Source organism: Microbacterium sp. 16-032, assembly GCF_041079455.1.
Taxonomy (GTDB): Bacteria; Actinomycetota; Actinomycetes; order Actinomycetales; family Microbacteriaceae; genus Microbacterium; species Microbacterium testaceum_A.
Genome location: NZ_JBFYGQ010000001.1, coordinates 455,804 through 512,022 on the forward strand (window position 1 = coordinate 455,804; position 56,219 = coordinate 512,022).

Consider the following 56,219-nt stretch of genomic DNA (forward strand, 5'->3'; position numbering starts at 1 on the left):
CGAACAGTTCTTCCGGCATTGCGAATCGCTTGCTACGTCTCGAGATGACCCCCACTCATCTCGAGTCATGCTCTTCATGGCACTCGAGACCCTCGCAGGAATTGCCCCTGGCTTGGGCCACGCCGTGACATATGACCTCAGCAAAGTGGAGGTCATGATGGCGAAGGTGAAGGAAGTCATGCCAGGTGGCGTTCAGGCGCTGCTCTTACCGCGAGCTGAACGCGCCGTCGAGGCTCTGCGAGCGGTCGCTGACGGATTCTTTGTTAAGAGCCGGCGCCCGGATCCCGAGCACGTGATCCTGCGCGCCGACAATGGCGAGCTGCGCCCGGTCCCGACAGCCGCAGCCGTCAAACTGTGGCTGCGCGTGCTGCGCAACAGCCACCACGGATTTGACAAGGAACAGGGGACCCAGACCAGGGACCTTCTCGCCATTCATGATGGGCGGTTTCCCGAGCCATTGTCCGATCTTGCTTGGCTGTTCCTGCTCTACCTGCTTACCTTCCCGCGGATTCTTCGACGCGCGCGTTCAAGCGCCATCCCATCTGAAACGAGTGCGACCGCGGGATAGAGACAAACAGGGCCCTGCTCTCGCCACTATTGAGAGCCTCGCGGCCGTATTGGGACGATCGGCGCTGACCGAGAGTCGCCAATAGCCCGTTCGAGCCGAGTCTGCAACCGCTCCGCCCTGTTTTGCTCGGTACGCAGTTCCACCGCACAACATCTGATGCTCGCCGCAGCAGCTCCACCAGTGCCGTTATGGTCGACGTGAGCCCGTCTTCGCCGCGCTGCTTCTTACCGAAGATGACGATAACCTCGTCGGCCCGCGGCTATTACAACAGGCGCGGAAGGTGAAGAACCCGATCAGCGCGACTAGCAGCACCGCCCCGACGGCGACACCACGCGATGATCCGACAGTGTCACTACTCACGAGAACGCCCTCAGGCGCCACACCCTGCGGAATCTGGGATTACGTTAGCGGTTGACGCGCTTGGCGCGGCCGAGTGCATCGCGACATGATCACCCTCCGCTACACGATGCGTTAGCTGAGCGACCGTTCCACGCCTCTAGCTCCCGTGCCCGGCTTCTCCCGCGCCCCAAACCGCGCAGCCTGCACCACGAACGCCTCCGCCAACTCCGGCGGCCCCACCACCTCCATCGCCACCTCGAACCGCCCGAACGACGCGGCGAGCGCACCCCACGACCACGACCCGACTTCGAGGGTGCACCGCTCGTCGTCGACGGCGGTGACGATGCCGTCGCCCGCGAACGGCAGCACATCCCGCGCCGGCGCGTGCAACAGCACGGTCCCGCGGCAGGGCCACTCATTCGTGTCCGATCCCTTGAACCGCGCGGATACGAACGCGTCGACGTCCCCGCCCGGCACGACCCGTGGCACGAAGGGAGCACCGTGCGGCACCCGGGGTCGCACACGGTCCGCTGAGAAGAGCCGCCAGTCCTCGCGCTCGAGGTCCCACCCGAGCAGGTACCACCGACCATGGGATGCCACGAGGTGATGGGGCTCCACCCGCCGCGGCGGACCGGGCTCGGTGCCGTCCCCCTCCCGCGGCAGGTAGTCGAAGCGGATCGAGACACGATCGCGCACCGCCTGCGCGAGCGTCAGCAGCACCTCGAGCGGTACGTCAGCGACCGGCGCTTCGCCCGGGCGGCCCACCGTCGTCACCTCCACGGCGTCGAGCCGATGCCGCAGCCGCGACGGCAGCACCTGCCGCATCGTCGCGAGAGCCCGCACCGCCGCCTCGCCGATGTCCGCACCCAACGCGGGAGCCGCCCGCAGCGCGATCGCGACCGCGAGCGCCTGATCGTCGTCGAACAGCAGCGGAGGCATCTCGGCGCCCGCGTCGAGGCGGTATCCCCCGTCGGGGCCCATCGTCGTCTCGATCCGGTAGCCCATCTCACGGAGGCGATCGATGTCTCGCCGCACCGTGCGATCGCTGACGTCCAGCCGTGAGGCCAACACTGACCCCGGCCAGTCCCGCCGCGCCTGCAGCAGCGACAGCAGGGTGAGCAATCGCGACGTCGTGGCCATGCATCCGACGGTAGCCGCGGTCTAGGACAGAAACCGACCTATACGGGTGGGAACGTGATCTCACGAGCCGATACCGGCCCATTCATCGAGGAGCAGACATGCCCGTGCAGACCACCACCCACCTCAACTTCCGCGGCGATGCCCGTCAGGCGCTCGAGTTCTACCAGTCCGTCTTCGGCGGCCACCTCGTCGTCGACACCTACGCCGACTTCGGCATGCCGGCCGAGATCCCCGGCTCCGACAAGGTCGTCTTCGGCCTGGTCGCCGGCGAGAACGGCTTCCGCATCATGGGCTACGACATCCCCGGCCGCGCCGAGGGCGGCATCGCCGCACCCGGCTCCACCCACCGCGAGAACAACACCACGGTCACCGACCAGTCGCTGTTCGTCTCGATTAGTTCGCCCTCGCTCGACGAGCTGCAGGGCTACTGGGACGCCCTGGCGGTGGATGCCACCATCGTCGAGCCCCTCGCAGCGTCGGCGTGGAGCGCCGGGTTCGGGATGCTGACCGATCGCTTGGGCGTGACGTGGAGCGCGTCGGTCACCGCGGAGTGACGTGTGCGGTCGCGGCGCGCATTCGCTGCGCGTCGCGACCGCCGACCGGTCCTATCGGAGGCCGGCCCCGTCCCGGCGCCGCACCCTCATCACCAACCCCGGCCTCTCGCGCATGACCACGCACGACGATGCCGCCACGGCCGTCGACGAGAACATCGCCGGCCTGGTCGCCGTCGGTCGCCCTGCGATCGCCAACCCCGACCTCGTCACCCCCAGGCAGACAAAGAAGACCCGCCGTTGAGTCAGCGCGTGCTTTCGTTCGTCGTTCATCCGGTCGCTCACCTTTCAGCTGTCGCGCGAACGCAACTCGTCGACAGGAAGATGATGCGTGGGACGCAGAACCTGGGTGGCGATTGCCCGGTTGCCGCGGTCCGGGGATTGCCTCGATGACCTGCGTGTCGATGTTCGGTTGTTCTTGCAGCGCCCGGGGACTGGCCACAATCACTTGCTCAGCCATACATTCACCCCCCCGACGTGTAGCAGGCACCACACTCGCTGCCCGGTCGACTCACGAAACCGCCCTGTCAAGCACGCTCAATAGGGCGAGGCCCATCCGTACCTTATGAGGGTCGGGGCGGGCTCCGGTCCCCCACCTGCGCTGCCCGTCTCGACGTAGCTCCCCGAAAGGTGCGGAACACCGCACGATGCCCGAGCTCGGGCCCTGGACGTCTCGCAGACTGAGACGTTTCTCTCTGTGTTTTTCGTGCCGGCTGCTCCGACCGTGTTCTGCCCTTAGCTCCCGCTGAGGTGACGTCACCGCGAAAGAACAGAGCCGGCGACGAGAAGGCCCATGAGCAAGGATCCTGCGACTGTGAGGGCTAGGGTCTTGGCGGGAATGCCGCGTGAGCCGGCGACGCCCCCTCCCGCGAGGTGGGAGGTCTGAGTCTGCGCGTCAGTAAGGGTGTCGTGCCGTGCGATCGGTTTCGCCTGGGCGTCGAATGAGATGAAGGTGGCGTCGGGGGCCTCGATGACGTGACCAAGGACAGACCCACCGACGGTGAGGACGTAATGGCCGGGCTCTTCGAGGTACCAGGCGGCGGCCAGGGGCGCACGGGAGCGAATTGGTCTCATGATCCCGGTGATGCCGGGGAGAGTCGAACGGAGGCGTCGGCGGAGGTCTGCGGGATGATGTCGAGGTCGATTCCCACTGGTGAGGTGGCGGCCGTTCGCATCAGTTGTTCCACAACGGCGGATTGCAACGCGATGCCGTCTTCAACGTCGATGACGAACCTCAGAGGTATCGAGGGATGCAACCAGAGATGAAGACGCTCGTCGTTCGCTTCTTGCAACGTTCGCCATGACGCGAAGAACGCCTCATTTCGCCGCAGTTTTGCGACCGTGATGACCTGCAGGTAGGCGAGGAGAACGTCTGGAAGTCGTATCGGTTCGCGGACTGAACCGTAGAAAAGTGTTCCCAAAACATGCCCCGATCTGTGCTGGCGAGTAAGCCTGCCGAGGTCTAGGGCAATGTTGGTTCAGGGTATGGCCCTGCCCGCCCAAGATCAAGAGTGGGCCCGCGTCCCTCAACTGGACACGGTGACGAGCGTCGGCGGGGAAGGGCTCTACAGTGGGGAGCGGCGTCCCCTAGACCTAGGCCGCTGATTTGTCCCTAGGTCAGGAGCATCATGTTGGAATTTCCTGCTTTTTCGTCCCTGTGTGACTGGTTCGTGTCGACGCTACCGATACGCCATGCGGCAATTTCCACTCTGGGAGACCCGTTTGAGCTGGACACCGTGAGCGTGAGCGACGCCGTTGCCGCCGAGCTCGAGCAGACGCAGCTCGACTTTGGGGTGGGTCCCTGTTGGGAGGCCAAAGCAGCCGGCACACCGGTCTTGGTGCATGACTTGCGGCAGGCGTCCAAGCTGTCTTGGCCGGCGCTGCTGACGGCGGCCGAGTCTCGTGGGGTGCGTTCGACCTACGCGTTCCCGATGGCGGTGGGCGCGATCGATGTGGGGGTTGTGGACTTGTACGCAACGACGACGCATGCTCTGGGCCCGCACGAGGTGCAGAATGCATGGGCGATGGCAGATGTTGCCGCGGTCCGCGTGGTGGACCAAGTTCTCAGTGAGGTGGAGTCGCCTGCGTCCATGGGCTCACCGAGGAGGTTCCTCCATCAGGCGACGGGGATGGTGATGGCGCAACTCGGGGTACCGTCTGACGATGCGATGGTCGTAATTCGGGCTCACGCTTTCGCAACCGGTACATCGATCCCCGATGTGGTGGAGGCCATCATCCGACGCGACATCGATTTTTCGGCGTAGTCCGACGTGAATGAAAGTACATTGCCCCTATGACGGATGTATCGCGAGAGAAAGAGCTCGTCGAGACATTCGTCGAACTCGCTGACACGATGGTCACCGGCTACGACATTGTGGACCTTCTTCACCGACTCGTGACCCGGTGCGCTCACACCCTCAATGTCGCAGGTGTGGGCATCCTCATCCCGGATGCGGATGGAACGCTAGAGGTGGTCGCCTCCACCAGTGAGCGCAGCCAGCTGATCAGCCTCCTCCAGTTAAGTGAGGACCAGGGGCCCTGTCTGGACGCGTACCGCCTAGGTGAGCCCGTCACAGTCAGCGATATCGCCGGGATACGGGAACGGTGGCCGAGATTCGCGGGAGCTGCCGGGGAACTCGGCTACCGATGGATGCATGCCATCCCCCTCCGACTGCGCGAGGATGTCATCGGCTCCCTGAATCTTTTCGGTGATCAGCCGGACGCGTTGACTCCCGACGACGCGCTGGCCGCTCGCGGCCTAGCCGATATTGCGACAATCGGGATTCTGCACGAACGGGCGTTCCGGGAAGCGGATCTCGCTCGGCAACAGCTACAGCATGCTCTGAACAGTCGCGTGGTCATAGAACAAGCCAAGGGAATTTTGTCCCACGTTCACAACGTCGATATGGATGCGGCGTTTTTGCTGCTCCGCGAGCGCGCCCGAAGCAATCAGGAAAAGCTCTCCGATGTGGCTCGTCACGTCGTCAACGACGTGACCGTCGGCCGTCCCACGGGGCGGCAAGTGAATGAGCAAGCTCGCCGCCTCGTGGAACAACAGCGGGCATGGAATGATCAGGCGCTCTCCGACCAGCGGAAAGAAAGTTCGGACGACGCGACGGAGGGGTGAAACGCCTTCATCAAACGGTGAGTCGTAACGGACGCGCCTCGGTCGGGTGCTCGTGTTCTCCGGAGTGACCAATCCTGGCCACGCAAGGGATAGAACTGTCGCCGTCATCGTTGCACCGCAACGAATCCACGTCTGCCTCGGCTCCTTGCCACTGGTCGCGCAAATCAACGGCACGCGCGGTAGCGTTGCGCAGCTTCAACTCCGCCAGTTCTTGCTCAGCGAGCCGAGCTCGGTTGCGGGCGTCAATGTACAGCGCGAGAGCTTCCGCCGCGCGTTCGCAGGCCGCCTCGAATTGTTCAGCGGTGACGGTGGGGTACTTGGCAGTCATCTATCAACCTCCGGTCGCGGGCTCGGAAGCCCACGACGGTTGCGCAGCGGCGTCGAACTCATCCCCTTTCGGCGTCGCAGCATCCCCCGAACTTGACGCCGACACACCGTAGGGCGCCTAGCGAACCGTAAATACGTGCCGAGCGAAAGTGGGCCGACCAAATCGTGCGTTTACTGTCACGTGTTCGTGACGAGAACTCACGCCACAAATTCCGCCTGCGCCAACCTGAACCGAATGCCCTCATCTTCGCCGGTGTATCGCCCGGGCCGGGCTGAGCGTGACGGGTTCGCGGCCGGTGTACCAGCCGCGAACCCTGCACCTCGCGTGAAGGTCGACCGTGTGTACCGCCCCGGTGCTTATGTCGAAGCTCCGGGGTAGCAGGAATCTTCACCACAGCGCACTCGTGTGAGGATGACCGCGGTAGGTGCGCGAGGGCACGTCATGCGACGTGACGGCGGTGTCAGCTCGTCAGAGAGTTCTGCTTCCTCGCCGTTTACGCCTCGCCCGGCCAGTCGTGTGGCCGGTTGATCATCACGACCTATGGGGTTGTGGACGTGCGGATGAAGGTGATCTGTTCGGCTTTCGTAGCGATCGCGGCGGCGCGTGAACCTTCGGCCTCTGCCGCGGACGCCAGCCTGGATTGAGCCGATGCGCGGGCCTTCTGGATTTCCTCAGTAATCGCGGCGAGGTGGTCAGCGAGGAAGGTTGCGAGGCCTCTCTTCAGCTGGTCGAGGTTGGTGTTCTTGATCTCGAGACGGCGGTCGGACACGTGCAACGTGACGGAGGGATACCCTGCCGCGCTCAGCGCGTTGAGGGTTTCGAGCGAGTGAAGCGCCGCTACTTCCTCTGATTGGGGGCGACGGTCGAACACGGCGTCGACCTGGTACAGATCGGGTGCTGTGAGGGTGCCAAGGCTGGGAGGGAGGGACCCGGACAGCACGGAAGTGAGTCCGAGCGGGTTCGGATACGCAGACGTAGTCGGGTGGCTGTCAGTTGCGGCTGGAGCGAAGGTATTCATGGGCCCGTTAGACCCCTTTCTGGTTGTGCCTCAGGGTCGGGTTGGCCGGTGGTCTTGGTCTCAGGCGGATCGGCGGCCGTTGCGGCTGCGGATGATGCCGAAGATGAGGGTGGCAACGAACAGCACGATGCCGATAATGGCGAGCCAGAGCAGACCCTGGAACGTGAATCCCACGATCGCCAGCACCACCCAAATGACGAGCAAGACGAGAAGAGTTATCCACATATTCGCGACTGTACGCTCATTCTCAAAAATAACTAGTGGGGAAAATTTTGCACAGCAATTTGATGTGACAGAAATTGGCTCAAATTATTCAAAATTCCCGAAAACGCACCATCTCTGGACGCACCGTTGGCTAGACCGATTTCCGTGTCGTCCCGGGTCGTGTTTGCCGCCGGCGGCCGAAACCGGGTTGCCTTTCACCGCGGGCTACTGCCATCCCTGCATGCGCACTCTGACGTGGAGGCGAGCACGAGCGATGTTCCCGCGGACCTGGCCGGGTGTGAGTGAAGTGGCTCTGGCGATGTCCGAGTACCGCATCTGTTCTATCTCGCGCAGCACCCAGCACTGCCGTTGGATCGTTGTCAGAGCGTTGACGGCGTGAACGAGGTCCTCGAGCTGAGCGTTGCGGGCCGCGACAACTTCCGGTGCGTTGCGCTCAGAATCGGGGAGCCCTCGAGGAAGCGGCTGTTCCACGCGACGGAGGCGCAGATGGGTGAGGGCTTGCCGGGTGGCGATGCGGATCAACCACCCCCGCACGTGCTCGGGCTCTTGAACCTGCGCGAGACGTTTCCACGCGATGACACGGGTCTCCTGGACGGCGTCGTCTGCAGCGAGAGGGCTGCCAACGATTCGGGTTGCCGCACGGCTCATCGCGGGACTGTGCCTATCCATGAGGGCCCGGAATGCGGCCCCGTCGCCATCGACGGCGCGTCCGAACAGATCTTCGTCAGTCGCTACCAGCGCGAGATGCAGGTTCAAGAAGGGGGGTGCGGATGAGTTTGACGCTGGCATGGGCCACGCTCGCATGTGTTTGTGACGGAACCGGTTTCGCAGCCCTCTTACGTATAAGCGAACTCTCCGCCTCCACGGTCAGCGTGTCAGCGCGGTTGTGATCTGCTCCGACACGAGATAAAGGGCACACCTATGTCACCGACACAATCGGCTCCCCACCCCATCTTGAATACGCGCCAGCGCGTCCACGTGTTGCTGGTCAACAAGGTCTTTCCGTCGCGAGGAATGGCCCGATGAGCGCCGCAGCGCACACGGGGGGAAGTAGCACCGACAGCTTTAGCCCTTTGGGGCTGGTGTCCGTTCTCGTGAGCTCTCTCCCGGTGACGTTGATGACTGACATGGCCCCGGATAGGTACACGGTCGAGGTTGCCTTCACTCGACGGCCCCTAAGAGATGAGCTGAACGAGATCCTCAGCACCGAGACGGCGAGGTATCTCGCGCGGACGGGCTACCCCACCGTCATTTTGACGGTGGCTGATCGTCGGCTTGAGATCGCCAATACGCACCTGGAGGAACTGCGAGACGGTCTCGCACACGTATTAGCCTCTCGACTCGCTGACATCTCCGCCGCCGTCCGGGCACGAGACCTGGCCGCAGCGATTCGCTCATCCGAGATCGCTGAACACGAGGTGACGCGCGCCAACGCCGTCGCCCGCCTGGCCGGCGCCGTCGCTTTCACCCCCGCAGACGCCTTTCCGCCCCCGTCACCAGAACCCCCCGCATCCGCGCGAGACCGTTGAGATCGACCTCGTATCCCGTGTGCCATTGAGGCACCGAGATCGCGCGCCAGGGGACGGTGCAGAACCCACCTATCGGGCGGTCCGACCCGCGCGTAGAGTCCGGTTATGGGCGATACACACACAGAAGATGACGACAACATCGCCGCCGAACACTGGGCCGACGACGGGGGAACTTCAATCCCCCTCACCCGGAAAAGCCATCAACGCCAAGATCGATGGGACGCGGCGACCAGCGAACATTGGCAGGGGTACAACCCTTCCTCTGAGACACAGACGCGTCGGGACGCGGAAATTGCGCAGGAGACTCGCACTGCTGGCACCAGCGAAAAATGACAGTGGCTGGAGCCGTACGAGCAGGGCCTTCCACCACTCGGGCGGCTCCGCCGATTCAACCTCTTTGTGCCATGAAGGTTCGTGTCTAACGACGTGCAGTGAGAGGATGGCTTTATGGCAATTAAGCGTTTATCGCAGTTTATCGATGACATCGATGGCACAATTCTTGAGGATGGCAACGGGAAACAGCTGAATTTCTCTGTTGATGGTCGGGTATACGAGATCGATCTGTCCCGGGAGAATGCGGACAAGTTTTTCGCAGCGTTGGCACCTTTCGTGGACGCCGCTCGATCGGTGGGGGCTGGCGGTGCAGGGCGGAACCGCCGTGCAGCGCAGCGCGGGAGCGACGTAGATCTGCGTGCGGTCCGCGAATGGGCGCGCAAAAACGGGCACACGGTGAGCGATCGCGGTCGTGTCCCCGCCAACATCGTTGATGCGTATAAGAGTGCAAACGCGTAACGCAATGAACTCAGGCGCGACATAGGCGGCGCCCATCTTCCGCGCACCCACGCACCTCTCGGGAATTTTCGCGCGCGCATCTCCCCGGGAAGAATTGTCGTGGTGCCGCGGTACTCCTCCGGCTGACCGATCCCAGCTCTAACCCGGAGTGAACGGGCCTCGTGTCGACGAAGTGGCGAGCCAACGTGGCGATGAACATTTCGTGGTCAGGGCCGAGAGCGGGGATCCCGGTGGGAGGACGCGCTGAGGACATCAAGGTGACCTACGCCCTCAGACGTTCGTACGCTGATGGTGGCGGGAGCCGCACGGAGGATTTCCGCGGTTGCCGCCGGTGTCACCGTGTCGGCTGCTCCCGTCATGGCGGTGACCGGAACGTCGAGTTGATCGAGATCGCCGGGCGCTTGGAACCAGCCAGGCGTGGGGGCGAGGGCAATCACCTTCGATACACGAGGCTCGAACCGCAAGAGATCGGTTTCGGCTCAGCAGTGTTCACGTGCAGGGGTGAGCTGAAACTTAGAGGTCTACAAATAGGTGCGGCTGGCCTCTATCGTTCCGGCGTGGTCGACCGGTCCGGCGCTTTCAGCGGCTGCTTTGTTCGGGCCGCTCAGCTGCGGCTTCTTGCCGCGCCGTCTGACCGGCGCGCTGTGCCGCGTAGATTGCGTCCTTCCGGGCCTCCTGGTCCGGGGTGCCCGGGCGCGGGGCGATTGGTCTCTCGCCGGGCGCGGGATTCATTGTCAGGCGCGCGTGGTGCGCGATAGCAGCCTGCTCCCTCGTGCGCGCGGCATCCAGGCCGCTATGAGCCCCCGGGGTGGTTGCGGCACGCGCCCACCCGGACTTCCGGGCCGCTGTAGGTGTGGGCGTCGGCGCAGCGTTATGACGCGCCTGGAAGTGTGCTCGGGCGGCTTCTATTTCGCGCTGGGCGGCACTGCGCCGGAACACGGACGCCGACGTCGCGGCCGCTTCGGCTCGTTCAACGGTGGCGTAGTCACTGGCCCAGCGCTTTTCCCCGATGGCGATCGCTTCAGCCGCGACCGATTCCTCGAGTGCGTGCCGCGCGGCGGCGGCTTCCGTGGCCGCGCGAGATGTCAGGTCTTGCTTGGGGGCAGCGATGAACCCCTGCACGCTCGCCGGATCCCAGTCCTTCAAGAGCGACGCGAGTACGCGCGAAAGGTGGGGTAACGCCTCGGGACGGCGCCGGACTTTAAGCGCAGAGGTTAATTCGCTGTCGGGCGTCGCGGGTCAGCAACACCACGTCCAGAAAAACGCGCTTCGGGCAGAACGCTGCCGAGACAATGGTTGCGACAGCAACCAGCTGTAGCTGACTCCACTCCCCGGAAGCCCCCAGGCGGAACCTTCCGCGCTCAGCTCACGCCGTCGTTCAGATGGACCTCCGAAGCGATCACCCTCGCGTGGAACACCACCAACGAAGCAGTTCAACTACTCCACCATCGGCAGCAGCTTCCGCTCGAACGCTGACCTGGACACCTCGCCCGCCCACAACGAGGGGCGTGCGCCCCTCAAACACCCCCGGACAGGCCTGCGCCCTTCCCCGAGCGGAAGCCGTCGACGCCGGCATAATCGGCGCCCCTGCGGGGCGTCACTCTTGCCGCGCGGCCTTCGGCAGTTCTCTCCGCGCTGCGATGCGGTCGTTGCAGACTCCGAGCTCCACGCAAGCCCCCGCTGACGCGGGGGCGGGCTCCCGCGCGATTCTTGGCACGCTACTGCGGCCCTTCCCTGATACTGCATCGACTTCCACGGCAGTTGGCGGATCCGCCATTCGTACGTCAAATAGCCGTGGAAACCGCCAAGTGCACGTGGAACCTACAGGAGTTACATCCCCGGCGCCATGTCGGTGAACCGCGAGTAGTGCCCCTGGAACGCGACCGTGATCGTGTCGGTCGGGCCGTTACGGTGCTTCGCCACGATCAGGTCGGCCTCGCCGGCGCGCGGTGAGTCCTTCTCGTACGCGGCCTCGCGGTGCAGCAGCACCACCATGTCGGCGTCCTGCTCGATCGAGCCCGACTCACGCAGGTCGCTCAGGGCCGGCTTCTTGTCCGCGCGCTGCTCGGCGCCACGGTTCAGCTGCGACAGGGCGATGACCGGAACCTGCAGCTCCTTCGCCATCAGCTTCAGCGCTCGCGAGAACTCACTGACCTCTTGCTGGCGAGACTCGACGCGCTTACCGCTGGTGAGCAGCTGCAGGTAGTCGATGACGACCATCTTCAGACCCTCACGCTGCTTGAGGCGACGACACTTCGCGCGGATCTCGACGAGCGTCATGTTGGGGCTGTCGTCGATGTAGAGGGGCGCGTCGTTGATGCGACCGCGCGTGGAGGCCACCGTGGTCCAGTCGCGCGAGTCGAGCGTTCCCTTGCGCATGCTCTGCAGGGGGATCTGGCCCTCGGCGCTCAGCAGGCGCATGGCGATCTCGCTGCGACCCATCTCGAGCGAGAAGAAGATGCAGGGGGCGTTGGCGCGGATCGCGGCGGCGCGGGCGAAGTCGAGCGCGAGCGTCGACTTACCCATGGCGGGGCGCGCGGCAAGCACGATCATCTGGCCCGGGTGGAGGCCGTTGGTGAGCTGGTCGAGACCGGCGAAGCCGGTGGGAATGCCCGTCATCGACCCGTCGCGGCCGCGAGCGGCCTCGATCTCTTCGACCGCGGCATCCACCGCCGTCGTCAGGGGGATGTAGTCCTCGGCGCTGTCATCGCCCGAGACGTTGTAGATCTCGGCCTGGGCGCTGTTGACGAGCTCGACCGGGTCGCCCTCGCCCGCGTAGCCCATCTGCACGATGCGCGTGCCGGCCTCGACCAGGCGACGCAGCATCGCGCGCTCGGCCACGATCGAGGCGTAGTAGCCGGCGTTGGCGGCGGTCGGCACGATCGAGGTGAGCGTGTGGAGGTAGTCCGCTCCCCCGGCGCGCTGCAGCTCGCCCGTCTTGATCAGCTCGTCGGTGACGGCGACGACGTCGGTCGGCTCGCCGTGCGAGTAGAGGGTGAGGATGGCCTCGAAGATCAGCTCATGCTTCGGCACGTAGAAGTCGGGTCCGCGGAGCGACTCGATGACATCGGCCACGGCGTCCTTCGACAGCAGCATGCCGCCTAGAGCGCTCTGCTCGGCGAGCATGTCGTGCGGGGGCGTGCGCTCGGGGCGCGGCGCCTTTCCGAGACGTTCTTCGGCGATATCGGCGATCGACACGGGCTCTCCTTCGGTTCTCGGGCACCCCTGGCCGGGCCTCGCGCGCGTGTAGAACGACGCGGAAACGGGGCTCGGGGCGGCCTCGGCAGCATGAAATCACCGACGTCCGACATCGACGCGCGCGGCAACGCGATCCAGCTGCCCGAGGGGCTGCACCCACGCTAGATACCGCTTCCTCCACACGCAAATGACCCTGTGGATAACTCTGTGGAGAGACTGCGGGAAACGCCGCCAGGGCTGTGCACAAGTGCTGTGGAGAACTCCGTGGATGGATGCAAATATCGGGCGTGTATAGGCTTTTGATCTGGGCTTTATTTGTCCACAGTTTTCCTGGGGAAATCCCGTGTGAAGTGGACGTTGAAGGTTCCTGCTAGGAGCATTCACATGTGTACAACTCGGGGGATAACTCGTCGTCCGCCTACCGACCCGGAGCCCTCCGTGTCAAATTTTTCTTCACCCTCCGGCGTGTCGCCTTTCACCCGCTCGTCACCCTCCAACTACTTAGATTTCACCCGACCTCTTCCGCCCGGGTGAATCCGGGCGTAACGTCGCCGCCCACAGGTTTCGGAGATTCACCTTTGGGGGGCGAATCATGGAGAACGCGTCCGGTCGGGGGGCACCGCACATGCTGCGGATGCTCCTCGTCGGCGTGTCCACCGCCCTCGGAGCAGCTGCTCTCTCCGTCGCTCTCTCGGCCTCTCCCGCCTCTGCGGACGACGGCTCGGGCGGGCTGCTCGGCACCATCGGCTCCACCGTGAACCAGGTCACCGACACGGTCGACGAGGTCGTCGGAACGGTCGTCTCGCCCACGGTCGAGCACGTCACCGAGACGGTCGCTCCCGTGACGCAGGTCGTCACCGACGTGGCACCCGCCCCCGTGGCCGAGGTCGTGACGACCACCACCGAGACCGTTTCGAACACGGTGTCCGAGGTCGTCGACACCGCCGATTCCACCGTCGGCAGCACCGTCGACACGGTGGGAGACGTCGTCACCGACGTCGCCGGCTCGGGTGTCGTGGGCGAGGTCGTCGCCCCCGTGGTCGACACCGTCCAGACGGTCCCCGTCGTGGGCGACATGGTCAGCTCGATCGGCCTCGGAGACCTCATTTCGGGCGTCACCGACGCCGTCGACGCGGCCCTGCCCGTCATCGTCGGCACCCTCCCCCCGATCTCCCCCGTCATCCCCACGATTCCGGGCGTTCCGACGGTTCCCGGTGGCGACATCACCACCCCGATCATCGACATCGTGCCTGCCGAGATCCTCTCGGCAGCGGCCGCGAGCGATGCCACGGCGGTCGTCACCGGCATCCTCTCGACGGATCCCTCCCTCGTTCCGTCGTCGTCCCGCACGGCCCCCTCGAGCGGGGCGGCGACGGTCTTCAGCGCCCCCTCGACGGGAGAGGTCTCTGCCGCCGTCGCCGGTGCGCAGAGCGCCCCCTCCGGGCCGCGGGGATCCGACGAACCCCTCGCGACCTTCGGCGCCAGCACGGGCACGAGCTCGTCGGCATCCGGAAACTCCGGCTCGGGCGGCGTCGGCGCTGCCACCGCCGACAGCGCCACGCTCTTCACCGCTTCGCTTCTTCTCGACCGCCGGAACGTCGTCGACGACGACCTGCCCGGCACCCCGGTCTTCGGCACCGACGTCTCTCCTGACTGAGGACGGTCGCACCGTGCATCGCACGGCAGACGACCCCGCGCTTTCGCGCACCCTCATTCATCTACAGGAGAAACTCTCATGCGCAAGATCTACTCGCGTGTCCTTCTGGGCACGCTCGTCGGAGGCGGCCTCGCCGTCCTCGGAGCCGGCATCGCCAATGCCGCAGACACCTCAGGCGTCGACGGTCTGCTCTCGGGCGACCAGGTCGGTGTCTCGGTGAACCTCCCCGTCACCGTCGGCGGCAACGCCGTCTCGCTGCTCGGAGACAGCACCAGCGAGGGCGCCGACACCTCGGCCCCCGCAGCCCCCGCCCCCGCACCCGTCACCATCACCGACGGCAGCGACGGCGTGGGCTCGGGAAACCAGGGCCTCGTGTCGGTCAACGTCCCTGTGACGGTCGGCGGCAACGCCGTCTCGGTCATCGGAGACAGCCAGAGCACGGATGCCGACACCTCGGCGCCCGCACCCGAGGCCGCGGCCCCGGCGGCTGATAGCAGCACCGACGGCAGCGACAGCGTCGCCGGCGGCAACCAGGGCGTCATCTCGGTCGAGGCTCCGGTCACCATCGGTGGCAACGCGGTCTCGGTGATCGGCGACAGCAGCACCGACAACGCCGGAACCACCGGCGGCAGCACCTCCGGCTCGACCGGCGGCAGCACCGTCACCGACGGCACCGACGGCATTCTCGGCGGCAACGTCGTGGACGCTCCGGTCGGCCTGCCCGTCACCATCGGCGGCAACGCCGTCTCGGTGATCGGTGACAGCGTCTCGAACGACGCCGACACCACCGGCGGCACCACGGGCGGCACCGGCTCGACCGGCGGCACCGTGACCGACGGCACCGACGGCATCCTCGGCGGCAACGTCATCGGCCTCCCGGTGGGCGTGCCCATCACGGTCGGCGGCAACGCCGTCTCGGGCATCGGCGACAGCGTCACCGACGGCGCCACCACCACCGGCGGCACCACCGGCTCGACCGGCACCGGTAACACCTCAACCGACGGAACCGACGCCATCGGCGGCGGCAACGTCATCGGCCTCCCGGTCGGCATCCCCGTCACCATCGGCGGTAACGCCGTCTCGGGTGTCGGTGACAGCACCTCCGAGAACGCCACCACCACCGGCGGCACCACCGGCTCGACCGGCGGTTCCAGCACCGACGGCACGGGCAGCGTCGGCGGCGGCAACATCATCGGTCTGCCGATCAACATCCCCGTCACCATCGGGGGCAACGCGGTCTCGGTGATCGGTGACAGCACCACCACCGGCTCGACCACCGGAACGCCCGGTACCCCGGGTACCCCCGGCACCCCCGGAACGCCCGGCACCCCCGGAACGCCCGGAACCCCCGGAACGCCCGGCACGCCCGGCACGCCCGGCACCCCCGGTACCCCGGGAACGAACGGCACGAACGGAACGAACGGCACCAACGGCGCCCCCGCCGTGACCGCTAAGGTCGCGTCGGTCGGCTCCGTGGCCGCCACCGGCATGGGCACCACCCGCGGCGCCCTCGCCGTGACGGGCACCGACGGCTCGATGGCCGCCGGCCTCGGCATCGCCGGTCTGCTGACCCTGCTCCTCGGAGCCGGTCTGCTGCTGCGTCGCCGCCGCTCGGTCGCCTGACCCGGAGCGTTCGCCCACAGAACGCGACACCGGATGCCACGCCCTCGGGCCGGCATCCGGTGTCGCGGCGTGCCCGGACGTGACTCACGGACGGTAGCCGACCCGATTCAGTGCGAGCGGCGCCTTACGCGGGGGTTCGGGGCGGATCTCGCCGTTCGGGGCGCGCGAATCTCGCCCCGAAGCGCAAGACGCGCCCCAAACGCCGAGCCACCGCGCCCCGCGCGGCGACCCCGGCACTTGCGCTCCGTCACCGCGCGCAGGGCCACCGCACCGGCCTGCGCCGGCGTTTGGGGCGAACTTTGCACTTTGGGGCATGGAATTCGCGCCCCGAAGGACGAAACCCGCCCCGAACGCCGAGCCACCGCACCCGCGCGCCGCGACCCCGACGCGTTACAGCGCCCCGCCGCGCCTCTCGCGCTCGAGGAACGCGATCGTCTCGGGCTTCTGTGGGGCGTCGAAGATCTGCGCGGGCGTGCCCTGCTCGACGATCTTGCCGCCCTTCATGAACACGATGCGGTCGGCCACCTCGCGCGCGAACGACATCTCGTGCGTGGCCATGAGCATGGTCGACCCGCGGTCGCGCAGCACCCGCACCAGGTCGAGCACCTCGCCCACCAGCTGGGGGTCGAGGGCCGAGGTGATCTCATCGAGCAGCAGCAGCTCGGGGTCGGTCATCACGGCGCGCACGATCGCGACGCGCTGCTGCTGACCGCCCGACAGCCGGTCGGGGAACTCGCGTGCCTTCGCACCGAGACCCAGCTGCTCGAGCAGTTCGGTGCCGCGGGCGTAGGCCTCGGCCTTCGGCATCCCGTGCACTTTGCGCGCGGCCAGCGTGACGTTGTCGATCACGCGCAGGTGCGGAAAGAGGTTGAAGTGCTGGAACACCACGCCGATGCGCGACCGGGCGGAATCCTGATCGATGGTCGGGTCGGTCAGATCGTCGCCGTTCAGCAGGATCTGGCCGTCGTCGACGCGCTCGATGAGGTTGATGGTGCGCAGCAGGGTCGACTTGCCCGAGCCCGAGGCACCGATCAGCACGACGACCTCGTGCTTCGCGATGTCGAGGTCGATGCCGTCGAGCACGACGTGATCGCCGAACGCCTTCCGCACCGCGCGGACGTCGAGCACGCTCATACGATCCCGCCCATCTGCTCGCGCTTCGCCAACCGCGCCGAGACGTAGTCGGTCAGGCGGATCATCGGCAGCGCCATCGCGACGAACAGCAGCGCCGCCACGATGTACGGCGTGAAGTTGTAGTACTCGGCCGCGGCGATCTGCGCCGCGCGCACGGCATCCACCGCTCCGAGCACCGAGATGAGCCCGACGTCTTTCTGCATCGACACGAAGTCGTTCATGAGCGCCGGCACGACCTTGCGCACGCCCTGGGGGATCACGACGATCCGCAGCGTCTGCCCGTGCGTCAGCCCCATCGACCGGGCGGCGACGCGCTGCGAGGGGTGCACGGCCTCCATGCCCGCGCGCAGCACCTCGGCGATGTACGCCGAGTAGGTCAGCACGATCGCGATGGTCCCCCACAGCACGACCGGCACGCGCCCGAAGATCCCGAGCGCCGGCAGGCCGAAGCCCACCAGGTACAGCACGATCAGCAGAGGGATGCCGCGGAACAGGTCGGTGTAGATCGTGGCCAGGGCGCGCAGGGGAAAGAACACCGGCCCCCGCAGCGAGCGCATGACCGCGAGGGTCGTGCCGAGCACCGCCACGGCCAGCGCGGCGACGATGAGCACCTGGATGTTGACCCACAGCCCCACGAGGATCGCGGGGAAGCTCTTGACCGCGATGTCGAGGTCGAAGAAGCTGCGGCGCACGTCTTCCCAGCCGGGGCTCGAGAGGATCGCCCAGCCGACGACCACGACGAAGACGACCGAGCTGACCAGCGCGATCAGCACCGACTTCGTCGACTGCTGACGCCGCGTGGCGCGCCGACCGAGCTCGAGCTCGCTCGGGCGCCACGCGGTGTCGGAAGACGTGGATGCCACGGAGTTACTTCAGCACGGGCGCGGCGGCCGTGCCACCGAGCCACTCCTGCTGCAGCTGGTCGAGGGTGCCGTCGGCCTTCAGGGCGTCGACCGCGTCGCTGACGGGGGTGGTCAGGGCCGAGCCCTTGGGCAGGACGTAGGCGAGCTCGTCGCCACCGGCGGAGGAGTCGGGCAGCTGGCCCACGACCTTGCCGTTGTCGAGCACGGCCCCGGCGAGGTAGAACGCGGTCGGCAGGTCGACGACGATCGCGTCGACCTGGCCCGACTGGAGGGCGGCGACGGCGTCGTCGTTGGAGTTGAAGACGCTGAGGTTGCCGGTGCCGAGCTGGTCGGCGGCCACCTGGTAGCTGGTCGTGGCGCTCATGACACCCACGGGGATGTTCTTGAGCTCTGCGACGGTCGTGGCCGACGCGGCGGGCGAGGTGCCCGTCGTGACGATCGCCTGGGTGGTCGTGTAGTACGGCGACGAGAAGTCGACGGCCTGCTTGCGCTGGTCGGTGATCGAGAACTGCTGGACGTTCATGTCCCAGTCCTTCGGGCCCGGGGCGATCGCGCTGTCGAAGTTGGAGCGCACCCAGACGATGTCGTCCTTCGTGAAGCCGAGCTTCTCGGCGACGGCGCACGAGACGGCCGCCTCGAAGCCCTGGCACGAGGCGGGGTCGTCGTTCTCGACCCACGGCGAGAACGCGGGCTCGCCGGTGGCGATGGTGAGCTTGCCGGCGGCGACGGTCTGCAGGGCGCCCTCGGTGGCGGGGGCGGAACCGGCGTCGGACCCGGTGGGGGCGAAGGCGCAGGCCGTCAGCGTGACGAGCGTGGCGGCGGCCACGGCGGTCAGGGCGGCGGCGCGGCGCAGGCGTGCGGAAGCGGTCACGATTTCTCCTCGTGGACGTATCGGGGTCATCCCCGGAGTGCTGTGATGTGCACAGCGTACCGAGCGCATGTTTCAGGGGATGTCGCCGGTGAAACCTGGGGACACGGGACGCGGCTACTCGGCGAGGCGCCAGTCGGCGAAGCTGAAGCCGGGAGAGACCACGCAACTGACCACGACCTCGGCGTCGCCTGCCGGTCGGGCCGCCTGCCAGACCCCCGCGGGCACGGTGTGCTGCAGCACGTGCCCCGCGGCGAGGTCGGGCCCGAGGGTCACGGTGCGCGCGGCCCCGGGCTGCTCTCCGTCGCCCCCGAGCGAGAGCTCGAGGGCTCCCGGGCCGTGCCAGAGCCACACCTCGTCGCTGGTCACGACGTGCCACGCGCTCTCTTCGCCCGGGGTCAGGAGGTAGTGGATGCACGTGGCCGCGGGCCGCGTGCCCGCGGGGGTCTCGACCTCGACGCTGCCGGTCCACATGCGGCGGAACCAGCCGCCCTCGGCGTGCGGTTCGAGATCGAGCAGGACGGCGGTGGCGGGACGCTCAGCGGTCATCGGCGGATACTCCGGTCTCTCGGGTGAAGGCGGCGGATGCCGAGCGCACTTCGCCGTCGATGAACGTCGCGGCGGCACGCCCCTCGCCGTCGACGACGAGGTGCTCGATGGTGTCATCGACCTCCGACACCGGCACGTCGAAGAACGCGAGATCGGCCACGGCCCCCACCGCGAGATACCCCGTGCGGGCGGGTCCGGTGTCGAGCCCCATCGCGTGCGCTCCGCCCAGGGTCGCCGCGCGCAGCAGCAGCTCCGAGAGGTCGCGGTTCGCGTACCCCTGCGCCCGCGCCAGACGGTGAAGCGCCGACACGTCGGCGAGCAGATCGAGCGAGGGACTGGATGCCAACGAGTCGGTGCCCACGGCGAGCGCGTTGCCCTCGAGCAGGTACGCGGCGACCGGCGGCTCGTCGAGACCGATGACCGCGTTCGAGCGCGGGCAGAGAGCCACGGTCGTCCCCCGCGCGCGCAGGATCGCCCGATCGCGCGCCGTCATGTAGACCCCGTGGGCGATGTGGCAATCGGGGCCGAGCACGCCGAGCTCGTCGACGAACTCGGTCGCCCCGGTGCCGAAGCCCTCGTCGCGGAGCGCGCGGAAGCTCGTCGGCCGGTGCAGCTGCCAGGGCACGGCCTCGCCGTGCTCGCGTTCGAAGGCGGCCTCGCCCAGGTGCAGGTGCAGGCGGCTGCCGCGCTCGCGCACGATGTCGGGGATCTCGAGCAACGGCTCCACGTCGAGCGAGTACGGCGCGTGCGGAGAGAGCCCCGTACCGGGAGGAGCGGGCAGCGCGTCGAGGCGCGCCTCCACCTCGGCGCGGCCGCGCTCGGCCCACGCCGCGTTCGTCCAGCTCATCACCTCCCAGTAGGTGATGCCGTGCAGCCGCGCGTCGTGCAACGCCGACGCCGCCTCGACGTCGGTGACGATGTCGGCCACCGCCGTGGTCCCCGCGGCGATCATCGCGAGCGCTCCGGTCCTGGCATCCGCCGCCCAGTCGTGACCGGCGCGATAGACGGGGGTGAACGCCTCGTCCCAGTCGTCGAAGCCCGCGTACGAGCCCCGGCCGACCTCGGCCATGCCGGTGTACTGCAGGTGCGAGTGGGCGTTGACGAGTCCGGGGGTGAGGACGCCCGGCCAGTGCACCTCGTCGAAGGCGACCCCGCGCGCCCGCAGTTCGTGACGCACCCAGTCGCGATCCCCGACGTGCCGGATGCGGCCCCCGGCCACGGCGATCGCCCCACCCGGGATGGGCGGTGCCGTCACGGGCACGACGAGGGATGCCGAATACACCACGACGCTCATGCGTCACCGCCCGCGAAGCGCGGCGACCGCCAGTCGTCGAGGCCTTCGGGGTCGAGGTCACGTCGGATGTCGACCGCCGCTCCCCGCACCGCGAGTGCCGTGCGGGCGACGAGGTCGTCGACCTCGGATCCCAGGGCGTGGACGCCCGGCGCGGGCCGCCGCTCGATCAGCTCCCCGAGGGCCGCGAGCTGCACCGAGAACGACAGGTCCATGATCTCGATGGGGTTGCCCTCGGCCGCCGTGATGTTCACCGCCCCCCCGCCGCCCAGCAGCAGAGCGGACCCCGCCTCGACGACCTCGCCCGGCACGCCCCCGGCGACCGCGACCACGCGGGCCACGGCGGCGATTTCGGGCGTCACGGTCGCGGGCACGCCGGTCGCCGACACCACCAGGGCTCCCTCGGCCAGTTCGAGCGCCCGGCCCGTGCGGAACCCGTCGTGCCGCGCCTCGAGCGCCCGCACGGGGTCGGTCTCGGCGACGCGCACCACGGCGCCGAGAGCGCGGAGGTGCGCTGCCACCCCCTGCCCGACCGGCCCGTAGCCGATGACGAGGGCCGGCTGATCGGTCAGCGCGATCCCCCGCTCCTCGAGCAGATCCGCGATCGCGAAGACGCACGACTGCCCCGTGCCGTAGCGGTTGTCGAACATGGTCTTGGTGCGCGCGTCGTTCACCGCCATCACGGCGCAGCGCAGCAGACCGGCATCCTGCATCCGGCGGAGCGGGGTCAGCCCGCTCGTCGTCTCTTCGCAGGCTCCGATCCAGCCGTCAACGAGCGCGGGATCGGCCTCGTGCGCCAGGCGGATCAGGTGCGCCCCGTCGTCGAGCAGCACGTCGAGCCCCGCGCGGAGGAACCCCAGGGCCGCCGCGCGCTCCTCGGCACCCGCGAGCGACGGATCCGCCGTCACCGCGAAGCCTCGCTCGCGCAGGTCATCGGCGACCGCGACGTCGGTCTCGTCCGGATGCGCGTACACCGACACCTCGGCGCCGCGCTCTCGCAGCAGCAGCGACAGCACGGCCGTCTTGGGCTCGAGCACCATCGCCACGCCCACCCGCAGACCGGTCAGATCGAGACGCTGAGCGAGGGCCGCGGCAACGGGCATGTGTTCTCGCGCGAAAGCGATCCGCCCCGCCGCGTCGCCCCGCTCGGGCAGGGGCCTTCCGTCGAGCAGCACCCGGTCGGCATCCAGGTCGAACTCGACGCGTCCCGCACTCGGAGAGGGACTCGGGATGCCGCCCAGCCCCACCAACAGCTCCGCCAGCGCGTCGGCGCCGGCCCCGGTCGCCGCGAAGGGGCGTCCGGCGATCATGAGGTTCGACGCGCGCGCGAAGCGGCGGACGATGCGCTCGGGTGCGCGATGGTCGGTCACGGCACTCAGCCTAGGGTCACGGCATCCCTCCCCCCGACGATCCCCGCGGCGGGCGGGTTCGGGGCGCATCCCGCACGTCGGGGCGGACAATTCACGCCCCAACCGCGAAAATCCGCCCCGAACCGATGAGGGCGAACGCGAAAAGGCCCCGCCCTGCCGAAGCAGGAGCGGGGCCGAATCGTGCGTCGCGAATTACTTCGCGGCGACCACCTGAAGGGTGATCACGGCGGTGACGTCGTCACGCAGGCGAACGGTCGCCTCGTGCTCGCCGACCGACTTGATCGAAGAGGTGATCTGGATCTTGCGCTTGTCGAGCTCGCCCAGACCGGCAGCCTTGACGGCGTCGGCGACATCGGCGGGCTTGACCGAACCGAAGAGGCGACCCTCGTTGCCGGCCTTGACGGCCAGCTTGACGGTGTTCGACTCGAGCGTGTTCTTCAGCGACACGGCCTCTTCGTGGTCGTGGATCGCGCGGGTCTCGCGAGCAGCGCGGATCGACGCGACCTGCTTCTCGCCACCACGGCTCCACGACACGGCGAAGCCCTGCGGGATGAGGTAGTTACGGGCGTACCCGTTCTTGACCTCGACAACATCACCGGCGCTACCGAGCCCGGTGACCTCATTCGTGAGAATCAGCTTTGCCATCGGGTGCTCCTTAGCGGCCGGCGCCGGCGTAGGGCAGAAGAGCCATCTCGCGCGCGTTCTTGATGGCGCGGGCGATCAGACGCTGCTCCTGCACGGAGACACCGGTGATACGACGGGCGCGGATCTTGCCGCGCTCCGAGATGAACTTGCGGAGGGTGGGGACGTCCTTGTAGTCGATGACGCCGACGCGGATCGCCTTCGCGGGGGCTGCGTTCTTCGCGCCCTTCCGCGGCTTGCGGCGGTCGCCAGTGGCCTTTCCAGCCATGCTTCCTTCTTTCGTGTGGTTCGGACGCCGAGTCGGTCACGCGGACCGGGACATGGCATCCGGAATTTCAGGGGTCGTCTCGCTCGAGAGCGGGGCGAAGTTCAGAACGGGGTGTCGTCTCCGTAGGAACCAGGAGTGCTCCACGCGTCTGCGCCGCCGTTGTTGCCGCCGCCGTTGTTCGAACCGGGCGTCGACCACGGCTCGTCGTTCGACTGCTGCACCTGCGCGCGCTGACCGCCACCGCCGCCGCCACCGTTACCGCCACCGGCGGCACGGGTGACCTGGGCGGTCGCGTAGCGGAGCGAGGGACCGATCTCATCGACTTCGAGTTCGATGGAGGTGCGGTTGTTTCCCTCGCGGTCCTGGTACGAACGCTGCTTGAGGCGACCGGTCGCGATGACACGGCTGCCCTTCGTCAGCGAACCGGCGACGTGCTCGGCGAATTCGCGCCACACCGAGGCACGCAGGAAGAGCGCCTCGCCGTCCTTCCACTCGTTCGCCTGACGGTCGAACGTGCGGGGGGTCGACGCGATGGTGAAGTTCGCGACCGGGAGCCCGTTCTGCGTGTACCGCAGCTCGGGGTCGGCCGTGAGGTTACCCACGACGGTGATGACGGTTTCGCCGGCCATCGTCGTTACTTCGCAGCCTTCTCGGCGGACTCGACCTTGCGGGGAGCGGCGGCCTTGCGGGCGGCCTTCTCCTCGGAGCGCTTGGCCTCGGCGGCGACCTGGGCGATCGCTTCTTCGGCGCGCAGGACCTTGGTGCGCATGATCTGCTCGTTCAGCTTCAGCTGACGGTCGAGCTCGTTCGTGGCCTCGCTGGTCGCGACGAAGTTGACGACGGCGTAGATGCCCTCGTTCTTCTTGCGGATCTCGTAGGCGAGACGACGGCGGCCCCAGATGTCGATCTTGTCGATGGTTCCTCCATCGGCCGTGATGACCTTGAGGAATCCGTCGAGCTTCGGAGCGACCTGGCGCTCGTCGATCTCGGGATCGAAGATGACCATGAGTTCGTACTGGTGCGTCACTAACCCACCTCCTTCGGACTAGAACGGCTGACGGGCATTTCCCGGCAGCAGGAGGGTGTGTTGCACGTCGTCACGGGCTCACACGCGCATGGGCGTCGCCGGACAACCTTCGTAGTCTAACGGATGCCGCTCGCCTCGGGGAATCGGAGATCGGTAGCGTGGACGTGACCAGACGACGGCGGGGGGCCGCATGGCAGGGATCCGACCATTCGACGCACGAGCGTTGCTGACACCGCCCGACCCCCGGGCCGCGAAGGCGTTCACCGCCGACCTGCGCAAAAGGGGTCGACTCCCGGGCACGGGCGCGGCCGTGGTCACCTTCGCCATCGCGTTCGCGCTCATCGGCGGGATCGGCGTCGTCATCATCGTCGCGGCGGTGCTACTGGCGCCGGTGCTGCGCGAAGGGTCGTTCATCCTCGGCATCCTGTTCCTCTTTCCGATCGTGCTCGGTCTCGGCGGGCTGGCGCTGGCGTGGTTCCTCGGCCAGAGGGCCCAGCGCACCCAGGAGGACCGCCGCTGGCGGCTCGCGGGATTCAGCCGCGACGTGGGCATGGAGTACGTGCCCGCGGTGCCGACTCCCCCGCTTCCGGGGGTGCTGTTCGGGGTCGGCGGAGATCGCACGGGCTACGACATCTTGCGCGGGCGCGAGCCGCGGTTCGTCGAGATCGGCAACTACTCGTACACGACGAGCGACGGCAAGAACACGCATACCTCGCGCTGGGGCTACATCGCGATCCGCCTCGACGTCCCCCTCCCCCACATCGTGCTGGATGCCGTGGGCAACGGCGTGAAACTCGGCCTGTGGGAGCGCGGGCAGCGGTTGAGCCTCGAGGGCGACTTCGACCGGTACTTCCACCTGTCGTGCCCCCAGGGCTACGAGCGCGACGCGCTGTACCTCTTCACCCCCGACGTCATGGCGCGTTTCATCGACAACGCCTCGGCGCTCGAGGTCGAGATCGTCGACGACTGGATGTTCCTCTACTCGCCCGACGAGCTCTCGACCCTCGACCCGGCCCGGTGGGCGTGGGCGTTCGCGGTCGTCTCGGCGCTGCTCGACAAGCTCGAGCAGTGGGGGCGGTGGCGCGACGACCGGCTGCAGGAGGGGGCTTCCGCGCCGCGACCCGTTCCGGTCGCCGCGACGCCGGGAGCCGTTGCGCCGATAGCCGCGGCGCCGACACCCGCGCCCCTGCCGATGACGTTCACCCCCGCGCCGGTCGGAGTCGCCCCTCCCGGTCAGAGGCTCAAACGCAGCAACGCCTGGCTCATCACCCTGCTCGTCGTGGCCGGGTCCCTCGTCGTCATCCCGCTCGTCGTCTTCGCGGCCGGCTTCCTCTTCTTCTTGGCACAGTGAACATGACTCTCGACACCACCGCTCTGACCCAACCGATCGACCGCGCGAAGGTCCGCGCCTTCAGCAAGGCGCTGCGCGAGAAGGGAATGCTGCAGAGCCGCGCGTTCACGATCATCGTGTTCGCGTTCGTGGGCCTCGCGGCCCTGTTCATCGTCGTTCCGACCTTCGTCTCGTTCATGGCGATCGCGTTCACGGGCAGCAGCGGCAGCGTCTTCGGGCTCCTGCCCTTCGCGATCATGCTCGTCATCGCGGGGCTCATCGCGTGGGCGGTCATCCGCGGGGTCGGCGGCGCCGCGGCACGCCGCTACCGGCTGAGCCTGTTCGCGAGCGCGAACGGCATGACGTGGCATCCGGGATATTCGAACCCCCGACTCCCGGGCATCATCTTCGACCTCGGCCGCAACCAGGAGCTGCACGACGTGATGCGGCGGACGAAGCCGCGCACCCTCGAGGTGGCCAACTACACGTACGAGACCGGGTCGGGCAAGAACAAGCAGACCCACCGCTGGGGATACGTGGCGTTGCGGCTCGACACCCCTCTGCCCCACATCGTGCTGGATGCCGTGGGCAACAACGGTCTGTTCGGCGGCTCGAACCTGCCGATCACGTTCGGACGCGACCAGCGCCTGAGCCTCGAGGGCGACTTCGACCAGCACTTCGCGCTGTACTGCCCCGGGGGATACGAGCGCGACGCGCTGTACCTCTTCACCCCCGACGTCATGGCCCGATTCGTCGACAACGCCGCGGCCCTCGACGTCGAGATCGTCGACGACTGGCTGTTCCTCTACGCCAAGCGCGACCTGGCGACCCTCGACCCCGCGACCTGGGAATGGCTGTTCGCCACGGTCGCCGCGATCGACGACAAGCTCGCGCAGTGGGCGCGCTGGCGCGACGACCGCCTGACCCGAGCGACGGCCGGGGCCGTGGCATCCGGGATCCCGGGGGCCACCGTCCAGGGCGCTCCCCTGCTCACCCCGCCGCCCGCGGGCGTGGCCCGCGAGGGACGGCGACTGAAGCGGGGAATCCCCGTGTGGTCGTTCGTCGTGATCGCCGGTTTCGCCGCGTGGTGGATCCTCACGACGGTCTTAGGGCGCTGACGCGGGGCACGCTCCGCCGGCGTCCGGCCCATCGCGCTGAATCACTGACCCTGCGCAATGTCAGCCGATACGACTCGGGGCCCCACGCACCACGCGCGAGGGCCCCGAGGTTGTCAGACCCCGCGGGTCGACCGCCACAGTTCGCGGCGGGCCTCCTGCTCGACCGGGTCGGGCACCGGCAGCGACACGAGCAGGCGCTTGGTGTAGTCGTCGCGCGGCTCGGTGAGCACCTGCACGGTCGTGCCCTGCTCGCGGATCACGCCCCGCTGCAGCACGACCACGCGGTCGGCCACCTCGTCGACGACGGCGAGGTCGTGGCTGATGAACAGGCACGCGAACCCGAACTCCGCCTGCAACTGCGCGAACAGCTGCAGCACGCGCGCCTGCACCGACACGTCGAGCGCCGAGGTCGGCTCATCGGCGATGAGCAGCTTCGGGTCCAGGGCGAGGGCTCGAGCGAGCGAAGCGCGCTGGCGCTGACCACCCGACAGCTCGTGCGGGTAGCGATCGCCGAACGCGGTCGGCAGCTGCACGGCATCCAGCAGCTCGTTCACGCGCTGGCGGGCGGCGCGGGCTCCCGAGACGCGACGGTGCACCACGAGCGGCTCGGCGATGCACTCCGCGATCGTGAGCAGCGGGTTGAAGCTCGTCGCCGGGTCCTGGAAGACGAACCCGATGTCGGGGCGCGTCTTGGCGAGGGTGCGGGGCTTCGCGCCGTTCATCTCGGTGCCGAGGACCGTGAGCGATCCCCCGACGACCGAGGTGAGACCGACCATCGCGCGACCGATCGTGGTCTTTCCCGAGCCGGACTCCCCCACCAGGCCGAGCACTTCGCCGGGACCGATCCAGAAGTCCACGCCCTTCACGGCGACGACCCCCGGCGATCCGAAGCGACCGGGGTACCCGATCTCGACCTTGTCGGCCACGACGAGGCTTCCCGCCGGCGGCGAGGTGGGTGCCGCATCGGCGAGCGACTGCCGCGAGCTCTTGCCGCGACCCACGTGCGGCACGGCCGCGAGCAGTTCGCGCGTGTACTCCTCGCGCGGGGCGGCGAACAGCTCGCGCACGGGCGCCTGCTCGACGATGTCACCGCGGTACATCACGATCACGCGGTCGGCGAGGTCGGCGACGACACCCATGTTGTGCGTGATGAGCACGATCGTCGCGCCGAACTCGTCGCGGCACGTGCGCAGCAGGTCGAGGATCTCGGCCTGCACCGTCACATCCAGCGCCGTGGTCGGCTCGTCGGCGATGATCAGGCCGGCGTTCAGCACGAGGGCCATCGCGATGACCACGCGCTGCTTCTGCCCGCCCGAGAACTGGTGCGGGTAGTCGTCGACGCGCTTCTCGGGATCGGGGATGCCGACGCGGCGCAGGATGTCGACGGCCTTGGTCTTCGCCTCGGACTTCGACAGCTTCTCGTGCGCGCGCAGGCCCTCGGCGATCTGCCACCCGACCGTGTAGACCGGGTTGAGGGCGGTCGACGGCTCCTGGAACACCATCGCCGCATCGCGCCCGCGCATCTCGCGCAACTGGGCGCGGGTGGCGTGCACGATGTCGGTCTGGTCGCCGTCACGCCCCCGCACGATGACCGCGCCCGACAGCGTCGCCGTCTCGGGCAGCAGCCCCAGCAGGGTGTTGGCGGTGACGGTCTTGCCCGAGCCCGACTCGCCGACGATCGCGAGCACCTCGCCCGCGTGGGCCTCGAGCGAGATGCCGTTGATCGCCGCGACCGGCTCGCCGTCGGTGGCGAAGGCGACGCGCAGGTCGTCGATCCGGGCGACGGGGGCGGTGGTGCCGGTCATGAGGGGCTCCCATCGGAGGGGGCGGATGCCGGGGACCCGGCGGGGGACGCGGTGGCCGAGGCTTCGGCCGGAGACGTCGACGGATCGACCGCGGTGACGGGAGCGGGAGCGCGACCCGCGCGGCGGCGCGTGCGCAGACGCGGGTCGCTCAGGTCGTTGAGGCTCTCGCCGACGAGGGTGATGCCGAGCACGGCGAGCACGATCGCAACTCCCGGCGGGATCGCCGTCCACCAGATTCCGCTGGTCACGTCGCTCACCGAGCGGTTGAGGTCGTAGCCCCACTCGGCGGCGGCGGTGGCCTCGATGCCGAAGCCGAGGAAGCCGAGGCCCGCCAGGGTCAGCAGCGCCTCGGAGGCGTTCAGCGTGACCACGACCGGCAGCGAGCGCGTCGAGTTGCGCAGCACGTGACGCAGCAGGATGCGTGCCGTGGGCACCCCGATCACGCGCGCCGACTCGACGAAGGGCTCGGCCTTCACGCGCACCACCTCGGCGCGGATCACGCGGAAGTACTGCGGCACGAACACCACGGTGATCGAGATGGCGGTGGCCAGGATGCCACCCCACAGGGTCGACTGCCCCTTGGTGATCGCGATCGACATGACGATGGCGAGCAGCAGCGAGGGGAACGCGTAGATCGCGTCGCACAGCACCACGAGGATCCGGTCCAGCCAGCCGCCGAAGTAGCCGCCGACGAGACCCAGGAAGATGCCGAGGAAGATCGAGAACGCGATCGCGCAGAGGATCACGAGCAGCGCGGTCTGCGCTCCCCAGATCACGCGCGAGAGGACGTCGTACCCGCCGACGGTCGTGCCGAGCAGGTTCATCGCGCTGGGCGCCTGCTGGGTGCCGAACTTCACACCGTCGGCCTCCTGCTGCGCGAACCCGTAGGGCGCGAGAAGAGGGGCGAACAGAGCCGTCAACAGGAACACCGTGGTGATCACGAGGCCGAGCACGAGCATGGTGCGCTGCAGGCCGACGCTGCGGCGCAGGTGCGAGATCACCGGCAGGCGGTCGCGAAGCGGCACCTTGCGCACCGTCACGCTGTCGTCGGAGAGGGCGGGGGTCGCGGCATCCGACATGTCAGTACCTCACTCGCGGGTCGATGATCGCCGCGATGACGTCGACCAGGAAGTTGGTGAAGGCGACCAGCACGGCGATGATCACGACGATGCCCTGCACCGCCACGAAGTCACGGGCCTTGAGGTATTCGCTGAGCATGAAGCCGAGGCCCTTCCACTCGAACGTGGTCTCGGTCAGCACCGCACCCGACAGCAGCAGGGCGATCTGCAGGCCGATCACGGTGATGATCGGGATCAGCGCGGGACGATACGCGTGCTTGGTGACCAGGCGGTACTCCCCCACGCCGCGCGAGCGCGCCGAGGTGACGTACTGGGCACCGAGGGTGCCGATGACGTTCGTGCGCACCAGACGCAGGAAGATCCCCGCCGTCAGGATGCCGAGAGCCACACCGGGCAGGATCGCGTGGATCAGGACGTCACCCGCGGCCGCCCCGTCGCCCAGGCGGATCGCATCGAGCAGGTAGATGCCCGTGGGGTTCTCGATCGAGGCGAACTTCAACTCGGTGCGGGTGCTCGCACGACCGGCGACCGGCAGGACGCTCAGCCACACCGAGAAGACGAGCTTGAGCAGCAGCCCGACGAAGAAGATGGGCGTCGCGTAGCCGAGGATCGCCCCGATGCGCAGGGTCGCGTCGGGCCAGCGGTCGCGCTTGTACGCGGCGATCAGACCGAAGGGGATGCCGATGAGCAACGCGACGAAGAGCGCGTAGATCGCGAGCTCGAGGGTGGCGGAGCCGTACTGCAGCAGGATCTCGATCACCGGACGGTTGTCGGTGAGCGTCGTGCCGAAGTCACCGCGGAGGATGCCGCCGATGTACTCGAAGTACTGCACGATCAGCGGCCGGTCGTAACCGGCCTGCGCGATGCGCTCCGCGAGCTGATCGGGGGGAAGACGGCCGCCGAGGGCGGCGGTGATCGGGTCGCCCGTGATGCGCATGAGCACGAACACCACGGTGACGAGGATGAACACCGTCGGGATGATCAGGAGCAGACGGACCAGGATGTAACGCCACAGTCCTCCGCCCTTGGGAGAGACGGGTTTGGCGATGTCGGCAGCGTCGACGGCGGTGACCATACGGGAGAGACCTCACTCAACGGGGGAACGGCGCCTCATCGCTCCGCCCTCACCCAACGACCGAGGGTACGTGACCCCCGGTCGTCGGGTGAGCGGGAACGCGCGAGGCGCCGATTCGGTCTTACTTGTGCAGCGGTGCGTAGCGGAACTTGAACGACCCGTCGAGGACGGCGCCCTCGACGCTCGAGCCCACGATCGCGACCTGCTTGCCCTGGAGCAGCGGCAGCGTCGAGAGGTCGGCGGCCACCTTGTCCTGGATCTCGCCGATCTCCTGCTCACGCGTGGTCTTGTCGGTCTGCGTCGCCTGGTCGACGAGCAGCTTCTGGACCTCGGCGTTGTCGTAGTGGTTCAGCAGGAAGTTGTCCTTCGAGAAGAACGGGGTGAGGTAGTTGTCGGCATCCGAGTAGTCGGGGAACCAGCCGAGCTGGTAGGCGGGGTACGCGTCGGCCTTGCGGTCCTTGGTGTACTGCACCCACTCGGTCTGCGCGAGGTTGACCGTGAACAGGCCGTCCTTCTCGAGCTGCGCCTTGACCGCGGCGTACTCGTCACCCGACGAGGGGCCGTAGTGGTCGCCGTTGTACTGCAGGTTCAGCGTGACGGGGGTCGACAGACCGGCCGCCTCGAGGGTCGCCTTGGCCTTGGCGGCGTCGGGCTTGCCGCTGCCGTCGCCGTACATGTCCTTCAGCGCCTCGTTGGCACCCGCGAGACCCTGCGGCACGTAGGAGTACAGCGGCGAGTAGGTGTCCTTGTAAACGTCGGTCGCGATGGCCTGGCGGTCGACGAGGTCGGCCGCGGCCTGACGGATCGCGAGCGACTTGGCGGCGTCGGCATCGGGGGTCTTCGTGCCGTACGGCATGGTGTCGAAGTTGAAGACGATGTAGCGGATCTCGCCGCCGGGGCCGTCGACGACCTTGACCGCGTCGTCCTTCTGCAGGTCGGCGACGTCGGTCGCGCTCAGGCTGCGGTAGGCGACGTCGATCGCACCCGACTGCACGTCGAGCTTGAGGTTCGACGAGTCGGCGTAGTACTTGGTCGAGATGCCGCCGTTGGCCGCCTTCGGGAGCGACCCCATGTAGTCGGCGTACGGCTTGTACGAGATGAGCTCGTTCGGCTTGTACGAGTCGATCGTGTACTGACCGGCGAAGGCCTTGCCCTCGACGATCGCGTCGTCCGAGGTGACGGCGGTGGCCGAGAAGACCTCTTCGTCGACGATCGGCGCGGCGGGGCTCGAAAGGATCTGGGGCCAGACCTGGTCGTTGCCGTTCTTCAGCGTGAACACGACCGTCGTGTCGTCGGGAGCGGCGACGCTCTCGAGGTTGCCCAGCAGCGACGCGGGGCCGTTCGGGTCGTTGATCGCGACCTGGCGGTCGAACGAGAACTTCACGTCGGACGACGTGAGGTCGTGGCCGTTCGCGAACTTCAGGCCCGACTTGAGCGTGACCGTGTACTCGGTCGGCGAGGTGAACTCGGCCGACTCGGCGATGTCGGGGGTGACCTCGGACGTGCCGTACTGGCTGTTCATGAGGAAGGGGTAGATCTGCGTCATGACGGCGAACGATCCGTTGTCGTACGAGCCGGCCGGGTCGATCGAGGTGATCTTGTCGGTGGTGCCGATGACGAGGGGGTCGGTCGAGCCGCCGTCGGAGGCGCCGCCTCCGGTGGTGGTCGTGCAACCTGCCAGAACAAGGGCCGAGGCGCCGAAGGCGCCGATGACGAGGCCGAGACGGCCCCGCCCACTGATGTGCAGTGTCATGAATTACCTCTGCTGTGAAGTGTCGACTGCGACAAGCGCCGTAGTCCCTCGGACATCCTTGACCGGGGAAGTGTCAACGGTAAACCCGATCCGCGCATATTTACGAGACCGAAACCCGCCGGAGACGGCACCGGGTACCGATTCCCGTCGGATGCGTTCCGGCGTTCAGCCCCCCAGGAGCGGAAATATTCCTGTTCGGGAGGCCTTCTCGCGATGACCGCGAACAGAGAATTCACCCGCTGCGGGCCCCGGGGCGTCCCCGACCGTCAGTGCGCCGACCACCCGCCGTCCATGAGGTAGCTCGAGCCGGTGACCATCGCGGCATCCGGACCCGCCAACCACAGGGCGAGAGAGGCGACCTCCGCGGGCTCGACGAGGCGCTTGATCGCGGCATCCTTCAACAGGATCGTCTCGAGCACCTGCCCCTCGGCGATGCCGTGCGTGCGGGCCTGATCGGCGATCTGCTTCTCGACCAGCGGCGAGCGCACGTATCCGGGATCGATGCACACGCTCGTCACCCCGTGCGGGCCGCCCTCGAGCGCGGTGGTCTTGGACAGCCCCTCGAGGCCGTGCTTGGCGGTGACGTACGCCGACTTGTACTCCGAGGCGCGGATGCCGTGCACGCTCGAAACGTTCAGCACCCGCCCGAACCCGCGCTCGTACATGCCGGGCAGGGCGGCGCGGATCAGCAGGAACGGGGCCTCGAGCATGAGCCGCAGCATGAACGAGAAACGCTCGGGGTCGAACTCCTCGATGGGGCTGACGTGCTGGATGCCGGCGTTGTTGACGAGGATGTCGACGTCGAGGTGCAGCTCGCGCAGGGCCGCAGTGTCGGAGAGGTCGACGTGCCACGCCTCGCCCCCGACCTCGGCCGCCACGCACTCTGCCTGTTCGCCATTCACGTCGGCGACGGTGACGTGGGCCCCGGCGCCGGCGAAGGCGCGGACGATCGCTTCGCCGATCCCGCTCGCTCCCCCGGTGACGAGGGCGCGGCGGCCGGTCAGGTCGGTGCTCATCGGGCTCCCCTCACCCCCGTCGTCGCCGGGGCCGCCGCGGTGCGTGCGGCGTCGGCGGCGTCGATGTCGCGCAGCGAGATGCCCCGCGTCTCCTTCAACGACAGCACGGCGATCGAGGTCACGATGCACGCCACGACGATGTAGATCGCGATGGGCAGCCACGAGCCGAAGTCGCGCAGCCACTGCGTCGCCAGGATCGGGGCGAGCGAACCCGCGAGGATCGCCGTGACCTGCGCGCCCAGCGAGACGCCCGAGTAGCGCATGCGGGTCGGGAACAGCTCGGCCATGACCGCGGGCTGCGGGGCGTACATCCCGGCGTGGAAGATCAGACCGATCGTCACCGCGAGCACGATCATCACGGGGTTGAGCGTGTCGAACATCGGGAAGGCGAAGAACGCCCAGGTTGCGCTGAGGACCGCCCCCGCGAGGTACACCGGGCGGCGACCGACGCGGTCGGACAGGCGGCCGAGCGGCGGAATCACGGCGAAGTGCACGATGTGGGCGATCAGCAGGGCCAGCAGCAGCTGACTGGTGTCGTACGAGTGCACGATCTTCAGGTAGACGATCGAGAAGCTGACGACGATGTAGTAGACGATGTTCTCGGCGAAGCGCACGCCCATCGCCTGCACGACGCCCTTCGGGTAGCGGCGCAGCACCTCGACGACACCGAACGACGTCGCCTTCTCTTTCTCGACCTGCGCCTTGGCCTCGAGGAAGATCGGGGCCTCTTCGACGTGGCGGCGGATCCAGAAGCCGACGAGCACGATCACGGCCGACAGCCAGAACGCGATGCGCCAGCCCCAGTCGAGGAAGGCGGCGGGGCTGAGCACGAACGAGGTGATCAGCAGCACGAGGGTCGCCAGCAGATTGCCCACCGGAACGGCGGCCTGCGGCCAGCTCGACCAGAACGCGCGACGACGGTCGGGGCTCTGCTCGGCCACGAGCAGCACGGCGCCGCCCCACTCCCCGCCGACCGCGAAGCCCTGGATGAAGCGCAGGGCGACGAGCATCGCGGGAGCCCAGTAGCCGACGCTCGCGAAGCCGGGCAGGCAGCCCATGAGGAAGGTCGCGACGCCGACGATGATGATCGTGGCCTGCAGCGTGGGCTTGCGGCCGAAGCGGTCGCCAATCTGGCCGAATACGATCCCGCCGAGGGGGCGCGCGATGAAGCCGACAGCGTAGGTGACGAACGCGGCGATGATGCCGTCGAGTGGCGAGCCGGACGAGGGGAAGAAGAACGTGCCGAAGACCAGGCTCGCGGCCGTGGCGTAGAGGAAGAATTCGTACCATTCGACGACCGTGCCGGCCATCGAGGCGGCGACGACCCGACGGATGCGGTTCGAGGCGGGGGCGTCTGCGCTGCGGCGCGACGCGGCGGTGGGGGGTTCCATGCTGCTCCTTCGGTGTCGACGGTGACGACCGCGCCTCAGTCTGAGGTGGTCCGCGGCGCGCGACAATGCCCAGTCCCGCTCCCCCGCTGTGCAGAATTGCACACATGGATGCCGGAAGCGTGCGCGCAGATGACTTGCTGATGCTGTTGGCCGTGGCCCGCACGGGTCGGTACACAGCGGCCGCGCAACTGCGCGGTGTCGATCACACCACCGTCGCGCGGCGGATCGCCGCCCTCGAGGAGGCCCTGGGCGGCAGGCTCGTCGCGCAATCCGGCCGCGGGTGGGAGCTCACGACACTGGGTGCGCACGCCGCCGAGACCGCCGGGCGCATCGAGGCGGCGATGTCGCAGCTCGCCGCCGGGGGAGTTGAGCCCGACCCGGTGTCGGGGGTCGTCCGCATGTCGGCCACCGACGGGTTCAGCGCCTACATCGCCGCTCCCGCCATCGCGAGCCTGCGCGAACGGCATCCGGATCTCGTCGTCGAGGTCGTCGCCGCCCAACGCCGAGCCGCCCTGCACCGCCCCGGCCTCGATCTCGAGGTGGTCGTCGGGCAGCCTCAGACCTCGCGCGGGAAGACCGTCGAGCTGGGCTCGTACGCTCTCGGCATGTACGCCTCGCGCTCGTACCTCGAACGCCACGGGCGCCCACGCGATCTCGACGAGCTGCAGACGCACGGCCTCGTGTACTTCGTCGACGCGATGCTCCAGGTCGAGGCCCTCGATCTGCCCCGCCGCGTCGTGCCCCGCATGCGCGACGGGGTCACCTCGACGAACGTGCTCGTGCAGGTCGAGGCGACGCGCGCCGGGGCCGGCATCGGCATGCTCCCGTGCTTCGTCGCCGACCGCCACGCCGACCTCGAGCGTCTGCTGCCCGAGACGATGACCGAGCGGCTGCCCTACTGGATGGTCGTGCGTGCCGACTCGATGCGCATCCCCGCCGTGGTCGCCCTGGCCGACGCGCTGCGCGAGCAGACGGCGTGGTCGAAGGCGATGCTCGACGGGGTGGGATGAGGCGTCGTCAGGTCGCGGTGCCCAGCGCGCGGAGCTCGTCCGCAGCCTCGGCGCCCGTCCGCAGGCCGAGCTGGGGCGCGACCTCGGTCGCCAGGAGCTCGATCGACCGGAGTGTCACCTCGTGGACCGGATCGACGGAGTGCACCTGGAACGCCACATCGGTCGCGAGCTCCAGGGTGCGATCTTTGTGGAGTGACGCGACGACGTCGTCGACCGTGCCCAGGTGGGTGTTGGTGAGCGCCGCCAGATCGCGCAGGTCGCCGTCAGCATTCTGCTGGAGGAATGTACGCGCGAGGCGCCGGATGCCGGCATCCGCGCCCGCCCACACCTCCCCGCGACGATCGGCATCGACGACCACCGCGGTGCGTGACGCCAGGATGCGTGGAGCGACGCCGCCGGGGAGTGCTGCGAGGTACGCCTCGACGATCGGCACCTGCACCTCGTGCAGATCGTGACCGTCATCGCGCGGCTGCGTGCGCGAGAGCAGCAGTCCATCACCGGCGGCCCCCGCACGACGGCCGCCATCGACCGAGAACGTCGCCTGCCAAAGCCGACCGCCGAGGTACGGTGCCGGGGGGTTGAGGCGCAGATCGGTGTTCCGGATGCCGCGCCCGGCGAAGGCGTCGCGCAGCACCTCGACGTGCGCCGCCTGAATCGCCCGGCGGTCGTCGGACGACCGCTCGAACGCCGCGAACGATGAGGGTGTGCCGCCCGTCCCGATGCCCAGCTGCACGCGCCCGCTGCTCAGGGCGTCGACGAACGCGGCGTCTTCGGCCACGCGCACGGGGTCGTCGATGGGGAGGGTCACGATCCCCGTTCCCAGCGCGATGCGCTCGGTCTGCACGGCCGCCGCCGCGAGGAACGGGAACGGCGACGGCAAGCCGCCCTCGTCGCGATCGAAGTGATGCTGCGCCACCCACAGCGAGGCGAATCCGAGCTGATCGGCGGAACGGACCTGCTCGAGCGCCTTTCGATAGCGGTGGCCGTCGGTGCCGGCATCCAAGATCCGCGTGAAGAATCCGAGGCGTGCGCCGCTCATGCGACCTGTCCCTCCCGGGCCGCCGCGCGGCCCCTTCTCGACGTATGCACGGAGTGGAATACCCCGATACTCCCAGGCTAGGCCTGGATACGCGCGCCGGGACCGATCTCGGGAGCCGTTCGGCGGAAACTCAGCGCGCGGCTACCCCGATCGGATCGCCCGTCCGCGCCAGGTCCGCCTCGAGTTCGCGGACGATCGGGATCACCGTCTCGCCGAAGTGCTCCAGCTCCTCCTGGAAGTGCAGGAAGCCGAGCAAGAAGAGATCGACCCCGCGCTTCTTGTACTCGATGATGCGCTCGGCGATCTGCTGCGCATCTCCGAACAGCTGGGTGCGGAACCCGTCGTTGTACTGCACGAGGTCCTCGAGCGAAGAGTCCGCCCACATGCCCTTCTTGTCGGCCGTGGAATTGCCCGCCTCCTGCACGCTCTTGCGGAAGCCCTCGACGGCGCCCGAGTCGGCGTGGGCGATGATCTCGCGCAACTGCGCCTCGGCCTCGGCGCGGCTGTCGCGCTGGATGACGAAGCCGTTCAGCCCGAAGCGCGTGCGTCGACCGTGCTCGGCCGCGACGCGGGTGACGTCGTCGTACTGCTCGGTGAAACCGTCGAAGTCCTTGCCGTTCGAGAAGTACCAGTCCGAGAACGCACCGCCGTTGAAGCGCGCAGCCGTGGAGTTGCCGCCCTGGAAGATGTCGGGGTGCGCCCGCCCGGGCACCTCGAACGGGAACGGGCGCAGCGTGAAGTCGGTGATGTCGTAGTACGTGCCGTGGAACGAGAACTTCTCCTGCGTCCACAGACCGCGCAGCACCTGGATGAACTCGGCCGCGCGCTCGTACCGCTCGTCGTGCTCGAGCCACTCCAGCCCCAGGTCGGTGTACTCGTCCTTGAACCACCCGCTGACGACGTTGACCGCCGCACGACCGTGCGAGAACTGATCCGCCGTGTTGATGAACTTCGCCAGGACAGCCGGATGCCAGATGCCGGGGTGGATGGCGGCGATGACCTTGAGCTTCTCGGTTGCCAGCAGCAGAGCCAGGCTGATCGAGGTGGACTCGTGCTGCTGCGCGGCGCCATAGCTGGAGGCGTACCGCACCTGGCTCAGGGCGTACTCGAACCCGACCCGCTCGGCCGTGCGAGCCAGCTTCACGTTGTAGTCGTAATCCCAGTCGGTGCGCTGTTCGATCGAGCTGATGACGAGCCCGCCGCTGACATTGGGCACCCAGTAGGCGAATTTCAGCGGCTCGTGGGTGGGCGGAAAGTCGGTCATGGGGTTCTCCTCGCGGATCGGAACCCGGCAAACTTCGCACCGCTTCGGTCATCGGTCAACGACATGTGACGGACCGTTTCGCCCCGTGACGCCGGGCGACGCCCACCGGGTGAGGATGGAGCCATGACCTCCCCCCAGCGCGTGCGTTTCGGCTACTGGACCCCCATCTTCGGCGGGTGGCTGCGCAACGTCGACGACGAGCAGACGCCCGTGTCGTTCGCCCACATCGCCGAGATCGCCCGGGCGGCCGAAGAGGGCGGATTCGATCTGACGCTCATCCCCGAGCTGAACCTCAACGACATCAAGGGCGTCGAGGCGCCGTCGCTCGACGCCTGGGCGGTGACCGCGGGACTCGCCGCCGTGACCTCGAAGCTCGAGCTGCTCGCGGCCGTGCGCCCGGGCTTCCACAACCCCTTCCACACCGCCAAGCAGGCGGCGACCATCGACGAGATCAGCGGGGGACGCTTCACCCTGAACGTCGTCTCGGCGTGGTGGGCCGAAGAGGCCAAGCAGTACGACGGCCTCTTCAGCGCCCACGACGACCGCTACGCCCGCACGATCGAGTGGGTCGAGGTGCTGCGCGGGCTGTGGTCCGAGACGCCGTTCGCGTACGAGGGGGAGTACTACCGCACCGAGGGGACGTACCTCGAGCCGAAGCCTCAGGTGCGGCCGCGCCTGTACGCGGGCGGCGAGAGCGAGGCGGGACGCAACGCGATCACGCGCTTCGCCGACGCGTATCTGACGCACGGCGGCACCCTCGAGGAGCTCGAGACGAAGGTCGCCGACATGCGCCGGCGCCGGGCCGAGGCCGGGGCCACGCCGTTCGAGGCGTTCGGAATGGCGGCGTACGCCGTCGTGCGCGACACCGAAGACGAGGCGCAGGCTGAGATCGACCGCATCACGGATGTGCGCGGGGGAGCGGCCTACGGCTCGTACCAGGACTTCGTGAGCAAGTCGAAGCTCGACACCCAGGTCGACCTCAAGGAGTACTCGGTCTCGAACCGCGGCCTGCGGCCGAACCTCGTCGGAACCCCTGATCAGGTTGCGCAACGCATCGTCGCCTTCGCGAACGTCGGCGTCTCGACCCTGCTGCTGCAGTTCTCGCCGCACCTGCCCGAGATGCAGCGCTTCGCCGCCGAGGTGATCCCGCGCGTCCGGCGCCTGGAGGCGCAGCGCGACGCCTGACGGGGCGTCGCGAAGGCGGGCTCGTCCGGTGAGGCGTGCATGAACGTGCGGGCTCGTGCCGTGCCGTTCCCTTCCCGTTGAGTGTCCAAGACACCCGGACGACGTCGAAAACCGTCCGCGTGTTCTGGCCACTCGTGGGGTTTAGCGGGGAGGGATGCCGGGAACCGGGCGCGTGCACGAATGCCGGGCCGTGCGCACACCGAAGCCCGGGGCGCCGGGAACCCTCCGTGACGGGAGCGTCAGCTGGCCGCGCGAAGCGCCTGATCGAGGTCGGCGATGAGGTCTTCGGCGTCTTCGAGGCCGATCGACAACCGGATGAGGCCGTCACCGATGCCGAGGCGATCGCGCGTCTCTTGCGTGAAGCCGAGGTGTGTTGTGGTCGCGGGGTGCAGGGCCATGGATCGGGTGTCGCCGATGTTGGTCATGCGGCTGAACAAGCGCAGGGCGTCGAAGAACCGCTCGGCTGCGGGACGGCCCCCGCGCACGGTGAACGAGAACACCGAACCCGAGAGACCGCCGTAATCGCGCACCGCGAGCGCGTGCTGCGGGTGCGAGGGCAGGCCCGCGTAGTCGACGCTCTCGACGGCGGCGTGCTCCTCCAGCCACTCGGCGACCGTGCGGGCGGTCGCGAGGTGCTGGCGCATGCGCACCGACAGGGTCTCCATGCCCTGCTGCAGCAAGAAGCCGTTGAGCGGCGAGAGCGCCGGCCCGGTGTCGTTCGCGATGCCGAACCGCAGCGACAGCTCGAATGCGCGCGGCCCGAACGCATCGACGAACGACGCGTGCCCGGCGATGGCCGTGTCGGTGAGCGAGGGATAGGACCGAGTGGATGCCACCCAATCGAACGTCCCACCGTCGACCACGGCGCCCGCGAGGTTCGCGCCGTGCCCAGAAAGGAACTTCGTCGCCGAGTGCACGACGATGTCGGCTCCGTGCTCGATCGGGCGGATGAGGAACGGCGTCGCGATGGTGTTGTCGACGACGAGAGGGATGCCGTGCCGCTGCGCGACGCGAGCGACGGCGTCGATGTCGACGACGTCGTTCTTGGGGTTCGGCAGCGTCTCGGTGAAGATCGCCTTCGTCTCGGGGCGGATCAAGGCGTCCCATTCGGCGTCGTCCGCGGGGTCCCAGACGTACTCGACGGTCACGCCCATGCGGGCGAAGGTGCGGTCGAAGAGCACGCGCGTTCCGCTGTAGATGCTCGCGGTCGAGACGATGTGCTCGCCGCTGCCGGCGAGACCGAGCAGGGCGATGGTGATCGCCGCCTGGCCCGAGCCGACGACGATCGCGCCCGAACCGCCTTCGAGCGACGCCAATCGCGCCTCGGCCACCTGGTTGGTGGGGTTGGCGTTGCGCGAGTAGAGGTGGCCGAGATCGGCTCCCGCGAACCGGTCGGTCGCTTCTTGGAACGAGTCGAACCGATAGGCGGCCGACAGGTGCACCGGTGTGATGCGCGAGCCGTGCGTCAGGTCTTCGACCTCGCCCGCGTGCACCTGGCGCGTGGCGAAGCCGAAGCCCCGCCAGTCGGAGTGCGGGGGAGCGGCCTCAGCCACGGAGACCGACCGCTTCTTTCGGCAGCAGCGAGCCGAGCCAGCGAACGATCTCGCGCGGCCCGGAGCGCGGCGCGGTCGCCTCGACGTCGGGGTTGTAGTTCGTGTTGGTGTTGACGTCGTAGGTGACGGTCCGGCCGTCGCGCGTCTCGATGAACTCGATGCCCGCGATGCCCACACCCTCTGCCGCGAGGAAGGCGAGGTAGCGGTCGATGAGCGCCGGATCGACGTCGTCGCGACGACGGAACAGCGGCTCGGGCTCGACACCGTCGGCGCCCGGGATCGCGCAGGCCTCGGCCGGGCAGAGCTCGAAGCTGCCCGCGCTCGTGTCGACGCGCACCGCGTAGACGAACTCACCGGCGACGAACTCGGCGCGCGTGATGAAGGGCGCCTGCGCGACCAGCAACTCTTGCAGGAGGGTGATGCCGTCGGGGGAGGGCTCGAAGTCGGCGCCGGCCACCCACGCCGAGAACTCGTCGACGGAGTCCCAACGGCGCACGCCGAGGCCCTTTCCGCCCTGATTGTGCTTGCTGATGAAGGGCGCCCCGAACTCCCGCGCCTTGGCGACGAGATCGTCGGTGCCGAAGACGGCGACGGTGCGCGGAACGTCGATCCCCGCGTGACGCAGGGCGGCATGCTGCGCCACCTTGCTGACCTCGAGCTCGAGAACGTCGGCACCGTTGATGACCGTTCGTCCCCACGACGCCAGCCACCGCAATACGGCCCGACCGAACTCCTTGCTGTGCGCGTGATCGCGCGTGTGCGCCGATGCGCTCAACCGCGACCAGAACACTCCCTCGGGAGGCTCGACCGCGAGGTCGATCGACCCGTCCGTGAGCAGCCACTCCTCGAACGGCACGCCCTCCGCCTCGAACGCCACCGCGAACGGCGGAATCCACTGGGGGTTCTCGTGGATGACATAGACCTTGCCCGACATGCCGCCAGGCTAACCCGCACCTCCGACATCACGCCCGCCCCGCGTCACGCGGCGACACCGGGTCATGGCATCCCTAGGCTCGATTCCCGGAAAGGGATGCCATGACCTCCGACTACATCGACGCCAACCGCGCCAACTGGAACGAGCGCGCGACGCTGCACGCCGCCCGGGACGGATCGGGATACGGAATCGCGCGCTACATCGACGACGCCGACGCGCTCTCGGACGTGGTGCGTTTCGACCGGCCGCTGCTGGGCGACATCTCAGGCAAGCGCACCGCGCACCTGCAGTGCCACATCGGCACCGACACCCTGTCTCTGGCCCGTCTCGGCGCGACGGTGACCGGTCTGGACTTCTCCGAGAACGCCGTCGCCGAGGCCCGCCGCCTCGCTGCCGACGCGGGCGTCGACGTCGAGTTCGTCCAGGCGGATGTCCGGGATGCCGCTGACGTCCTGCCCCGCGGAGCCTTCGACCTCGTCTACACCGGGATCGGCGCCCTGTGCTGGCTGCCATCGATCTCGGAGTGGGCCGGCGTCGTGGCCGAGCTGCTCGCTCCGGGAGGGACGCTGCACATCCGCGAGGGGCATCCCGTCCTGTGGGCGATGAACGAAGACCTGCCGGGCTTGTCCCTGACGTTCCCGTACTTCGAGCAGACCGCCCCGTTGGAGTGGGACGACGACAGCACGTACGTCGAGGTGGCCGCGCCCCTGAAATCGACGCGGACGTACGAGTGGAACCACAGCCTGGGCGAGATCGTCACCGCCCTGCTCCAGCGTGGCCTGCGCCTCGACACGCTGGTCGAGCACGAAAGTGTGCCGTGGGAAGCGCTGCCCGGCCGCATGACGCTTCGCAGCAACGGCGAATACGCGCTGACCGAGCAGCCGTCTGTCGTGCCGCTCAGCTACACGATCAGGGCGACGAAGGTGGCGTGAGGGTCGGCTGGGGTGAACTCAGTTCAGTCAGATCTCCCTCTACGCAGGGACTCAACACCTGAAGACCGGCGAACGTGGCGCTGAACTGCAGCCGGGTCAGAGTTCCGTCCTGCTTCGAGCCCTGCAGGAAGGGCGGATCCGACACGACATAGGACCCGGGTCTGTCGGAAACGGGTTCGGCGCGAGCGGAGAGTCCGAGCCCATCCCACTTCTCGGCGACTTCCGCAGACAGCGCGCCAACATCACCTTTTGTGGGCTCTAGGCGTTCCACAAAGAAGAGAAGCCGAACGAGCCGTCCGCCTTGATCATCACATTCCACCCACGCTGGCCGCGGAGTTCAACCAGATTCTCCGAGAAACTGCTGAGTTGCTCGGAGGGTTTTTGTGCGCGCTTCTCGGCGGTCTGGACGGTCATGCGATTTTCCCAACCGTAGTCATTCGGCGTACACCCCGTCGCCATGATCGACATAGCAATCAGCGCGACCAAACTCCTCAGTCGCCGAAAACGCAAGGGCTCGACGTAGCCGAATGACGGTGAGGCGAGATACACGAGAGCCTTGGACGCGTAGGGTCCAACCTCAGGAGCCTGCGAGAAGGTGATCGAGATCCCCCTCGATGCACGGGCTCATCACCTGCAGGAAGATCGCCTCACTGGAGAGGGAGAGCTGAGTGAGGGTTCCGTCGGGATTGGCGCCCGTCAGGTATGTGGGATCCGAGACGACAAGACCCGCATCACCTCCTGCGAGGACTTCGGAAGTCACCGTGGGTTTCCTGCCGACGAGCTGCCAAGCGTCAACCACCGCCTGAGCAAGTGCAGGAGTCGGTTCGGGCCTCTCGGTCAGGCTTTGGGCAACGAACGTCAGCTGCACGTGACCCTCTCGGGGCTTCTCGCAAGGTCCCCAGGTGACTTCGGTCGTCCACCCTCCGGCGGGTACCACCGCGGACGTTCTTGCAAGAACATCCCGAGCATCCTGCTCGGCAGCATCGGGATTCATGGCGGACCCTTGCGCCGCACAGCCGGTCAATATCAGACCCACGCCAGCGGCAATCGCGGCCAACCTTCTCATCTGTCAACCCGTCTCATGTCGGACTCGACTCGCCACCTGCATGCCGGAAAGGTAGACGAATTCGGCGGCAACCCTCGAGAGTTATCCCCAGATATCACCCGCGTACGCGGCAGAATTCACCCGCGGATCCACCCATGACGAACGTCACCTCTGAATGGTGACAGCCGTCCGATGTGTGGCGGGCGCTCCGAGGCCAGCATGAACACATGACCTCCTCCACCCCCACCCCCGCCGCGATCGACGCGCGGGGCGTCGTCAAGAGCTTCGGCTCCGTCCACGCCGTCCGCGGCGTCGACCTCACCGTCCGACCGGGCGAGATCGTGGCCTTCCTCGGCCCGAACGGCGCGGGCAAGACCACCACGATCGACATGATCCTGGGCCTCACGAACCCCGACGCCGGCAGCATCGAGGTGTTCGGCCACAGCGCTCGGGGAGCCGTCGCCCGGGGCCTCGTCTCTGCCGTCCTCCAGTCGGGCGGGCTGCTGAAAGACCTGACCGTGCGCGAAACGGTGGAGCTGACGGCGAGCCTGTTCGCCGAGAAGCGCCCCGTCGACGAGGCCCTCGAGCGTGCCGGCATCCTGAACCTCGCCCGCCGCAAGGTGGGCCTGTGCTCGGGCGGCGAGCAGCAGCGTCTGCGCTTCGCGATGGCACTCGTCAGCGACCCGGCGCTGCTGATCCTCGACGAGCCCACCACCGGCATGGACGTCGAGGCACGCCGGTCGTTCTGGAACGCGATCCGGGCGGATGCCGCGCGCGGACGCACCGTGATGTTCGCCACGCACTACCTCGACGAGGCCGACGAGTACGCCGATCGCATCGTGCTGATGCGCGGCGGGCAGATCGTGGCCGACGGCAGCACCACCGAGATCAAGAACCTCGTCTCGGGGCGGGTCGTTCAGGTGACTCTCCCGGATGCCGACCTCACGGCCCTCGCGGCCGTTCCGGGCGTCGACTCGGTCGAGGCCGCCGGCGAGCGCATCACCGTGCACACGCGGGATTCCGACGCCCTGGCGCGTCACCTCCTCACCTCCACCTCGGCGCGGGATCTCGAGATCACCGCCCAGAACCTCGAGAGCGTGTTCCTGACGCTCACCGCCGAGCCCTCGGCATCCGACCTCGTCTCGACAGGAGCACTCCGATGACCGCCATCGCCCTCGACCGCCCGCTGCCCGCCATGGGCGGGTTCACACTGACCTATCTGCGCATCGAATTGGTGCGAAAGCTGCGCAATCCGCGCAGCATCCTGTTCACCGTCGCGTTCCCCGTGCTGATGTTCTTCATCGTCGGATTCCAGACGCTCGACGTGCCGCTGACGGGTACTCCCTTGGCGTCCGGGGGAGTGTCGGTGGCCGCGTACATCATGGTCTCGATGGCGATGTACGGAACCATGATGTCGGCGACCCAGACCGGGGCGTCGGTCGCGGTCGAGCGCGCACAGGGCTGGTCGCGGCAGCTGCGGCTCACCCCTCTCAACCCCATCTCGAACGTCGTCGTCAAGATGCTCGCGGGCATGATGTTCGGCCTGATCGCGGTCATCGCGACCTACGCGGTGGCCGCCGGCGCGGGCGTGCAGCTCGCCCCGGTGCAGTGGATCGTCACGGGCCTTTCGGCCTGGGTGCTCGCCGGAGCCGTCTTCACCACGCTCGGCCTGATGGTCGGGTACATGGTGCCGGGCGAGAACGCGGCGCAGATCACCAGCCTCGCGGTGGTGCTGCTGTCGTTCCTCGGCGGGCTGTTCTTCCCCCTGTCGTCGATGCCCGACTTCCTGCAGGTCATCGGCAAGCTGACGCCGGTTTACGGCATCGGCGAGCTCGCTCGCTCGCCCCTCACCGGCGACGGATTCGACCTCGGCGCCCTCGTCAACGCGGTGGTCTGGCTCGCGGTGTTCATCGCCGGCACCGTCTCCTTCTTCCGTCGCGACACGCGTCGCGGCTGACACGCCTAGGGTGAACGACGTGAGCACGACGACCGGCCCGGAGCGCACCCGCGTTCCGGGCCGCCGTCCGTTCCGCCGCGGCTGGTTCATCGGGGCGTCGATCTCGCTGATCTGGACCTTCCCGGTCCTCGTCGAATTGTGGGAGGGTCCGAGCGTCGCGGGTCACCTCGTCGGCACCGCGATCATCGTCGTGTTCGCGGCCGTGTTCATGGCGGCGGTTCCCTACGCCCGCGTCACCACGTCGCGACTGCGCCGGCTGCTGCCGACGGTGGTGCTCTTCGCGCTGAGCCTCACGCTGCTTCCGTGGCTCGGCACCGACGTCCGCTGGATGTGGACCTTCGTTGGCGTCGCGTTCGCCGTCTCGGCGATGGGCCGCAGGACCACCTGGCTCTTCGTCCCCGCCCTCAGCGCCCTGTCGTTCGTCGTCGGCGAGGCGATGGGGGCCGACGCGTTCTCGAACGTCGTGAACTCGGCGATCATCCTCTCGATCTCGATCATGATGTTCAGCTTCGTCGAGAACATCTCGACCCTCGAGCGGCTGCGCGCCGCTCAAGAGCAGATCGCCGAACTCGCCGCCGAACGCGAGCGCGGCCGCGTCGCTCGCGACGTGCACGACATCCTCGGACACTCGCTCACGGTGATCACCGTGAAGGCCGAGTTGGCGGGACGACTGATGGATGCCGGCTCCCCGGCCGCCCGCGACGAGATCGCCCAGATCGAGGGTCTCTCCCGCGGAGCCCTGGCCGACGTGCGCGCGACCGTGCACGGCTACCGTGGCGTGAGCATCAGCGGCGAGCTCGCCGCAGCCCGCGCCGCGCTCGAGAGCGCCGGCGTCTCGGCCGACCTCCCCGGCTCCACCGACCAGGTGCCCGCAGACCGCCGCGAGCTCGCGGGATGGGTCGTGCGCGAGGCCGTCACCAACGTGGTGCGCCACTCGGGCGCGAGCGCCTGCCGCGTGCGACTCGACAACCGCTCGATCGAGGTCGTCGACGACGGTTGCGGCCCGGCGTCCACGGCATCCACCGGCTCAGGACTCACGGGACTCCGCGAACGCGTCGAGACCTCGGGAGCACGGTTGACCATCGGTCGCAGCGACCTCGGCGGATTCAAAGTGAAGGTGGCGTGGTGATCCGACTGCTCATCGCCGACGATCAGGCCCTCGTTCGCGGCGCCCTCGCCGCCCTGCTCGGACTCGAGGCCGACATCGAAGTCGTCGCGCAGGTCGGACGCGGAGACGAGGTGGTCGAGGCGGCGCGCACGTCGGGGGCCACGGTCGCCCTTCTCGACATCGAGATGCCCGGGATCGACGGGATCGCCGCCGCCGCGCAGCTGCGTGCGGAGGTTCCCGGATGCCGTGCCCTCATCGTCACGACCTTCGGACGCCCCGGCTACCTGGCGCGGGCGATGCAGGCCGGCGCCTCGGGCTTCGTGGTGAAGGACACGCCCGCGGCCGAGCTGGCCGACGCGGTGCGGCGGGTCTCCCAGGGACTGCGCGTGGTCGACCCCGCTCTCGCAGCCGAGTCGTTGGCGCAGGGCGACTCGCCCCTGACCGAGCGGGAGACCGACGTGCTCGCCGCTGCCCGCGACGGCGGCTCGATCGCCGACATCGCGCGGACCGTCCACCTCTCGGAGGGCACCGTGAAGAACCACCTGTCGAGCGCGATCGGCAAGACCGGCGGGCGGAATCGTGCGGATGCCGTGCGGGTGGCCGTCGAGCGCGGGTGGCTCTAACGGTCGGCGCCCACTCCGAACGCCTCCGCCTCCTCCTCCGTCAGCATCCGGGAGCGGATGAGGAAGCGCATGCCCGTCGGTCCCTCGACCGAGAAGCCCGCGCCACGACCGGGGACGACGTCGATCGTCAGGTGCGTGAACTTCCAGTACTCGAACTGCGACTCCGACATGTAGACCTCGATCGGGTCGTCGAGACCCGCATCGATGTCGCCGAGGTGCACGTCGCTAGGCCCCGTGATGAACATGCCCACGGGGTAGCACATGGGGGAGCTGCCATCGCAGCAACCGCCGGACTGATGGAACATCAGCGGCCCGTGCGTGGCCGTGAGCTCGCGCAGCAGCGCGGCCGCGGCATCCGTCACATCGACGCGAGAGAACTCGGCCATGTCCCGTTCCTTTCGAACGATGTCCCACTTTCTGTCGTCTGAGGGGTGCTCAGACGACCATTTGTGGGACATGGCGAGGCGGCGCCGAGGCCCGAAAGCCCCGGCGCCGCTGCGACTCAGAAGAAGCCCATCGCCCCGTCGGCGTACGACACGAGCAGGTTCTTCGTCTGCTGGTAGTGATCGAGCATCTTGAGGTGGTTCTCGCGACCGATGCCCGACTGCTTGTATCCGCCGAACGCCGCGTGCGCGGGGTACTGGTGGTATGTGTTCGTCCAGACGCGGCCCGCCTCGATCGCGCGACCGGCACGGTAGGCGGTGTCGCCACTGCGTGCCCAGACGCCCGCGCCCAAGCCGTAGAGCGTGTCGTTGGCGATCGAGATGGCGTCGTCGAAGTCGTCGAACGACGTGACCGACAGCACGGGGCCGAAGATCTCCTCCTGGAAGATGCGCATGTCGTTCGTGCCCTCGAAAACGGTCGGGGCGACGTAGTAGCCGCCCGACAGGTCGCCGCCGAGGTCGACGCGCTCACCGCCCGTGAGGAGCTTCGCCCCACCCTGCTTGCCGATGTCGATGTACGACAGGATCTTCTCGAGCTGGTCGTTCGAGGCCTGCGCGCCGATCATCGTCTCGGGGTCGAGCGGGTTGCCCTGGCGCACCTTCTTCACGCGCTCGAGGCCGTCGCCGAGGAACTGGTCGTAGATCGACCGCTGAATGAGCGAGCGCGACGGGCACGTGCAGACCTCGCCCTGGTTCAGTGCGAACATCGTGAAGCCCTCGAGCGCCTTGTCGTAGTACGCGTCGTCGTTGTGCAGGGCGACGTCTTCGAAGAAGACGTTGGGGCTCTTGCCACCGAGTTCGAGCGTCACGGGGATGAGGTTCTGCGAGGCGTACTGCATGATCAGGCGGCCGGTCGTGGTCTCGCCGGTGAAGGCAATCTTGCGGATCCGCTTGTGCTGCGCGAGCGGTGCACCCGCCTCGATGCCGAAGCCGTTGACGATGTTCACCACGCCCGCGGGGAGCAGGTCACCGATGATGTCGAACAGGAAGAGCAGCGACGCCGGCGTCTGCTCGGCCGGCTTGATCACGACGCAGTTGCCCGCGGCGAGGGCCGGAGCGAGCTTCCACGCGGCCATGAGGATCGGGAAGTTCCACGGGATGATCTGACCCACCACACCGAGCGGCTCGTTGAAGTGGTAGGCCACGGTGTTCTCGTCGAGCTGGCTGAGCGAGCCCTCCTGCGCCCGCAGCACGCCCGCGAAGTAGCGGAAGTGATCGACCGTGAGGGGAATGTCGGCGGCGAGCGTCTCGCGCACCGGCTTGCCGTTCTCCCACGTCTCGGCGACGGCGATCTTCTCGAGGTTCTCTTCGATGCGGTCGGCGATCTTGTTCAGGATGACGCTGCGCTCGGCGGGAGTGGTCTTCTTCCACGACGCGAACGCCTTCCACCCGGCCTCGACCGCACGGTCGATGTCGTGCGCGTCGCCGCGGGCGACCTCGCAGAACGGCTTGCCGGTGACGGGGGTGATGTTCTCGAAGTACTCCCCGGAGTGGGGTTTGACCCATTCGCCGCCGATGTAGTGCCCGTACCGCGAGCGGTACTCGGCGACGGCCCCGCGGGTTCCCGGGGCGGCGTAGACGCTGGATACGCCTTCTTCGACGATGGTCATGCGTGTCTCCTTCGACGGTCATGAGTCGCCGCGTCGGCTTCGGGCGGCGATGCGCCGACGGTACGCCGCAGGAGGTTGCATCGGGTTGCACGGGCGAGCGGGCGTGCGCTCAGGACGCATTCGTTCGACGAGACCGCACCAGTTCGACGCGAAACGGGTGCGTCGTCGACGAACGAATGCGGCTTCGACGCGGGCGCGGTGACCGCGCCAGAAGCCCGACGCCGACGCGGGCAGGACGGCCGGACAGAACGACGGATGCCGCGACCCTCGGGCCGCGGCGTCCGTTCGAGCGAACGCTGTCTACGCGTCGGCGTCGGCGAGCACCGAGCGCAGCGGGGGCACGTTGACCTCGTGCAGGTCGACGCCGTCGAGGCGCTCGATGCTCTGCACGCGCGGCGCGATCGCGCGGTCGTCGGCGACGATCCAGCTGCCGACGAGCAGGAAGCGGTCGTTGCCCGCCGTGATCGGGCCGGTGAGGGCGAAGGTCTGGTGCGTCGGCGTGAGGAAGGTCACGCGCACGGGCGTTCCGTGGGGGAGGGTCGAGGGATCGACAACGTCGGCCTCGAGCGCGGGCTGGGGAGCCTCGATGCCGAGGTCAATGCGCTGGATCTCGGCGCTCGTGGCGAGGATGACGTCGCCCACGAGCGGCTGCCCGCCCACGCCGATGCGCACGGTGCCCTCGAGCGCGTACAGGCCGTAGCGCGGGGAGCGGACGATGACGCGCGCGACGTCACCCGCCTTGACCTCGGCGAGGGCCTCGCGGATACGCCCCACGTCGCGACGGGCGCGTGCTGCCGAGAAAATGTCGAGCGCGTTTTCGTCCATATGTTCAGCGTAACGAGGGCCTCCGACATCGGGGACGCTCTCGGGAAATCCCCTGGTGGCGCCGGGCGAGCGCGGAGTGTCACCCCCGAGCGAGACGCTCCAGTCGAGCAACCAGTCCCGCTCGCTTGGGGGAGCGGGCGGGAACGAGCTCGAGGCAGAGCCGCAGCACCTCTTCGTCATCGCGCGCATCGGCTGTCTCGGCGTAGGCGAGCAGGACGTCGACCCCCGCCTCTTCGATGAGGGCCTCTCGCAGGGTCGAGCGCACCGATTCGCGTACCTCGACCACTCCCGGTGCCTCCGACTCCGGCAGCACCGGTCCGGCGTACGCGGCGAGCGCCACGCGATGCGCACCCCTGTCCAGCAGCGACAGCACGTGCTGGGCGTCGGTCTCGAGGCCCACGGGCAGTCGATAGGGACGGGATGCCGGAACGAGACGCGGCGCCACCGGCACGAGCGCGCGCCGAAGCCGCACCATCTCGGGGCGCAGCGTCTCGACGGCGGCGTGGCCGTACACCGCCTCGCTCAGGGCCTCGGCCGACAGCCCCTCCCGGTGCACGGCGAGCAGCAGAAGGATCTCCGCGTGCCGGGCGCTCAACTCGACCGCCGCACCCCCGACCTCGAGCAGCGCGCGATCCCGTCCGAGGATGCGCAGCAGAGCCCGGGCCGGCGCTGACCGCCGCGGGGGAGGAGCCTGCTGAGCGCGCAGCCGCCCCACGAGGATCTCGCTCTCGATCGCCCGGGCCGTGGCATCCACCAACAACTGGGCTTGAGGGGTCACGGCCTCGGGCCCTCCGGTGACATCGATCACACCGAGCAGACGCCGCGTCTCGGGATCGTGCACGGGCGCCGCGGTGCAGGACCACGGCTGCACAAGGCGATTGAAGTGTTCGGCACCGCGGATCTGCACCGACCTGTCGAGAGTCAGCGCCGTTCCGGGAGCGGACGTGCCCACGGCATCCTCCGCCCAATTCGCCCCCGCCACGAACCCCATGTCGCCGGTCAGGGCGCGGATGTGACGATCACCTTCGACCCACAGCAGACGGCCCGCAGCATCGCCGACCGCCACGACCACGCCCGATTCCTCCGCAGTTCCGGGCAGGAGCAGAGAACGCACCATGTCCATGACCCCGGCGAGCGGGTGAGCGCGGCGGTAGGCCTCCAGCTCGCCGCTGGGAAGGTCGAGCGGAGGAAGACCTTCGGGGCCGACGAGGGATGCCAAGGACCTCCGCCACGACTCCTGCACGAGCGGTCGCACGTCGTCGAGTCGGCGGTCGTCGTTGCCGGCGATGAGCTCCTCGTGAGCACGCGCGATCAACAGCCCCGAGGTCTCGGGGGAAACAGTCGGTCGCGACCATGGAGAGGGCACGGGACTCCCATCGGCGGTGACGGAGGTGGCTCCCAGTGTAGGTCGCGTGGTGCGCGTGGGGGAGGGCGGGCATCACTGGGGCGCACTCGGTGCACCGGGGCGGTCGTCGACCACCCCACTGCACGACACGCGCCCCGTTACGGCGCGACCTCCCACGACACGACGTGCGCGCGGCCCAGCGGCACCGGTGCGAGGCATCCATTCTTCCCCCGCCGATGAGAACGGTTCCCGATCCCCTCGAAACGCCGTCAACCCCCGTTACCGCCCACGGCCGGCGAGCGCACGGTGGAAGGACTGACAGAAAGGAACGCCATGAAGGCTGTGCAGTACCGCGAGATCGGCAAAGGACCCGAGGTCGTCGAGATCGAGGAGCCCCACGCGGGCCCGGGCCAGGTGCGTCTGAAGGTGACCGCGGCGGGGCTGTGCCACTCCGACTGGTTCGTGATGGACCTCCCCGAGGACCAGTACACCTACGGCCTGCCGCTCACCCTCGGCCACGAGGGCGCGGGCATCGTCGACGAACTCGGCGAGGGCGTCGAGGGCGTCGAGATCGGCGCGGCCTACGCGATCTACGGACCGTGGGGCTGCGGGCGCTGCCACGCGTGCGCCCAGGGTGCCGAGAACTACTGCCCCTACGCGGCCGAGATGGGCATCACCCCTCCGGGCCTGGGGAGCCCGGGCGCGATGGCCGAGTACGTGATCGTGGACGACCCTCGACACCTCGCCCCGCTGGGCGACCTCGATCCCGTCGAGACGGTCTCGCTGACCGATGCCGGACTCACCCCGTACCACGCGATCGTCTCGGCGAAAGAGAAGCTGTACCCCGGTGCGACGGCCGTCGTCATCGGCGTCGGCGGCCTCGGTCACGTCGGTGTGCAGATCCTCCGCGCGATCACCCAGGCCACCGTCATCGCCGTCGACCTCGGCGAAGACAAGCTGGCCCTCGCTCGCGAGGTGGGTGCGCACCACACGGTGAACTCCGACGAGCACGCGGCCGAGCGCATCCGCGAGCTCACGAACGGACTCGGCGCCACCGCGGTATTCGACTTCGTCGGCGTGCAGCCCACGATCGACCTCGCGCGCGCGGTCGCCGGAATGGACAGCTTCATCCACATCGTCGGCATCGGCGGAGGCATCATGCCGGCCGGGTTCTTCTCCACGCCGATGGGCGCCGCGGTGCGTGCTCCCTATTGGGGCACCCGCAGCGAGCTCATCGAGGTGCTCGACCTCGCGCGCAGCGGCGCGGTCGGCGTCCACGTCGAGCGCTACGGCTTCGACGGTGCCGTCGAGGCGTACGCGAAGCTGCACAAGGGGCAGGTGCGCGGCCGCGCCGTCGTCGTGCCCTGACGCGAACCTCGAGGGGGTGGCATCCGGATCATGGATGCCACCCCCTCGGCGTTCCGAAATCACCCGGGTATGCACTCCGCACTACTGTGCAGTGCGTGGTACTGTCCGAGGCAGACAAGCGAAGGGGGCCGCGTGGATACGACGCAGCTGTTGAAGGGGGTGCTGGATGCCGCGGTGCTCGCGGTCGTGCAGCACGACGACGGTTACGGGTACGACATCGTGCGGCGCCTGCGCGAAGCGGGGCTCGGCGAGGTCGGCGACGCGTCGGTGTATGGGACGCTCCGCCGCCTGTACTCCGCGGGCGCGCTGTCGAGCTACGTCGTGCCGTCGGAGGGCGGGCCGCACCGCAAGTACTACGCGATCAACCCGCTGGGCCGTGAGCTGCTCGACGCACAACGTGCCAGCTGGACGCACTTCTCGTCAGCCATGACGAACCTTCTCGAGGACACGACTCCCACCCCGAAGCTGCGCACGATCGGAGATGCACGATGACCACCACGACCGTCCACGACGATATCCGCGCCTTCGCCGCCGCCGTCCGCTCTCATCTCGATGATCTCCCCGTCGACGAGGTCGATGACCTGCTCGACGGCCTCGAAGCGGATCTGTCGGATCAGGCCGCGGAGGCCGGAGAGCACTTCGAGACCCCGGACGCCGCCACCTACGCCGCCGAACTCCGCTCCGCCGCGGGGCTCCCCGAGCGTGGTGCGCCTCGCACAGCCCGGAAACGCGAGCCGCTCTTGAAGCAGGTGGTGGACGGGTGGCGCGAGGTCGGCGAGGTCATTCAGAGAAACCCGGTCGGCGCCTGGATGCTGGACCTGTTCGGCGCGCTGCGTCCGGTCTGGTGGCTGGTTCGCGGCGCCACCTGGTACGTCTGCCTGTACCTCTTGGTCTGGATCGTCGTGCCGTCGAGTGTCTCCGGCGGCCTGCTCGGCGCCATCCTCGCCCTCGGCGGCAATGCGGTCGCGTGGGCGGTCCTCCTCGCCGCCGTCACCCTGAGCGTGCAGTGGGGCCGCGGGCGTTGGCTCCCGGGAAACGGCGTGCGGATTCTGCGGTCGTTCCTGACGATCGGCGCCGTACTCGCCCTTCCGATTCTCGCGGGCCTGTTCGCGCAGGGTGTGGGCCTCGCGCTGAACCGCGCCAACGCGGTTCCCGAGCCCTACGTCGTCTCGGGGCTCTCGGTCGACGGTTCGCGCATCCGCAACATCTTCGCGTTCGACGCCGAGGGCAACCCCATCCCCGTCGTTCAACTGTTCGACCAGGACGGCACTCCGCTCACCACGGTCGGACGTGACCAGGGGCCGCAGACGATCGACGGCTACTTCTACGGTGGCGGCGGTCCGGTGCCGGTGCCCTACCCGGTGCCCGGGGGTAACGACGCCTGGAACATCTTCCCGCTCAGAGAGTTGCCGGCGGGTTCTTGGATGACGCCGGACGATATCGCGAACGCGGAACCTACGGACTTCCCGTTCTCACGGGTGCAGTCACTCCCCGAGGATGTCGTGAAATCGGCAACGAAAACCGAACAGACACCGCTCCCCACAGCCATGCCCCAGCCAAATGCTGACGGTCAGCTCGGGGCGGTCACCCCGTGACCGACCAACCGCACATCGTCGGCATCGATCTCACCCACCTCGTGATCGTCGCGCTCGCTCACACCGACGACGATGGCGACCGACCGCACTGAGACAGGCGCCCGGGACGGATCTTCGGGGGAGTGGGGGCTTCCGAATACCGTCCCGGGCGTCGGCCTATCGCTTCATTCCGGATTGAGCATGTACCGTCGAGCTGATCGGACCGGCGACGAGTCGACGGCCGTCGTCCACCGCCGACGCGTCACCCACGACATCCGCATGACGGTCGCGCCAACCACCCAAGAGCGGTGACAGGGCTGCTTCAGCCCCGCGCCGCCCACCATTCGCGCAGGCGCTTCTCGGCCTCTTCTTCGCCCACCACGCCCTCGTCGAGGCGCAGCTCGAGCAAGAAGCGGTAGGCCTCGCCGACCTCGCGACCGGGCGTGAGGCCGAGGACCTCCTGAATGCGGTTGCCGTCGAGCTCGGGGCGGATCGAGTCGATCTCCTCCTGCTCGCGGAGCGCGGCGATGCGGGCCTCGATGTCGTCGTACGCGGATGCCAGGCGCTGTGCCTTGCGCTTGTTGCGCGTGGTCACGTCGGCCCGGGTCAAGATGTGCAGGCGTTCGAGCTCGTCTCCGGCGTCGCGCACGTAGCGCCGGACCGCGGCATCCGTCCACGCTCCCTCGGCGTAGCCGAAGAAGCGCAGGTGCAGCTCGACCAGCCGGGTGACGACGGTGGTCGTGGCCGCGTCGAAGCGCAGGGCCTGCAGGCGCTTGCGCGCCATGCGCGCGCCCTTGATGTCGTGGTGGTGGAAGGTGACGCCCCCGCCCGCTTCGAGGCGTCGGGTGGCGGGCTTGCCGATGTCGTGCAGGAGGGCCGCCAGCCGCAGGGGCACATCGGGGGCGGCATCCGGGTGTCGCTGCTTCTCGAGCGCGATCGCCTGGCGCAGCACCGTCAGCGAGTGTTCGTACACGTCCTTGTGGTGGTGGTGCTCGTCGACCTCGAGGCGCAGGGCGGGGACTTCGGGGAGGAACTCGTCGATCAGCCCGGTCTCGACGAGAACGCGGATGCCGCGGACGGGATCATCCGTCTGCAAGAGCCGCACGAGTTCGGCCTGCACGCGCTCGGGGCTGACGATGGCGAGCGAGCTGCGCAGCTCGCGGATCGCGTCCAGGGTCTCGGGGTCGACGACGAAGTCGAGTTGCGACGCGAAGCGGGCTCCGCGCAGCATGCGCAGGGGGTCGTCGCCGAAGCTCACGGCGGGATCGATAGGCGTGCGCAAGCGCCCGGCGATGAGGTCTTCCACACCACCGGTGGGGTCCACGAGCGTGCGGGCGGGAACGCGGAGCGCCATGGCGTTCACGGTGAAGTCGCGGCGGCTGAGGTCGGCCTCGAGGGTGTCGCCGAACTCGACGGTGGGCTTGCGGGTGACCCCGTCGTAGCTGTCCGCGCGATACGTGGTGATCTCGACCTGTTCGCCCTTCACCCGGGCGCCGATGGTGCCGAACGCCCGTCCGACGTCCCACTGCACGCTCGAGACGGGCTTCACGAGCGCGAGGATCTCGTCGGGGCGAGCGTCGGTGGTGAAGTCGAAATCGTGGGTCACGCGCCCCAGCAGGGCATCGCGCACGGGACCGCCCACGATCGCCAGATCGCGACCGGCATCGGCGAAGACCCGGGCGAGCGTGGCGACCACGGGATGCGCGGCGAGCTCCTCGAGGCGCGCGAGA

Annotated in this window: 55 protein-coding genes (2 of these 55 running past the window's edge); 20 read left to right on the forward strand and 35 right to left on the reverse strand. The window is 68.3% G+C overall.

All coding sequences use genetic code 11. The annotated features are described in order from the left end of the window. Positions 1-568, forward strand: partial view of a hypothetical protein gene (locus AB6V31_RS02075; protein ID WP_369363735.1) — the 3' end only. 917 nt of this gene lie to the left of the window's left edge; the window shows 568 of its 1,485 coding nt (coding positions 918-1,485); the start codon falls outside the window, past its left edge; the stop codon is at positions 566-568. Between the two features lie 471 nt (positions 569-1,039). On the opposite strand, the gene AB6V31_RS02080 is transcribed toward AB6V31_RS02075, so the two are convergent. Then, entirely contained in the window at positions 1,040-2,047 is a 1,008-nt protein-coding gene (locus AB6V31_RS02080) for a helix-turn-helix transcriptional regulator (RefSeq protein WP_369363737.1), read from the reverse strand. A gap of 98 nt (positions 2,048-2,145) precedes the next feature. Between AB6V31_RS02080 and AB6V31_RS02085 the strand changes: the two genes are divergently transcribed. Both AB6V31_RS02085 and AB6V31_RS02090 read left to right on the forward strand, forming a co-directional pair. Then, the gene (locus tag AB6V31_RS02085; RefSeq protein ID WP_369363739.1) at positions 2,146-2,601 is read left to right on the forward strand and encodes a VOC family protein; all 456 of its coding nucleotides are present in this window, start codon (positions 2,146-2,148) and stop codon (positions 2,599-2,601) included. Positions 2,602-2,713: 112 nt separating this feature from the next. Further along, positions 2,714-2,842: a hypothetical protein gene (locus AB6V31_RS02090; protein ID WP_268102812.1), complete on the forward strand. Its 129-nt coding sequence runs from the start codon at positions 2,714-2,716 to the stop codon at positions 2,840-2,842. 512 nt (positions 2,843-3,354) lie between these two features. On the opposite strand, the gene AB6V31_RS02095 is transcribed toward AB6V31_RS02090, so the two are convergent. Then, on the reverse strand, positions 3,355-3,672 hold the full coding sequence (locus AB6V31_RS02095; protein WP_369363741.1) for a hypothetical protein: 318 nt from the start codon (positions 3,670-3,672) through the stop codon (positions 3,355-3,357). Further along, the gene (locus tag AB6V31_RS02100) at positions 3,669-4,019 is read right to left on the reverse strand and encodes a hypothetical protein (RefSeq protein ID WP_369363743.1); all 351 of its coding nucleotides are present in this window, start codon (positions 4,017-4,019) and stop codon (positions 3,669-3,671) included. The genes AB6V31_RS02095 and AB6V31_RS02100 overlap by 4 nt, the downstream gene beginning before the upstream one ends. A 207-nt stretch (positions 4,020-4,226) precedes the next feature. Here AB6V31_RS02100 and AB6V31_RS02105 point away from each other — a divergent pair, with 207 nt between their 5' ends. Both AB6V31_RS02105 and AB6V31_RS02110 read left to right on the forward strand, forming a co-directional pair. Next, positions 4,227-4,862: a GAF and ANTAR domain-containing protein gene (locus tag AB6V31_RS02105; protein WP_268102814.1), complete on the forward strand. Its 636-nt coding sequence runs from the start codon at positions 4,227-4,229 to the stop codon at positions 4,860-4,862. 29 nt (positions 4,863-4,891) lie between these two features. Continuing rightward, complete coding sequence (locus AB6V31_RS02110) at positions 4,892-5,725, forward strand: GAF and ANTAR domain-containing protein (RefSeq protein ID WP_268102815.1); 834 nt, start codon at positions 4,892-4,894, stop codon at positions 5,723-5,725. Between the two features lie 10 nt (positions 5,726-5,735). On the opposite strand, the gene AB6V31_RS02115 is transcribed toward AB6V31_RS02110, so the two are convergent. The 4 genes from AB6V31_RS02115 to AB6V31_RS02130 all read right to left on the reverse strand — a co-directional run bounded on the left by AB6V31_RS02115 (position 5,736) and on the right by AB6V31_RS02130 (position 8,100). After that, positions 5,736-6,053 carry a hypothetical protein gene (locus AB6V31_RS02115; protein ID WP_268102816.1) on the reverse strand — a complete coding sequence of 106 codons (318 nt, stop codon included), beginning with the start codon at positions 6,051-6,053 and terminating at the stop codon, positions 5,736-5,738. A gap of 538 nt (positions 6,054-6,591) precedes the next feature. Then, complete coding sequence (locus AB6V31_RS02120) at positions 6,592-7,071, reverse strand: hypothetical protein (RefSeq protein ID WP_369363745.1); 480 nt, start codon at positions 7,069-7,071, stop codon at positions 6,592-6,594. A gap of 60 nt (positions 7,072-7,131) precedes the next feature. Continuing rightward, positions 7,132-7,296, reverse strand: a complete 165-nt coding sequence (locus tag AB6V31_RS02125) for a hypothetical protein (RefSeq protein ID WP_268102818.1) — start codon at positions 7,294-7,296, stop codon at positions 7,132-7,134. A 204-nt stretch (positions 7,297-7,500) separates the two neighbouring features. After that, positions 7,501-8,100, reverse strand: coding sequence for an RNA polymerase sigma factor (locus AB6V31_RS02130; protein WP_369363747.1), 600 nt, complete (start codon positions 8,098-8,100; stop codon positions 7,501-7,503). 1,172 nt (positions 8,101-9,272) lie between these two features. On the opposite strand from AB6V31_RS02130, the gene AB6V31_RS02135 reads away from it, so the two are divergent. After that, on the forward strand, positions 9,273-9,617 hold the full coding sequence (locus AB6V31_RS02135) for an Lsr2 family protein (RefSeq protein ID WP_369363749.1): 345 nt from the start codon (positions 9,273-9,275) through the stop codon (positions 9,615-9,617). A 1,830-nt stretch (positions 9,618-11,447) separates the two neighbouring features. On the opposite strand, the gene dnaB is transcribed toward AB6V31_RS02135, so the two are convergent. After that, positions 11,448-12,815, reverse strand: coding sequence for a replicative DNA helicase (dnaB, locus tag AB6V31_RS02140; protein ID WP_056224944.1), 1,368 nt, complete (start codon positions 12,813-12,815; stop codon positions 11,448-11,450). Between the two features lie 625 nt (positions 12,816-13,440). Here dnaB and AB6V31_RS02145 point away from each other — a divergent pair. Both AB6V31_RS02145 and AB6V31_RS02150 read left to right on the forward strand, forming a co-directional pair. Beyond that, positions 13,441-14,472 (forward strand): hypothetical protein, encoded by a 1,032-nt coding sequence (locus AB6V31_RS02145; protein ID WP_369363751.1) that lies wholly within the window; start codon positions 13,441-13,443, stop codon positions 14,470-14,472. 78 nt (positions 14,473-14,550) lie between these two features. Continuing rightward, positions 14,551-16,095, forward strand: coding sequence for a chaplin family protein (locus tag AB6V31_RS02150; protein WP_369363753.1), 1,545 nt, complete (start codon positions 14,551-14,553; stop codon positions 16,093-16,095). Between the two features lie 390 nt (positions 16,096-16,485). Here AB6V31_RS02150 and AB6V31_RS02155 read toward each other — a convergent pair whose 3' ends face one another. The 10 genes from AB6V31_RS02155 to rpsF form a co-directional block, all read right to left on the reverse strand. Next, on the reverse strand, positions 16,486-17,229 hold the full coding sequence (locus AB6V31_RS02155; RefSeq protein ID WP_279365677.1) for an amino acid ABC transporter ATP-binding protein: 744 nt from the start codon (positions 17,227-17,229) through the stop codon (positions 16,486-16,488). After that, positions 17,226-18,092 carry an amino acid ABC transporter permease gene (locus AB6V31_RS02160; protein ID WP_369363755.1) on the reverse strand — a complete coding sequence of 289 codons (867 nt, stop codon included), beginning with the start codon at positions 18,090-18,092 and terminating at the stop codon, positions 17,226-17,228. Before AB6V31_RS02160 ends, AB6V31_RS02155 begins: the two co-directional genes overlap by 4 nt. 4 nt (positions 18,093-18,096) lie before the next feature. Next, positions 18,097-18,963 carry an ABC transporter substrate-binding protein gene (locus AB6V31_RS02165; protein ID WP_260856249.1) on the reverse strand — a complete coding sequence of 289 codons (867 nt, stop codon included), beginning with the start codon at positions 18,961-18,963 and terminating at the stop codon, positions 18,097-18,099. A 114-nt stretch (positions 18,964-19,077) separates the two neighbouring features. Beyond that, complete coding sequence (locus AB6V31_RS02170; protein ID WP_267788756.1) at positions 19,078-19,509, reverse strand: cupin domain-containing protein; 432 nt, start codon at positions 19,507-19,509, stop codon at positions 19,078-19,080. Next, positions 19,499-20,803, reverse strand: coding sequence for an amidohydrolase family protein (locus AB6V31_RS02175; protein ID WP_369363758.1), 1,305 nt, complete (start codon positions 20,801-20,803; stop codon positions 19,499-19,501). Before AB6V31_RS02175 ends, AB6V31_RS02170 begins: the two co-directional genes overlap by 11 nt. Beyond that, positions 20,800-22,170 carry an adenosylhomocysteinase gene (locus AB6V31_RS02180; RefSeq protein WP_369363759.1) on the reverse strand — a complete coding sequence of 457 codons (1,371 nt, stop codon included), beginning with the start codon at positions 22,168-22,170 and terminating at the stop codon, positions 20,800-20,802. The genes AB6V31_RS02175 and AB6V31_RS02180 overlap by 4 nt, the downstream gene beginning before the upstream one ends. A 192-nt stretch (positions 22,171-22,362) precedes the next feature. Next, a complete protein-coding gene (gene rplI / locus AB6V31_RS02185; protein WP_056224965.1) occupies positions 22,363-22,815 on the reverse strand; it encodes a 50S ribosomal protein L9 in 453 nt (150 codons plus the stop codon). 10 nt (positions 22,816-22,825) lie between these two features. Then, positions 22,826-23,080, reverse strand: coding sequence for a 30S ribosomal protein S18 (rpsR, locus tag AB6V31_RS02190; protein ID WP_055832386.1), 255 nt, complete (start codon positions 23,078-23,080; stop codon positions 22,826-22,828). A 101-nt stretch (positions 23,081-23,181) separates the two neighbouring features. Next, complete coding sequence (locus AB6V31_RS02195; RefSeq protein WP_056224967.1) at positions 23,182-23,709, reverse strand: single-stranded DNA-binding protein; 528 nt, start codon at positions 23,707-23,709, stop codon at positions 23,182-23,184. Between the two features lie 5 nt (positions 23,710-23,714). Further along, positions 23,715-24,107: a 30S ribosomal protein S6 gene (gene rpsF, locus AB6V31_RS02200; protein WP_056224969.1), complete on the reverse strand. Its 393-nt coding sequence runs from the start codon at positions 24,105-24,107 to the stop codon at positions 23,715-23,717. A gap of 223 nt (positions 24,108-24,330) precedes the next feature. Between rpsF and AB6V31_RS02205 the strand changes: the two genes are divergently transcribed. Continuing rightward, positions 24,331-25,458 (forward strand): hypothetical protein, encoded by a 1,128-nt coding sequence (locus tag AB6V31_RS02205; protein WP_369363761.1) that lies wholly within the window; start codon positions 24,331-24,333, stop codon positions 25,456-25,458. Positions 25,459-25,460: 2 nt separating this feature from the next. Beyond that, positions 25,461-26,555 carry a hypothetical protein gene (locus tag AB6V31_RS02210; protein WP_369363763.1) on the forward strand — a complete coding sequence of 365 codons (1,095 nt, stop codon included), beginning with the start codon at positions 25,461-25,463 and terminating at the stop codon, positions 26,553-26,555. 113 nt (positions 26,556-26,668) lie between these two features. Here the strand turns inward: AB6V31_RS02210 and AB6V31_RS02215 are convergent, their stop codons facing one another. The 6 genes from AB6V31_RS02215 to AB6V31_RS02240 form a co-directional block, all read right to left on the reverse strand. Continuing rightward, the gene (locus AB6V31_RS02215; protein ID WP_268102829.1) at positions 26,669-28,360 is read right to left on the reverse strand and encodes an ABC transporter ATP-binding protein; all 1,692 of its coding nucleotides are present in this window, start codon (positions 28,358-28,360) and stop codon (positions 26,669-26,671) included. Beyond that, positions 28,357-29,439, reverse strand: coding sequence for an ABC transporter permease (locus AB6V31_RS02220; protein ID WP_369363765.1), 1,083 nt, complete (start codon positions 29,437-29,439; stop codon positions 28,357-28,359). The genes AB6V31_RS02215 and AB6V31_RS02220 overlap by 4 nt, the downstream gene beginning before the upstream one ends. A 1-nt stretch (position 29,440) precedes the next feature. Next, the gene (locus AB6V31_RS02225; RefSeq protein WP_074694531.1) at positions 29,441-30,514 is read right to left on the reverse strand and encodes an ABC transporter permease; all 1,074 of its coding nucleotides are present in this window, start codon (positions 30,512-30,514) and stop codon (positions 29,441-29,443) included. Between the two features lie 121 nt (positions 30,515-30,635). Further along, entirely contained in the window at positions 30,636-32,267 is a 1,632-nt protein-coding gene (locus AB6V31_RS02230) for an ABC transporter substrate-binding protein (protein WP_056224981.1), read from the reverse strand. A 266-nt stretch (positions 32,268-32,533) separates the two neighbouring features. Continuing rightward, positions 32,534-33,283 (reverse strand): 3-hydroxybutyrate dehydrogenase, encoded by a 750-nt coding sequence (locus AB6V31_RS02235; RefSeq protein WP_074694529.1) that lies wholly within the window; start codon positions 33,281-33,283, stop codon positions 32,534-32,536. After that, on the reverse strand, positions 33,280-34,674 hold the full coding sequence (locus AB6V31_RS02240) for an MFS transporter (protein WP_074694528.1): 1,395 nt from the start codon (positions 34,672-34,674) through the stop codon (positions 33,280-33,282). The genes AB6V31_RS02235 and AB6V31_RS02240 overlap by 4 nt, the downstream gene beginning before the upstream one ends. Before the next feature lie 104 nt (positions 34,675-34,778). Between AB6V31_RS02240 and AB6V31_RS02245 the strand changes: the two genes are divergently transcribed. Then, positions 34,779-35,684: a LysR family transcriptional regulator gene (locus AB6V31_RS02245; protein ID WP_369363768.1), complete on the forward strand. Its 906-nt coding sequence runs from the start codon at positions 34,779-34,781 to the stop codon at positions 35,682-35,684. A gap of 7 nt (positions 35,685-35,691) precedes the next feature. On the opposite strand, the gene AB6V31_RS02250 is transcribed toward AB6V31_RS02245, so the two are convergent. Together AB6V31_RS02250 and sfnG are read right to left on the reverse strand one after the other, a co-directional pair. Then, positions 35,692-36,723 carry a putative FMN-dependent luciferase-like monooxygenase gene (locus AB6V31_RS02250; RefSeq protein ID WP_369363769.1) on the reverse strand — a complete coding sequence of 344 codons (1,032 nt, stop codon included), beginning with the start codon at positions 36,721-36,723 and terminating at the stop codon, positions 35,692-35,694. A gap of 130 nt (positions 36,724-36,853) precedes the next feature. Then, positions 36,854-37,987 carry a dimethylsulfone monooxygenase SfnG gene (gene sfnG, locus AB6V31_RS02255; protein ID WP_369363771.1) on the reverse strand — a complete coding sequence of 378 codons (1,134 nt, stop codon included), beginning with the start codon at positions 37,985-37,987 and terminating at the stop codon, positions 36,854-36,856. A gap of 123 nt (positions 37,988-38,110) precedes the next feature. Here sfnG and AB6V31_RS02260 point away from each other — a divergent pair, with 123 nt between their 5' ends. Further along, a complete protein-coding gene (locus tag AB6V31_RS02260; RefSeq protein WP_369363773.1) occupies positions 38,111-39,172 on the forward strand; it encodes an LLM class flavin-dependent oxidoreductase in 1,062 nt (353 codons plus the stop codon). A 239-nt stretch (positions 39,173-39,411) separates the two neighbouring features. Here AB6V31_RS02260 and AB6V31_RS02265 read toward each other — a convergent pair whose 3' ends face one another. Together AB6V31_RS02265 and AB6V31_RS02270 are read right to left on the reverse strand one after the other, a co-directional pair. Beyond that, positions 39,412-40,725, reverse strand: a complete 1,314-nt coding sequence (locus tag AB6V31_RS02265) for an O-acetylhomoserine aminocarboxypropyltransferase/cysteine synthase family protein (protein ID WP_369363774.1) — start codon at positions 40,723-40,725, stop codon at positions 39,412-39,414. Continuing rightward, positions 40,718-41,659, reverse strand: coding sequence for a RimK family alpha-L-glutamate ligase (locus AB6V31_RS02270; RefSeq protein ID WP_369363776.1), 942 nt, complete (start codon positions 41,657-41,659; stop codon positions 40,718-40,720). Before AB6V31_RS02270 ends, AB6V31_RS02265 begins: the two co-directional genes overlap by 8 nt. Positions 41,660-41,760: 101 nt before the next feature. Here AB6V31_RS02270 and AB6V31_RS02275 point away from each other — a divergent pair, with 101 nt between their 5' ends. Beyond that, complete coding sequence (locus AB6V31_RS02275) at positions 41,761-42,591, forward strand: class I SAM-dependent methyltransferase (RefSeq protein ID WP_369363778.1); 831 nt, start codon at positions 41,761-41,763, stop codon at positions 42,589-42,591. A 258-nt stretch (positions 42,592-42,849) separates the two neighbouring features. On the opposite strand, the gene AB6V31_RS02280 is transcribed toward AB6V31_RS02275, so the two are convergent. Together AB6V31_RS02280 and AB6V31_RS02285 are read right to left on the reverse strand one after the other, a co-directional pair. Continuing rightward, a complete protein-coding gene (locus tag AB6V31_RS02280; protein WP_369363780.1) occupies positions 42,850-43,005 on the reverse strand; it encodes a hypothetical protein in 156 nt (51 codons plus the stop codon). 163 nt (positions 43,006-43,168) lie between these two features. After that, on the reverse strand, positions 43,169-43,459 hold the full coding sequence (locus AB6V31_RS02285) for a hypothetical protein (RefSeq protein WP_369363782.1): 291 nt from the start codon (positions 43,457-43,459) through the stop codon (positions 43,169-43,171). A gap of 404 nt (positions 43,460-43,863) precedes the next feature. On the opposite strand from AB6V31_RS02285, the gene AB6V31_RS02290 reads away from it, so the two are divergent. From AB6V31_RS02290 to AB6V31_RS02305, 4 genes are read left to right on the forward strand one after another with little or no spacing between them, the layout of a single operon-like run. Next, entirely contained in the window at positions 43,864-44,799 is a 936-nt protein-coding gene (locus AB6V31_RS02290) for an ABC transporter ATP-binding protein (RefSeq protein WP_369363784.1), read from the forward strand. Beyond that, positions 44,796-45,593 (forward strand): ABC transporter permease, encoded by a 798-nt coding sequence (locus tag AB6V31_RS02295; protein WP_369363786.1) that lies wholly within the window; start codon positions 44,796-44,798, stop codon positions 45,591-45,593. The genes AB6V31_RS02290 and AB6V31_RS02295 overlap by 4 nt, the downstream gene beginning before the upstream one ends. 19 nt (positions 45,594-45,612) lie before the next feature. Further along, positions 45,613-46,722 (forward strand): sensor histidine kinase, encoded by a 1,110-nt coding sequence (locus tag AB6V31_RS02300; protein WP_369363788.1) that lies wholly within the window; start codon positions 45,613-45,615, stop codon positions 46,720-46,722. Further along, positions 46,719-47,324: a response regulator transcription factor gene (locus tag AB6V31_RS02305; protein WP_279365654.1), complete on the forward strand. Its 606-nt coding sequence runs from the start codon at positions 46,719-46,721 to the stop codon at positions 47,322-47,324. Before AB6V31_RS02300 ends, AB6V31_RS02305 begins: the two co-directional genes overlap by 4 nt. On the opposite strand, the gene AB6V31_RS02310 is transcribed toward AB6V31_RS02305, so the two are convergent. The 4 genes from AB6V31_RS02310 to AB6V31_RS02325 form a co-directional block, all read right to left on the reverse strand. After that, on the reverse strand, positions 47,321-47,710 hold the full coding sequence (locus AB6V31_RS02310) for a DUF779 domain-containing protein (RefSeq protein WP_056225001.1): 390 nt from the start codon (positions 47,708-47,710) through the stop codon (positions 47,321-47,323). The genes AB6V31_RS02305 and AB6V31_RS02310 overlap by 4 nt on opposite strands. 116 nt (positions 47,711-47,826) lie before the next feature. After that, a complete protein-coding gene (locus AB6V31_RS02315; RefSeq protein WP_369363791.1) occupies positions 47,827-49,377 on the reverse strand; it encodes an aldehyde dehydrogenase family protein in 1,551 nt (516 codons plus the stop codon). Positions 49,378-49,677: 300 nt separating this feature from the next. Further along, on the reverse strand, positions 49,678-50,202 hold the full coding sequence (locus tag AB6V31_RS02320) for a hypothetical protein (protein ID WP_056225005.1): 525 nt from the start codon (positions 50,200-50,202) through the stop codon (positions 49,678-49,680). Positions 50,203-50,281: 79 nt separating this feature from the next. Then, positions 50,282-51,568: a GAF domain-containing protein gene (locus AB6V31_RS02325; RefSeq protein ID WP_268102846.1), complete on the reverse strand. Its 1,287-nt coding sequence runs from the start codon at positions 51,566-51,568 to the stop codon at positions 50,282-50,284. Positions 51,569-51,880: 312 nt separating this feature from the next. On the opposite strand from AB6V31_RS02325, the gene AB6V31_RS02330 reads away from it, so the two are divergent. The 3 genes from AB6V31_RS02330 (at position 51,881) to AB6V31_RS02340 (ending at position 54,510) form a co-directional block, all read left to right on the forward strand. Beyond that, the gene (locus AB6V31_RS02330) at positions 51,881-52,915 is read left to right on the forward strand and encodes an NAD(P)-dependent alcohol dehydrogenase (protein WP_251505103.1); all 1,035 of its coding nucleotides are present in this window, start codon (positions 51,881-51,883) and stop codon (positions 52,913-52,915) included. Positions 52,916-53,047: 132 nt separating this feature from the next. Continuing rightward, positions 53,048-53,407: a PadR family transcriptional regulator gene (locus tag AB6V31_RS02335; protein ID WP_369363794.1), complete on the forward strand. Its 360-nt coding sequence runs from the start codon at positions 53,048-53,050 to the stop codon at positions 53,405-53,407. Further along, a complete protein-coding gene (locus tag AB6V31_RS02340) occupies positions 53,404-54,510 on the forward strand; it encodes a hypothetical protein (protein ID WP_369363796.1) in 1,107 nt (368 codons plus the stop codon). Before AB6V31_RS02335 ends, AB6V31_RS02340 begins: the two co-directional genes overlap by 4 nt. A 301-nt stretch (positions 54,511-54,811) precedes the next feature. On the opposite strand, the gene AB6V31_RS02345 is transcribed toward AB6V31_RS02340, so the two are convergent. Further along, positions 54,812-56,219, reverse strand: the 3' portion of a protein-coding gene (locus tag AB6V31_RS02345) for a CCA tRNA nucleotidyltransferase (protein ID WP_369363798.1). The gene runs 20 nt beyond the window's last position; 1,408 of the gene's 1,428 nt are visible here — the last part of the coding sequence; the start codon falls outside the window, past its right edge; its stop codon occupies positions 54,812-54,814.

Bases quoted from the DNA above. Each gene is read 5' to 3' on its own strand.
- AB6V31_RS02080 (WP_369363737.1), bottom strand. From the start codon at position 2,047: ATGGCCACGACGTCGCGATTGCTCACCCTGCTGTCGCTGCTGCAGGCG.
- AB6V31_RS02085 (WP_369363739.1), top strand. From the start codon at position 2,146: ATGCCCGTGCAGACCACCACCCACCTCAACTTCCGCGGCGATGCCCGT.
- AB6V31_RS02090 (WP_268102812.1), top strand. From the start codon at position 2,714: ATGACCACGCACGACGATGCCGCCACGGCCGTCGACGAGAACATCGCC.
- AB6V31_RS02095 (WP_369363741.1), bottom strand. From the start codon at position 3,672: ATGAGACCAATTCGCTCCCGTGCGCCCCTGGCCGCCGCCTGGTACCTC.
- AB6V31_RS02105 (WP_268102814.1), top strand. From the start codon at position 4,227: ATGTTGGAATTTCCTGCTTTTTCGTCCCTGTGTGACTGGTTCGTGTCG.
- AB6V31_RS02110 (WP_268102815.1), top strand. From the start codon at position 4,892: ATGACGGATGTATCGCGAGAGAAAGAGCTCGTCGAGACATTCGTCGAA.
- AB6V31_RS02115 (WP_268102816.1), bottom strand. From the start codon at position 6,053: ATGACTGCCAAGTACCCCACCGTCACCGCTGAACAATTCGAGGCGGCC.
- AB6V31_RS02120 (WP_369363745.1), bottom strand. From the start codon at position 7,071: ATGAATACCTTCGCTCCAGCCGCAACTGACAGCCACCCGACTACGTCT.
- AB6V31_RS02125 (WP_268102818.1), bottom strand. From the start codon at position 7,296: ATGTGGATAACTCTTCTCGTCTTGCTCGTCATTTGGGTGGTGCTGGCG.
- AB6V31_RS02130 (WP_369363747.1), bottom strand. From the start codon at position 8,100: ATGCGAGCGTGGCCCATGCCAGCGTCAAACTCATCCGCACCCCCCTTC.
- AB6V31_RS02135 (WP_369363749.1), top strand. From the start codon at position 9,273: ATGGCAATTAAGCGTTTATCGCAGTTTATCGATGACATCGATGGCACA.
- AB6V31_RS02145 (WP_369363751.1), top strand. From the start codon at position 13,441: ATGCTGCGGATGCTCCTCGTCGGCGTGTCCACCGCCCTCGGAGCAGCT.
- AB6V31_RS02150 (WP_369363753.1), top strand. From the start codon at position 14,551: ATGCGCAAGATCTACTCGCGTGTCCTTCTGGGCACGCTCGTCGGAGGC.
- AB6V31_RS02155 (WP_279365677.1), bottom strand. From the start codon at position 17,229: ATGAGCGTGCTCGACGTCCGCGCGGTGCGGAAGGCGTTCGGCGATCAC.
- AB6V31_RS02170 (WP_267788756.1), bottom strand. From the start codon at position 19,509: ATGACCGCTGAGCGTCCCGCCACCGCCGTCCTGCTCGATCTCGAACCG.
- AB6V31_RS02175 (WP_369363758.1), bottom strand. From the start codon at position 20,803: ATGAGCGTCGTGGTGTATTCGGCATCCCTCGTCGTGCCCGTGACGGCA.
- rplI (WP_056224965.1), bottom strand. From the start codon at position 22,815: ATGGCAAAGCTGATTCTCACGAATGAGGTCACCGGGCTCGGTAGCGCC.
- rpsR (WP_055832386.1), bottom strand. From the start codon at position 23,080: ATGGCTGGAAAGGCCACTGGCGACCGCCGCAAGCCGCGGAAGGGCGCG.
- AB6V31_RS02195 (WP_056224967.1), bottom strand. From the start codon at position 23,709: ATGGCCGGCGAAACCGTCATCACCGTCGTGGGTAACCTCACGGCCGAC.
- AB6V31_RS02210 (WP_369363763.1), top strand. From the start codon at position 25,461: ATGACTCTCGACACCACCGCTCTGACCCAACCGATCGACCGCGCGAAG.
- AB6V31_RS02215 (WP_268102829.1), bottom strand. From the start codon at position 28,360: ATGACCGGCACCACCGCCCCCGTCGCCCGGATCGACGACCTGCGCGTC.
- AB6V31_RS02220 (WP_369363765.1), bottom strand. From the start codon at position 29,439: ATGTCGGATGCCGCGACCCCCGCCCTCTCCGACGACAGCGTGACGGTG.
- AB6V31_RS02225 (WP_074694531.1), bottom strand. From the start codon at position 30,514: ATGGTCACCGCCGTCGACGCTGCCGACATCGCCAAACCCGTCTCTCCC.
- AB6V31_RS02230 (WP_056224981.1), bottom strand. From the start codon at position 32,267: ATGACACTGCACATCAGTGGGCGGGGCCGTCTCGGCCTCGTCATCGGC.
- AB6V31_RS02235 (WP_074694529.1), bottom strand. From the start codon at position 33,283: ATGAGCACCGACCTGACCGGCCGCCGCGCCCTCGTCACCGGGGGAGCG.
- AB6V31_RS02240 (WP_074694528.1), bottom strand. From the start codon at position 34,674: ATGGAACCCCCCACCGCCGCGTCGCGCCGCAGCGCAGACGCCCCCGCC.
- AB6V31_RS02245 (WP_369363768.1), top strand. From the start codon at position 34,779: ATGGATGCCGGAAGCGTGCGCGCAGATGACTTGCTGATGCTGTTGGCC.
- AB6V31_RS02250 (WP_369363769.1), bottom strand. From the start codon at position 36,723: ATGAGCGGCGCACGCCTCGGATTCTTCACGCGGATCTTGGATGCCGGC.
- sfnG (WP_369363771.1), bottom strand. From the start codon at position 37,987: ATGACCGACTTTCCGCCCACCCACGAGCCGCTGAAATTCGCCTACTGG.
- AB6V31_RS02260 (WP_369363773.1), top strand. From the start codon at position 38,111: ATGACCTCCCCCCAGCGCGTGCGTTTCGGCTACTGGACCCCCATCTTC.
- AB6V31_RS02270 (WP_369363776.1), bottom strand. From the start codon at position 41,659: ATGTCGGGCAAGGTCTATGTCATCCACGAGAACCCCCAGTGGATTCCG.
- AB6V31_RS02275 (WP_369363778.1), top strand. From the start codon at position 41,761: ATGACCTCCGACTACATCGACGCCAACCGCGCCAACTGGAACGAGCGC.
- AB6V31_RS02280 (WP_369363780.1), bottom strand. From the start codon at position 43,005: ATGACCGTCCAGACCGCCGAGAAGCGCGCACAAAAACCCTCCGAGCAA.
- AB6V31_RS02290 (WP_369363784.1), top strand. From the start codon at position 43,864: ATGACCTCCTCCACCCCCACCCCCGCCGCGATCGACGCGCGGGGCGTC.
- AB6V31_RS02295 (WP_369363786.1), top strand. From the start codon at position 44,796: ATGACCGCCATCGCCCTCGACCGCCCGCTGCCCGCCATGGGCGGGTTC.
- AB6V31_RS02310 (WP_056225001.1), bottom strand. From the start codon at position 47,710: ATGGCCGAGTTCTCTCGCGTCGATGTGACGGATGCCGCGGCCGCGCTG.
- AB6V31_RS02315 (WP_369363791.1), bottom strand. From the start codon at position 49,377: ATGACCATCGTCGAAGAAGGCGTATCCAGCGTCTACGCCGCCCCGGGA.
- AB6V31_RS02320 (WP_056225005.1), bottom strand. From the start codon at position 50,202: ATGGACGAAAACGCGCTCGACATTTTCTCGGCAGCACGCGCCCGTCGC.
- AB6V31_RS02330 (WP_251505103.1), top strand. From the start codon at position 51,881: ATGAAGGCTGTGCAGTACCGCGAGATCGGCAAAGGACCCGAGGTCGTC.
- AB6V31_RS02340 (WP_369363796.1), top strand. From the start codon at position 53,404: ATGACCACCACGACCGTCCACGACGATATCCGCGCCTTCGCCGCCGCC.